A 57671-nucleotide genomic window follows, 5' to 3' on the forward strand; every position below is an offset into this window, starting at 1 on the left:
GGGCAGAACCCGCCCGTGACGGCCAACTGCCCGCTACACTCCCACCGCTCGACGTTTCCCCAGGTCAAGCCACGAAGTACTGCTGGAGTACTAGCGGCAGCTGACACTCTGCACAGAGTGACTAAGGTCGGCGTGAGGTGGCGTGTGCGACCGGACCCCGGCACAGGACCGAGGGTGCCTCCGGCGGACTTGTCCGCTCGATAGCGGATGGAGTTGGTACGACGGCGCGCTGTTGCTGTGTGGACGCTCGCCAACCCCAATCGTTCGCGCTTCGGTCAGAAAGAGGGCGATGTCGTCGAGGCGGGTACCGACGCCGCGAGCCACATGCGGGCCAGACCGACCAAATTAGGAGCCGCACATGCCAAGGGGCCCTGGGATCCAGACAGGGCCCCTCGAAGCCGTTCAGTCACCCACTTCGATACCCAAGCTGTCCGCGAGTTCACGGAGGTCTTCAGCCGGGATCGCGGGGGCTTTCGCCGCTTGCTGGGATGCCCAACGCTCCAAGATTTCGTCCATAGTGGCCCTGACCTGCACTTTCTCCAAGTGTCTTGACGCAAGTGCCGGTCATCAGCCACTTGCGCAGCTTGGTGCCGTAGCTGTCGCCGGACTCGCCGGTCCGCTCGACGGGCGTGCCGCCCTTGGCCGCCGCGCTGACCTCACCGCGCGCCGCCTTCCCGCGCACCTCGGTGATCAGCTCGGCGGGACGGTTGATGCCTGCCTTCACGCCGACGTCCACGGTGGGCTTGCCGGCGAAGCGGTCCTTGTCGCGTACGGGGACGTCGTGGGCGAAGATCACGCCGTCGGCGGCGGCGATGACGGCCGGGTCGAGCCGGGTGAAGCCGGCCGAGCCCTGCGTCTCGACGACCAGCTCGACGCCCGCCTCGCGGCCCGCGTTCTCCAGGGACTCGGCCGCCATGTAGGTGTGGGCGATGCCGGTCGGGCAGGAGGTGACGGCGACGATCCGGAAGGGGCTCTCGGGTTCGGGGGCCGGGTCCGGGTTCTGGCCTGGGGCCTGGTCCGGGGCGGTGGTGGCCGTGTCGGCGTCGGCGGAGGCCGCCGCCGACGCCGACACGGAGTCCTCGGAGGTGGGCACGGAGGCCGGAGCTGAAACCGCACGGGGCGAGGCCGCACCGGACGCCGGAGCGGAGGCGGCCTGGGCCGGAGCCGCCGGGGCCTCCTCGCCTCGGATCAGCGCGGCCGCGGTGCCCGCGTCGCCGGCCGAGCGCAGTGCGTCGGTGAACTCGGCGTTCATCAGCTGACGGGCCAGCGACGACAGGATCGTCAGGTGGGCGTCGTCCGCGCCGGCCGGGGCGGCGATCAGGAAGATCAGGTCGGCGGGGCCGTCCGCCGCGCCGAAGTCGATGCCGGCGGCGCTGCGCCCGAAGGCGAGCGTCGGCTCGGTGACGTGTTCGCTGCGGCAGTGCGGGATGCCGATGCCGCCGTCGAGGCCGGTGGGCATCTGCGCCTCACGGGCGGCGACGTCGGCGAGGAAGCCCTCCAGGTCGGTCACCCGGCCCAGGGACGCCATGCGCTCGGCGAGGGATCGCGCCGCCGCTTCCTTCGTTGGGGCGGACAGGTCGAGGTCGACCAGGTCCGCGGTGATCATGTCGCTCATCGCGGGCTCCTTCGCACGCGTATCGCCCGGGGCGTGGGGTGGTGGGCGGGGGTGGGGGCGGGGACAGAGGTGGAGACGGGGGTGCAGACAGGGGTGAAGACGGTGATGCGGTGGGGGGAGGGGAGGCGGGCGGAGGCGGGGCCGGGGAAACCCCGCCTCCGTGGGGGCGCAGGCGGGTTCGGGTCCTGCGTCCCCTGGTCAGCGGGGCGGCTCAGGATGCCCCGCTGGCCGTCGTGGGCGGCGAGTAACGGGGAGCCTCGCCGCGTCCGGGCCGCTGCCGCTGCCGCTGGTGTGAACGTGTCGGGCGATGTCAGGCGGGCCATGACACCGGCTCCTTCAGTTCGCGATTCACCGGCTCCTTCAGTTCGCGGTCCACCGGCTCCTTCAGTTCGCGGTCCACCGGCACCTCCGCCGTGACCGTCACCGCCGCCAAGTCCAGGTCGGCCGGGGTCGGCATCACGCTGCCGGGCAGCTGGACGGCGGCGGCGCCGTGCGCGACGGCGGAGGCGAGCGCCGCCGGACCGCCGCCGCCAGCGATCAGGAAACCGGCGAGGGAGGAGTCGCCCGCTCCCACGTTGCTGCGTACGACGTCGACGCGCGCGCTCGCGAACCAGGTACCCGTGTCCTCCACGAGCAGTTGCCCGTCGGCGCCCAGGCTCGCGAGCACGGCACGGGCGCCCATCTCGCGCAGTTCCTCGGCCGCCTTCACCGCGTCGCCCACGGTCGCCAGGGGGCGGCCGACGGCCTCCGCGAGCTCCTCGGCGTTGGGCTTCACCACGTCGGGCCGCTGCTGCAGTGCTTCGAGGAGCGCGCGCCCCGAGGTGTCCAGCGCGATGCGCGCACCACCGGCGTGCGCCCGCGCGACCACCTCGGCGTACCAGGAGGGTGCGAGCCCGCGGGGCAGGCTGCCGCAGCAGGCGATCCAGTCGGCGTCGCGCGACTGCTCGCGCACCGTCTCCAGGAGCAGTTCCTGTTCTTCGGAGGACAGCTCGGGACCGGGCGCGTTGATCTTCGTGAGGACGCCGTCCGACTCCGCGAGCGCGATGTTGGAGCGGGTGGCTCCGGCGACCGGGACCGGTGCGACCTCGATGCCCTGCGCGTCGAGGAGGTCGGCGACGAGTGCGCCCGGCGCACCGCCCAGGGGCAGCACGGCGACCGTGCGCCGTCCGGCGGCGGCGACGGCGCGCGAGACGTTCACGCCCTTGCCGCCCGGGTCCATCCGCTCGCCGGTGGCGCGGATGACCTCGCCGCGGTCGAGGGAAGGGACCTCGTAGGTGCGGTCGAGGGACGGGTTGGGGGTCACGGTGAGGATCACGCCCGCGTAGCTCGCGTCGGCGCCGCTCGGGTTCGTCCCACTCGTGGCGCTCGGGCTCGTCCCACTCGTGCCGGTCGAGTTCGTCCCAGTCGTGCCGCTCGGGTTCGTCCCGTTCGTGCTCGGGCTCGTGCTCCTCATGCGCGTACTACTTCCGTGCCGCCGCGCTCGATCGCGGCCGCGTCGTCGGGGCTCAGCCCGCTGTCGGTGATCAGCAGGTCCACGTCGCTCAGGTCGCCGAAGCGGGCGAAGTGCTCCTGGCCGTGCTTGGAGGAGTCGGCGAGCAGCACCACGCGGCGCGCGGCGGCGACGGCCGCCCGCTTCACCGCGGCCTCGGCGAGGTCGGGAGTGGTCAGCCCGTGCTCGGCGGAGAACCCGTTGGCGGCGACGAACAGGACGTCGGCGCGGATCTCGCCGTATGCGCGCAGCGCCCACGCGTCCACAGCGGCGCGCGTCCGGTGCCGTACGCGCCCCCCGACGAGGTGGAGCTGCATGCCCGGGTGGTCCGCGAGGCGGGCCGCGATGGGCAGGCTGTGTGTGACGACGGTGAGCTCGGCCTCCAGCGGGAGGGCGGCGGCCAGGCGGGCGACCGTCGTACCGGCGTCGAGGATCATCGTGCCCTCGGACGGCAGTTCCGTGAGGGCCGCCTTGGCGATGCGGTCCTTCTCGTCGGCGGAAGTGCCCTCGCGTTCGGCGAGGTCCGGTTCGAAGTCGAGGCGTCCGACCGGTATGGCGCCGCCGTGCACGCGACGCACCAGGCCCGCACGGTCGAGGGCCTTCAGATCGCGGCGGATCGTCTCCGCCGTGACCTGGAACTCCTCGGCCAGCGACAGGACGTCCACCCGGCCGCCGTCACGGGCGAGCCGCAGGATCTCCTGCTGCCGCTCCGGTGCGTACATGTCCGTTCGCCTCCGACCCTTGCCAGGTTTATGCCCGAACTTGTGGTTTCGCCACGGAGGCTACGCCCGGATTTCCGGAAAGTAAACAGGTTCGGACCTGATTCGGGCATGAACGGACTTCCATCCAAGATCGACCGTCGTCGCCGCCCGGTCCACCGCCGGACCGACCGCTGCCGTCCGATCCCCCGGTGGCGGCATGACGGTGGCGGCATGACGAGGGGCCCCGCACCTGGGGTGCCGGGCCCTTCGTCTGGGGAGTGCGTGGGTCAGGTCGTCAGCCCACAAGCTCCGTCTCCCGCCCGCGCCCGCGCTCCTCGCCGCGCGAGCTGGCTTCGCCCTTCGAGCCGGCCTCGTCGTTCGAGCCGTCCTCGTCGTGCGAAGTCTCCTCGACCGCGCCCTCCACGTGCTGTGCCGGACGCTTCGGCAGGGCGAACATCAGCAGGAAGATCGCGACCATCACCAGGGCCACCCAGCCCAGGGCGTGCTGGAAGGCGTTCACGAAGGCGGGACGCACCTGGACCGGGGTCAGCCGGTCGCCGATCTCCCCGAAGAAGACGACCGCGACGAGGCCGAGGCCGAGCGCGTTGCCCATCTGCTGGACGGTGTTGATGAGCCCCGACGCCGAACCGGCGTGCTCGCGCGGCACCTCCGACAGGACCGCGTCCGTCAGCGGGGCGACGATCAGACCCATGCCGAGGCCCATCACGACCAGCGGGAGCGCCATCTGCCACGGGGCGATGGCGAGGCCGTAGCGCTCGGACTCCCAGATGTACAGGAGCACACCGGCAACCATGGCCAGGGCGCCCGTCTGGAGCACCTTGCGTCCGAAGCGCGGAACCAGCTGCTGCACGGACAGTCCCGCGGCCATCGACACGGCGATCGAGAACGGGACCCCGGTCAGGCCGGCCTTCAGTGGGCTCCAGCCCAGGCCGGTCTGCATGTACAGCGTCCAGACCAGGAAGAACACGCCGAGGCCGACCCCGAAGACGGTCTGCACGGCGATGCCGGCCGCGAAGCTCTTCACCCGGAAGAGGGAGAGCTCGATCAGCGGCGAGCCGTCCCGTGCGCCCTTGCGCCGCTCGTAGGCGACGAGCGCTCCGAAGACGGCGAGTGAGCCGGCCATCGACACGTACCCCCACACCGGCCATCCCAGCTCACGGCCGCGGGTGAGCGGGTAGAGCAGCATGAGCAGTCCGACGACGACCAGGACGACGCCGACGAGGTCCAGCTTCAGCGCCTTCGGGGCCTTGGACTCCGTGATGAAGCGGCTGCCGAGGATCAGTCCGGCGACGCCGACCGGCAGGTTGATGAGGAAGATCGGCCGCCACTCAAGACCGAACAGGTTCCACTCCGTCAGCAGCGCGCCGAGCAGCGGTCCGGAGACGGCGCCCAGCCCGACGACCGCGCCGAAGAGCCCGAACACCTTCCCGCGCTCGTGCGCCGGGAACGTGGCGTGCACGATCGACAGCACCTGCGGGACCATCATCGCCGCCATGCCGCCCTGCAGGATGCGGGAGGCGACCAGCATCTCCGGGTTCGCGGCGAGGCCGCACAGCGCGGAGGCGAGGGTGAAGCCGCCGATGCCGACGAGGAACAGCCGTTTGCGGCCGTGGATGTCGCCGAGCCGGCCGCCGGTGATGAGTCCGGCGGCGAAGGCGAGGGCGTAACCGGCGGTGATCCACTGGATCTGGCTCCAGGAGGCGCCCGCGTCCTGCTGGATGGAGGGGATGGCGATGTTGACGATCGTGACGTCGACGAGGTCCATGAAGGCCGCGGTCATCACGATGGCGAGGGCGAACCAGCGGCGGCGGTCACCCGGGGTCTTCTCGGGGATGGACGGGGCCGACTGCTCGTCGGTGGAAGTCTCCGTGGAGGTCATGGTGTGACAGTAGGACCGCACTAGGTCAGATCGTGTCCTAGTGGTACGGCATCCTCGGATGCATGACGACGGACACTCCGGCTCGGCTGCTGCAGCTCCTCTCCCTCCTCCAGACGCCCCGCGAATGGCCCGGCGGCGAACTCTCCGACCGGCTCGGGGTGTCCCGCCGCACGGTCCGGCGGGACATCGACCGGCTACGCGAACTGGGGTATCCCGTGCAGGCGTCCAAAGGCTCGGACGGCGGGTACCGGCTGGTCGCGGGCAAGGCGATGCCGCCGCTCGTGCTCGACGACGAGGAGGCCGTGGCCATCGCGGTCGGGCTGCGGGCGGGCGCCGGGCACGCACTGGAGGGGGTCGACGAGGCGTCCGTACGGGCCCTGGCCAAGCTGGAGCAGGTGCTGCCGGCCCGACTGCGCCACCGTGTGTCCGTCCTCCAGGCCGCGACCACACCGCTGACCAGCGGAGACGGCGCGAGCATCGCACCCGAGACGCTGACCGTCATCGCGTCCACGGTGGCCGGGCAGGAACGGTTGCGGTTCGCCTACTGCGCGAAGGACGGCACGCAGACGCGCCGCCTGGCCGAGCCCTACCGGCTCGTGTCCACGGGCCGGCGGTGGTATCTCGTGGCGTACGACCTCGACCGCGGCGACTGGCGGACCTTCCGCGTCGACCGGATCCAGGACCCGTTCGCGACCGGCGCCCGCTTCACCCCGCGGGAACTGCCGACGGGCAGCGCCGCGGAATACCTCCGGCGGTCCATCCAACGGCGCCCGGACTCCGGTGAGTACGAACTCGACGTCACCTTCGACGCCCCGGCCGAGTTCGTGGCGACGCGGCTTTCGGCCTCGCTGGGGACCCCGGTCGCGCACCCGCCGGAGAACGGCGAGAACGGCTGCCGCCTGCACAGCTCGACCAGCGATCCGGTGGAGTGGGTGGCGGTACGACTGGCCATGCTGGGCTGCGAGTTCTCGGTCCAAGGACCGCCAGAACTGGTGGAGTCCGTACGGGAGTTGGGGGGACGACTGGGACGGGCGGCGGGTGGTTGAGCGGGCGGCCGGATGCGAGCGCGGGCGGGTGAGCGGGCGGCCGGACGCGGGCGCCGGCGGGTGAGCGGGCGGCCGGACGCGAGCGCCGGCGGGTGAGCGGGCGGCCGGACGCGAGCGCCGGCGGGTGAGCGGGCGGCCGGACGCGAGCGCGGGCGGGTGAGCGGGCGGCCGGACGCGGGCGCGGGCGGGTGAGCGGGCGGCCGGACGCGAGCGCGGGCGGGTGAGCGGGCGGCCGGACGCGAGCGCGGGCGGGTGAGCGGGCGGCCGGACGCGAGCGCGGGCGGGTGAGCGGGCGGATGCGAGCGCTGCCGGGTCAAGGCTGTTTAGGCTGCTCCGTCGAGGGCTCCGCCGGCAGCTCAGTCGGCCGCTCCGCCGGCCCTCCGGTCGGCCTCTCCGCCGAGTTCTCCCGTCGGCCCCTCCATCGGCCTCTCTGTCGACCTCTCCGCCTGCCCCTGCGGCGACCCCTCCGTCGGACTTTCCGCCTGCTCCTGCGTCTGCCCCTCCGTCAGACTTTCCGCCTGCCCCTGCGTCGGCCTTTCTTCCCATGTGAACCTCCGTAGGGTCCGCAGGTTGTGCAAGGCCAGTTCTGCCGGGCTCTGGGGGCCGGTGGGCGGGGTGTTGCTGGCCGCCCAGCTCTCGACCGCGACCCGGACGGTGGCACTGGCCACCGCTGCCGTGAAGCGCTGGTGCGGTGAGGCAACGTTGTCGGAGGCAGGGGTGGGCGACTGGGCGGCCGTAGGCGCTGCGCCAGCGGCTGCCTGCGCGCGCTCCGCCAGCACCTCCGCGAGCGTTGTCTCCGAGGTGTGGCAGACCTCCGCCCAGACCTTGCCGAGCGCGGGACTCGTTCCGGCCAGCCGGATCAGCGTGCGGACCCACTCCCAGGACGCCGCCGACACTCCACGACCCGGGACGAGGGTCCGTCGTACGGCGTGCTCCAGCGCCTCCGGGACGGGCAGTTCGGCCGGGGCCTCTCGCACCGCCTCCGCCCAGCGCTGGGCGCCCGCCGCGTAGAGCGGGGCGACGGCTTCCTCCTTCGTCGCGAAGTACCGGTAGAACGTGCGCGGGGCGATGCCTGCGGCCTGGGCGATGTCCTCGGCGCGGGTGGCCTTCAGGCCCCGGCTGACGAAGAGTCCGGCCGCCGCCCGGGCGATCTCCATGCGGGTCGCCGCTTTGCGCCGCTCAGTCAGCGAAGCCTGGGCGGAGGGGGAGGTGGAGCTGATCACGTCGGCAGGCTATGCCCATGTGGCACAATCTGCCATTCGGGCGGGCCACCCCGTGGTTCAGGTACGGGGTGTCCCGCCTTTCCCGCGTGCCCGCACGTTTTCGGTACGCCGCCCGGGGCGTGTGCGCCCGCAATCCCCACTCGGGGGCAAAAGGGAGCCGGGCCCCGGCGCCTGGGGGGAGAGGCGCCGAAGCCCGGCTCGGGGAGAGTCCCGGCGCCGGGGGGATGTGCGTCGGGACTTGGCTCACGTAGGACGAAGATCTCGTAGGGAGCTGCAGGGTCCGGTCGACCCGAACTCCTGTGCCGACCTGAACTCCCGTGCTCTGAAGTCTTGTTCCCGCACTCCTCCTGGTTGAAGCGGCGTTCCCACGCCATGTTTGCGCGGCCCTCCACCACCCGGCGCACGCGGGCGGAAACCCAGCACCAGGCAACGCCCGAGGCCCACTCACCACAGCCCCGGCACGAGCCGCCGCGGCATGGCTCCCAGCCGGCTGTGCACGAGCGGGGCGCCCCCGACGGTCAACCGGGCCTGTCCCGGGCCAAGCGAACGAGCCCACGCCCCGAGCGAAGCGCCAAGCCGAGCCCAGCTCCGCCAAGCCCACGCCTCACCCTTGGCCACGAGACCCGTACCGGCCAAGCCGCAGGTGCCACCCCACGGGCAGACGCACCGGTCCACCCGAGCCGCCCGCCCGCCCCACCGACGGACACGCGATCCAGCCAAGCCGCATGCCTCGCCCCGACCGGTCAGACGCACCGGACCCTGTCAGCCGCACGGGCCTGCCGCCGTGGCGGGCATCAACCCAGCCCAACCGCACGCCCCGCGCCCCGCGCCAGCCCTCAGGCAGTGCCTCGCCGTACGCTCAGACTCGCCCAGCCCAGCCCAGCGCAACCCAGCCCGGCCACGCCGGCGGAGCGTGGCGTGCCGTGCCGTGCGTTACGCCGCTGCCTCGAAGCCTGTGTCGCGGGCCAGCTTCTTCAGTTCCAGGAGGGCGTGCTTCTCGATCTGGCGGATGCGTTCCCTGGTCAGGCCGTGTTCCTTGCCGACCTCGGTCAGGGTGCGCTCGCGGCCGTCGTCGATGCCGTACCGCATCTTGATGATGGAGGCCGTGCGCGGGTCGAGGCGGTCGATCAGGCCGTCCAGTTCCTCGCTGCGCAGCAGGGTCAGGACGGACTGCTCGGGTGAGACCGCGGAGGTGTCCTCCAGCAGGTCGCCGAACTGGGTGTCGCCGTCGTCGTCGACCGACATGTTCAGCGAGACCGGGTCACGGGCCCAGTCGAGGACGTCCGTGACGCGCTCCGGCGTGGAACCGAGCTCGGTCGCGATCTCGGCGGGCTCCGGGTCGCGGCCGTTCTCGCGGTTGAACTCGCGCTGCACGCGCCGGATCCGGCCCAGCTCCTCCACGAGGTGGACGGGCAGGCGGATCGTGCGCGACTGGTCCGCTATCGAGCGGGTGATGGCCTGACGGATCCACCAGGTCGCGTACGTGGAGAACTTGAAGCCCTTGCGGTAGTCGAACTTCTCGACCGCGCGCACCAGACCGGCGTTGCCCTCCTGGATCAGGTCGAGGAGGGGGAGGCCGCTGCGGGGATACCGGCGGGCGACCGCGACGACCAGGCGGAGGTTGGATCGGATGAAGATGTCCTTGGCCCGCTCGCTGTCGGCGACCAGGGCCTCGAGCTCCTCACGGGAGGCGTCCGCCTTGGACTCCTCCTCGCCGTCGAGGACCTGCTGCGCGAAGACGCCCGCCTCGATGATCTGGGACAACTCGACTTCCTTGGCGGCGTCGAGCAGCGGTGTACGCGCGATCTCGTCGAGGTACATGCCGACCAGGTCGCGGTCGGCGATCTCGCCGCCATGGGCGCGAACACTGCGGGCCGCGTCGGTCGTCCCGCCAGTGGCGGACTTGCGACGGGCGACGGCACGGGTTGCCATGCGTGCTCCCTTGCGATGGAGGTTCAGCGGGTGGCCTTCGGACGCTCGGCGTTCTCGGAGGTTTCGAAAGCCCTGAACTGAAGCCTGGAAACTCTCGGAACTCTCCTCGTGTGCCCTGCATCCGATGGAAACAACGACTGGAATCAGGACAGAATTCCCAACCCGCACCCCGATTTTTATGATCATGCAGTACCCTGTCCGACCACGCGGGGAGGCGTGATGCCGTCAGAACGTACAGAGGTGCAGGTCAGACCGGGAGTCGAGGGTGATCTCGACGCCCTCACGCGCCTCTACAACCACTACGTACGTGAGACGTCCATCACATTCGACACCGCGGTTTTCACTCCGGAAGAGCGACGTCCTTGGCTGCTCTCCCACCCTGAAGACGGCCCGTACCGCCTGATGGTTGCCACAGAGGCGGACTCACAGGACATCCAGGGGACCTCACAGGAAATCCTCGGCTACGCCACATCCAGCCCTTACCGGCCGAAGGCGGCGTACTCCACCTCGGTGGAGGTGACGGTCTACGTCGCCCCGCACGCCGGCCGCCGTGGCATCGGCACGCTCCTCTACAAGGCGCTGTTCGAGGCGTTGGCCGGCGAGGACGTGCACCGGGCGTACGCGGGGATCGCGCAACCGAACGAAGCGTCCGCGCGGCTGCACGAACGCTTCGGTTTCCGGCACGTCGGCACCTACCGGGAGGTGGGCCGCAAGTTCGGCCGCTACTGGGACGTCGCCTGGTACGAGAAGGACCTCTAGGCAGGACCTCTAGGCAGGGCCCCTGGACAGGACCCCTAGGCAGGACCTGTCGGCGGGCCTCAGCCGAACTGCACCGACCGCTTCGCCATTCCCATCCAGAACCCGTCGATCACCGACTTCTGCGCGTCCAGCTCGCCGGACATCTCCGCCGCGCCCATGGTCACGAAGAGCGGGGCGAAGTGCTCGGTGCGCGGGTGGGCGTACCGGCCGGCCGGGGCCTTGTGGAGGAAGTCCAGCAGGCTGTCCCAGTCGCGGGCCTCCAGTGCGCGCCGGCCCCAGTCGTCGAACTCCGAGGACCAGGTCGGCACTCCCGGGCCGGTGTGCCGCAGCGCGGCCAGGTTGTGGGTGAAGAAGCCGGAGCCGACGATCAGGACGCCCTCGTCGCGCAGGGGCGCGAGCTTGCGGCCGATCTCCATGAGCTTGACGGGGTCGAGGGTCGGCATGGAGATCTGCAGGACGGGGATGTCGGCGGTCGGGAACATCTCGACGAGGGGGACGTACGCGCCGTGGTCGAGGCCGCGGTCGGGGATGTCCTGTACGGGGATGCCCGGGGCGCGCAGGAGCTTGCGCACGCTCTCGGCGAGCTCCGGTGCGCCGGGTGCGTCGTACTTCACCCGGTAGTAGTGCTCGGGGAAGCCCCAGAAGTCGTAGACCAGGGGGACGGGGTCGACGGCGCCGAGGGCGAGCGGGGCCTCCTCCCAGTGGGCGGAGACCATGAGGATCGCCTTGGGGCGCGGCAGGTCGGCGGACCAGGCGGCGAGTTCGCCGGGCCAGATGGGGTCGTCGGCGAGCGGCGGGGCGCCGTGGCTGAGGTAGAGCGCGGGCATGCGCTCCCGGGGAAGGGATCGTTCCTGGGATACGGCGGTCATGGCGGTGACTCCTTCCGGGACCTCGGCCCCTCACTCCTGGCGTTCCTGGCGTTCCTGGCGTTCCTGGCGTTCCTGGCGTTCCTGGCGTTCCTGGCGTTCCTGGCGCTCATGGCGTTCCTGGCGCTCATGGCGCTCATGGCACTTCGGGCGCTTCGGGTGCTCTGGGCACCTCCGAGCACTCCGAGCACTCCAGGCACCCCAAGCGCTCCCGGCCCGTCAGGCAGATTGCTTGAAACATAAAACGTCAATGTCAGTCAGCATATTCCCAATTGGTTTAAATTTCAAGGAGAAGCCGTTTACAGTGGAGTACATGACGAAGGCACCCGCACCCACTGACGAGCCTCAATGGCTCACCGCCGAGGAGCAGCTCATCTGGCGTTCCTACGTGCACGCCACGACCCTCCTGGAGGACCATATGGACCGCCAGCTCCAGCGTGACGCGGGCATGCCGCACGTCTACTACGGACTCCTCGTCAAGCTCGCCGAATCCGCCCAGCGGCGACTGCGGATGACCGAGCTGGCCATGCACGCGAAGATCACCCGCTCCCGACTCTCGCACGCCATCGCCCGCCTGGAGAAGAACGGCTGGGTCCGGCGCGAGGACTGCCCCTCCGACAAGCGCGGCCAGTTCGCCGTCCTGACCGACCAGGGCCTGGACGTGCTCCAGCGGGCCGCACCGGGCCACGTCGCCATCGTCCGCAACGCGGTGTTCGACCGGCTCACCCCCGAACAGCAGAAGTCCCTCGGCGAGATCATGCAGATCATCGCCGAGGGACTTCAGCCCAACGAAGCGGGTGCCGATCTGCCCTGGCTGCGCTAACAGCCCCTGGGGGCCGGCCGCGCCAGAGCTACGCGCGTCAGTGGACCATCACCGGCACCGCGTCCTCGGCGTCCTGCGCCCCCGAGCCCGCGACCGGGCCCATGTCCGGCTTGCCGGCGTTGACGAGGGTCAGGGCGATCGCGGCGGCGGCGACCAGGATGCCGACGGCGAACCAGATGGCGCTGGTGTAGCCGTGCACCATGCCCTCCAGCTGCACCAGCTGCTGCTGGGGCTTGGAGGCGGCGCCGGCGACGTGGTCCTTGATGTAGGAGGTCGTCGCGGACGCGGCGATCGTGTTCAGCAGGGCGGTGCCGATGGCGCCGCCCACCTGCTGCGAGGTGTTGACCATCGCGGAGGCCACACCGGCGTCCCGCGGCTCGACGCCCTGGGTGGCCATGGACATGGCCGGCATGAACGCCGTACCCATGCCGAGGCCGAGCAGCAGCATCGCCGGCATCAGCACGGCCGCGTACGAGGTGTCGACCTCCATCTGCGTCAGCAGCAGCATGCCGAGCGCGGCGACCAGGAAGCCCGGGCCCATCAGCAGACGCGGGGCGACCCGGGTCATCAGACGGGTGCCGATCTGGGTGGAGCCGGTGATCATGCCCGCGATCATCGGGAGGAAGGCGAAGCCGGTCTTGACCGGCGAGTAGCCCTTCACGATCTGCAGGTAGTAGGTCAGGAAGAGGAACAGGCCGAACATCGCGATGATCGCGAGGCCGAGGGAGAGGTAGATACCGCCGCGGTTGCGCTCGGTGATCACGCGCAGCGGCAGCAGCGGAGCCTTCACCTTCGACTCGACGATCACGAAGGCGGCCAGCAGGACGGCGGACGCGACGAACATGCCGACGGTCACGGAGTCGCTCCAGCCCTCGGACTCGGCGCGGGTGAAGCCGTAGACCAGCGAGACCAGGCCGAGCGTGGAGAGGATGACGCCCGGGATGTCGAGGGCGGAACGGTTGCGGCCGCCCTCGGGCTCACGGATGACGAAGTAGGCGCCGGCCGCGGCGATGATCGCGAACGGGATGTTGACGAAGAACGTCCAGCGCCAGTCCAGGTACTCGGTGAGGAATCCGCCGAGGATCAGACCGACGGCGCCGCCGCCACCGGCGATCGCGCCGTAGATGCCGAACGCCTTGGCGCGCTCCTTCGCGTCGGTGAACATCACGGCGAGCAGTGACAGCGCGGCGGGCGCGAGCAGCGCGCCGAACGCGCCCTGCAGGGCACGGGCGCCGAACATCATCGCCTCGTTGGCGGCCGCGCCGCCGAGCGCGGAGGCCGCGGCGAAGCCGCCGAGACCGACGACGAAGGCGCGCTTACGGCCCCACAGGTCGGCTATGCGGCCGCCGAAGAGCAGCAGACCGCCGAAGGCGAGGGCGTAGGCGGTGACGATCCACTGCCGGTTGCCGTCGGAGATGCCCAGGTCCTGCTGAGCGGAGGGCATGGCGATGTTCACGATGGTCGCGTCGAGGACGACCATCAGCTGGGCGAGGGCGATGAAGGCCAGCGCTTTCCACCGGTTGGCGTCCGGTGCGGCGCCCGTCTTACCGGGGGCCTTCTGGGCTGTTTGAGACATGGAGATACCCGCTTCGGGACTTCGTGACGGAAAAAAGGTGAGAAAAGGGGGCGGCTCGTCGGCAGTGACGGCCGTTCGGGCACAACGTGTTGTGATGACTTCCGCGACGCCGCGGACTAATCGCCGGCTAATCGCTGACTAATCGCTGACTGATCGCTCAGGACTGGCGCAGATCCTCCATGGTCACGGCTGCACCCGGCAGGACGGAGGGGGCCGGGGCCCGCAGCCCGTCCAGGAAGAGTTGCAGGTGGCGGTGGACGAAGCGGTCGGCGCTCAGGCATCCGGTGCCGGCCGGGGGCCGGCTGAGCTGGGCCACCGCGATCATCACGTCCCCCACGCCGACGTCGGGCCTGAGCTGCCCGGCCGTCTTCGCGCGGTCCATGAGCTTTTCGATGATCCGCTCGACCCGTTCGCGCGCGGCTTCGAGGTCGGGGTGCTGCTGGTCGAAGGTGCTGGAGATCATCGGGCAGAGCGCGCTGATCCGCTCGTCGGCGGACACGTGCACGAACCGCTCCAGCGCCCCGAACGCGTCACCGGTCTCGGCGAGGGCGACCTGTCCGGCCCGGACCGTACGGTCCAGCACCGAGCAGACGACCTCACGGACCAGCGCGTCCCGGTCGGGGAAGTTGCGGTACACCGTGGCGTTGCCGACGCCGGCCCGGCGGGCGATGTCGTCGAGCGGCACATCGGGGCCGAACTCGACGAACATCTCGCGGGCGGCGGTGACGATCCGCTCCCGGTTGCGCAGGGCGTCGGCGCGGGGCCGGGTCACCTTACGCGCGGTGGGGGTGGCGGTCTGCACGGCGTACTCCTGCTGGGTTCTGCGACGGTTGCGATCCGGGGATGAAGTCCCCGTTTCACTCGGACACATGGCTAAACGGGGAAGAGGTCCCCAGTTATTTCCCGGACCGGAGACTTTCTTGATGTGACCTGAGCCACACCGCCGTGAGGCGACTACCACCCGGTAATCCACGATCGGTCTCCTCCAGCGCGCGCCCGCGTGCGCCCCGGCACAGGGTGATCGCAAGGGTGCAGCCGGTGACCGGCGGCTGCCCGGAGCGAGAGGCCCCCGCATGCAGCCGCAGCCCGTGCGCACCGCCCCGGCCCGCACAGGCGAGCCGCTCCGCCGTCGGATACGCCCGCGCCGCGTCGCCGCCCTCGCCTCGGTCACCGCCCTGACCCTCGCCGTCAGCACGTCGGCCGGCACGGGTCACCTCCGGCCGTTCCCCGGCTCGGCGACGGCCGGCGCGGGCCCCTTCTCGCTGGCCCGCTCCTCCGCCCTCGCGCCCTGCATGATCAGCGGCCGCTCGTCCGTCCAGATGTCCGAGGGGGTCCCGACCACCGGCGGCTACTCACGTTCCACCGGCACCGTCCGCGCCCTCACCCTGATGATCGACTTCTCGGACGCGCCCGGCCGGGGCAGCGCGCTGAGCCGCTACCGCGAGTTCTTCCCGAAGACCGAGCAATGGTTCCGCACGGCGTCCTACGGCCGCCTCGCCTACCACTCCGAGACCCCCATCCCTCACTGGCTGCGCATGCCCAAGTCGTTCCGCGCGTACGGCATAGAGCGCGGCGCGCCGTTCGATCCCGGCTACCGCGAACTCGTCCAGGACATCGTGGCCGCCGCCGACCCGACGGTGGACTTCCGCGCGTACGACCTACTGAACGTGCTGGTCACCCCGAACGCGGGCCCCTCCGCACTGGACACGGTCCTTTCGGTGACGTTCGCCGGCAACACGCAGGCGCCGGTCGCCGACGGGGTGTCGGTGGCGAACGCGTCCTTCGTCTACTCCCGCCAGGACGACGGCTCCGGCTCCTACGACCGCACCGGCTACCGGGTCCTCCCGCACGAGAACGGGCATGTCTTCGGCCTGCCCGACCTCTACACCCAGGAGGGCGGGGGCGCGGTCGGCCACTGGGACATCATGAGCGAGGACTGGGGGGCCAACAACGATCTGCTCGGCTGGCACAAGTGGAAGCTGGGCTGGCTGGACGCCTCCCAGATCGCCTGCGCGGCGACCCGCGGCACGAGGGAGTACCCGCTGACCCCGCTCTCCCGCGCGGGCGGCCCGAAACTGGTCTTCGTCCCGGTCGACGGCCGCACCGGATACGCCGTCGAACTGCGCAGCCCCGGCGGCAACGACGAGGCGGTGTGCCGGCCGGGCGTCCTCATCTACAAGGTCGACGCCGACGTCGACACCGGCATGGGCCCGGTGACCGTCTACGACTCCCACGCCGACAGCGGCGGCTGCACCCGCAGCCCCAACGTCCACGCGGAACTCTCCGACGCCCCCTTCACCCCGGGCGAGACATTCAAGGACCCGAAGCGAGGCATCCGAATCTCGGTGACGGGACCGGGCACGTCCACCCGCACCATGACGGGGGCAGGCGCGGGTGCAGGCGCGGGTGCGGGGGCGGGCACGGGGACAGGGACGGGCACGGGGACAGGGACAGGGACGGGGGCGGATCTGGAGGGGGACTACCGGGTGCGGGTGACCCGAACGTAGCGAGTCCGGGGAACCCTGAGGCAGCCGGGCCGGGAACCCGGAGGCAGCCGAGCCGGTGACCCGAGAGACGGCCGGGCCCAAGCCCTGAGACAACCAGGCCGAAAGGCAGCCGCAAAGCCCGCGACCGCGCAGACAGCCAGGCCGGGCGACCGCGAGACAGCCAGGCCCAAGCCCCTGAGACAACCAGGCCGGAAGGCAGCCGCAAAGCCCGCGACCGCGCAGACAGCCAGGCCGGGTGACCGCGAGACAGCCAGGCCGGGCGACCGCGAGACAGCCAGGCCCAAGTCCCTGAGACAACCAGGCCGGAAGGCAGCCAGGAGGCAGTCGAGCCGGTAACCCGGGATACAGCCCGGCCAGCGCCCCGAAGACAGCCGGCCCAGGGCCCCGGAGACGCCAAGACCGCGCCCCGAAGACAACCCGACCGAGATGACCCGAAGACAGCCGGGCCGGCGTCCCGAAGACAGCCGGCCCAGGGCCCCGGAGACGCCAAGACCGCGCCCCGAAGACAACCCGACCGAGATGACCCGAAGACAGCCGGGCCGGCGCCCCGGAGACAGCCGAGCCGGGTGGCCCGGAGGCAGCAGTCCACCCCGGTGACCCCGAGACAGCAACCCGGCCCCAGAGGCCCCGAGACAACAGTCCGCTCCGGTGCCCCCGAGACAACAGCCCGGCCCCAGCGACCCCGGGACAACAACCCGGCGTGGGGGCTCCGGGGTGGGGCGGCGCTGGGGGTGGGCTTTCGGGTGTGGTGGGCCGGGCTCGGGGGGAAACGATTCTTCAGGAAGCGGCTCGTCGGCTCTTCGCTCTTCCCCTGGCCGCCCGGCGGTCCTTGCTCTTGCGTCGGAGGGCCGCCATGTACCCGATCACGCTGAGCGCGAGGACCGTGACGGTGAAGCCGGTCCACATCTGGTCGGTGGTCGCCACCTTGGTCACCGCATAGGCGATGCCCGCGAGCACCGCGCACGCCCCCAGACCCTTGAGGGTGTTCATCTGTTTTTCCGACTCACTTCCAGGACCTGGTTCCAGGCCTACTTCCAGGCGGACACGCGGGTCACGTACGACTTGACGATGGACGAGAACAGCCAGTAGGCGCGCACCACGGTGTAGACCAGCTCGGGGATCAGCAGGGCCTCGACGAACATCGCCTTCCAGCCGAGGTTCGTGACCCGCAGCGCCGGATAGATGACCCAGAACGCGAACAGCGCCCACAGCCAGGGGCTTTCATGGAGGCCGTTCACCGCGACCATGAGGAGCTGCCCCGACCCCCATCCCAGGATGTAGATGAAGCCGATGCAGCCCAGGATCATCGTGGTGATGGAGTGCCAGGTGAACTTGGTCCAGCCGCGCCGGCGCAGTGTGTCCACGGTCCCGCGGCTCCACCGTTCGCGCTGCTGGATCAGCTCGCGCAGGGTGGGCATGAGGTCGGTGTAGGCGATGCAGAGCTGGTTGGCCGTCACCTTCCAGCCGGACTCCTTGAGCGCCAGCGTGGTCTCGTAGTCCTCGACCAGGTTGCGGTGGTCCTCCCAGAAGACCTCGCCCCGCCAGTCGATCAGGTTCTGCAGGGCCTCGGCCCGGTAGAAGGAGCCGGCCCCCGACATGGTGTGGACGTCCGTGCGGTAGCGCGCGTTGGCGGCCCGGCCGTACTCGATGATCTGCATGCCGAGGAGGAACCGCTGCCAGGGGTTGCGCCACAGGTCGGTGCGGCCGAGGCAGGCGGCGCTGACTCCGCCGAGCTCCGGGTCGGACGCGATGACGTTCTGGGCCCGCTCGACGAACCTGGAGTGAAGCTCGGTGTCGGCGTCCATGACGAGGATGTGGCCCACCCGATTGGTGAGCCGTCCGCCGACGGCCTCCCGGAGCCAGCGCAGCCCGTAGTTGAGGGCGCCGGCCTTCTTGTGGGGGTTGTCGGCGAAGTTCAGGACGACCGTGGGCGGGGTGTTCTCGTCCTCGGCGAACTCGCGCGCGTATTCCTCGGTGCGGTCGGTCGAGTTGTTGACGACCACGACGATGAGGTCCGGGCGGCGGGACTGCCCCGCCAGGGACTCCAGCGAGGTGAGGACGCCGACCTCCTCGTTGCGAGCCGGCACAAGGACGACGGTCTCGTAGACCAGCGTGTCCTGCCCAGTCGGCTCCGTGGGCGCTTCGTACGCGCCCCGCCCTCTTCGGTGCCGACTGCGCGCTGCGCGCTGCGGTTCAACGCGCGCGGGACGCGCCGCTGTACCGGCCATTGCCAATCCCCCCACCCAGGTTCGTTCACACGACGACCCCAACGCCGTGTTCAAGTTGTGAAAGCCCCACGGAAAATACCCCAGCGGTGACCGACCGGCACAGACCCTCCCACCCCGCCGAGACCCCTCGACGATCATGCAGTTGAACTGCGAATGAACGCTGGAAGTCCTGTTTGAACGACAAAAAGGCAATAATTCGGACGCTTGGAGCCCATAAGGCGCCACGGAGGACAGTGAGCAAAACCACACTCTGCGGCGAGAAAAAGCATGCCCTGGCCGGTTTGTTGAAGATATGCCTACGATACGCGGCGATGATCAGCCATATCAGTCGTAGGCCCGGCGCCCGGCACACCCTGCCGTGCACCGCCGGCTCGGCGGCATACTCCCCCACCCCGGAGCGCTCGTGAGCCGCCGCCGTCCACCCCGCCGCCGCGGCCGGAAGGGCCTCATATCGCTCCTCGTCGTCGGCGCTCTCGTGGCGGCCGGGGCAGCGTTCTACTTCCTTTGGTGGTCCCCGGGCTCCGACTCCGAGCCCACCGCGCTGAAGGTCCGCTACCGGACCGACGCGCCCGCCACGAGCGCCGTGGCGAGGCCCTGGCTGGAAGTCATCAACACGTCCGACAAGCCCGTGGACCTGAGTGACGTCACTCTGCGCTACTACTACTCGGCCGACGACGCCTCCGCATACGCGTCCAACTGCGTCCAGACGGCGCTCGGCTGCTCACACGTCACCCAGAAGACCACCGCGGCGGACGACGCCTCACCCGGCGCCGACCACTACCTCCAGGTCGGCTTCCGGCAGGCCACGGGCACCCTGGCCCCCGGCGGGAGCACCGAGGGCATCGGCCTGCAGCTCTACCGCGTCGACCACAAGAACCTGGATCAGAAGAACGACCACTCCTTCGACGCCGATGACAGCGCGTACACGCCGTCGAAGCGGGTGACCGCCTACCTCAGCGGCGCACTGGCCTGGGGCGAGGAGCCGAACGGCGCCACCGCGGCGCCGGCGGACTCGTCCTCGTCCTCGACGTCGAAGTCGACTTCGACCTCCACGTCGAAGTCGGGTTCGGCGGCGGGACCGGCCGGGCCGCCCGCGCTGCCCAAGGGCGTCCTCTTCGACGACTTCAACTACACCGGTCCCGGCGACCCGGCACTCGCGGCCAACGGCTGGGAGGCCCGTAGCGGCGAGGGCGGCCCGGGCATCAAGGACAGCTGGTCGAAGGACGGCGTCAGCTTCCCCACCGGGGAGGGCGAGGACGCCGCGCCGGGCCAGGGCCAGGGGCAGGCGCTTCAGCTGCGGGCCGAGACCGACGGGACCCCGAAGGGCACCCGGCAGTCCGAGTTCCACAGCGCCAAGGGGACCGTCTTCGAGGGAACCCTCGTCGCCCGGGTCCGCCTCAGCGACAAGCCGGCCGGCGGCAGGGACGGCGACCACATCGCCGAGTCCTTCTTCACCATCTCGCCCGACCACGAGTCGAAGAAGTACAGCGAACTCGACTACGAGTACCTGCCCAACGGCGGCTGGGGGGCGTACGGTCCGCGGCTCGACACCACGAGCTGGCACGACAGCGCGACGAACGACCGGGTCACGAAGTCCCACATCACCAAGCTCGGCGGCTGGCACACCATGGTGATCACCGTGCACGACGGAAAGACCACCTACTCCATCGACGGGAAGGAGCTGTTCAGCAACGGCAGCGACCACTCCCCGCGTGAGCCCATGACCGTCAACTTCAGCACCTGGTTCATCGACCTCCCGTTCAAGGGGTCGCGCAGCTGGGACATGCAGGTCGACTGGCTCTACTACCAGGCCGGCCAGGACGTGTCCGGCAAGGACGCCCAGAAGGCCGTCGCCGGCCTCACCGCCGACGGCACCCACTACGTGAACACCCTGCCCAAGCCCTGATCCCCGTCGCCCCCCGTTACGGTGTCCGGAACACCCTCCACGGGGAGCACACACCGCCCATGCCACTGCCCGACGCCGCCACGACGTCCCCCGCCGACGCCGCCGCCTCCAGCGACACCAGTACCCCCGCCGAGGCCGTGGCGCCGCTGATGCGGGGCGTCGCCGTGCTGCACCGGCTCACCGAGGCGAACGGCGTGCTGAGTCTCAGCGCACTCGAACGCGCCACGGGCCTGGCCCGCTCGACCGTCGACCGGATCGTGGCGACGCTCGCCCGCATGGGATACGTCCGACTGGACGGCCGGGACGCGATCCTGACCCCCCGCGTCATGGAACTGGGCAACGCCTACCTGGCCGCCCTGCGCCTGCCCGCCCTCCTGGACGCCCGCGCGGACGCCCTCGCCGACGAACTCGACGAGTCGGTCTCCCTGGCGGTCGCCGACCGCGACGGCATCCGCTTCATCCACCAGGCGACCCGCCGCCGCGCGATGTCCCTGAGCTTCCGCATCGGCGACCTCCTCCCGGCCGAACGCACCGCCCCCGGCCCGCTGTTCGCCACCGAGTGGACGGACGAGGACTGGCAGACCTGGCGCACCCGCCGCACGACGGACCCCGAGAACCGAGACTTCCCGACGGTACCGCCACTGCCCCACCACACCCCGGGGCACGAGGGCGAGGACAAGGACGAGAGCGAGGGCAAGGGCAAGGGCGAGGGCGTCGACAGCGACTTCGTACGAAGGACGACGGAAGCGGCGTCCGCGCACCACGCCCTGGACGACCAGCTGATCGAACCGGGGCTGGTGGCGGTCTCCGTACCCGTACGGGATCCGCGTACCGCCCGGATCGCGTGCGTGGCGAACGTCGTCAGCCACACCAGCCGGCACACGGCGGCGGACCTGCGCGAAACGCTGCTCCCACGCCTTCGGGCGGCCGTGTCGGCGATGGAGGACGACCTGCGCCACGCCCCTCCCCCGCACCCCGGACCGCCCCCCGCGGGCCTGGCGACCTGGACGGGTGCGTCGAAACAGGAACTCGGCCGGGAGTTCATCGAGTCCCTGGCCCGGGGCCTGACCGTGCTGACCGCGTTCGGCGAGGGCAGGGCGGAGCTGACCCTCACGGAGGTCGCCAAGGCGACGGGCCTGGCGAGGGCGACGGCCCGCCGCGCACTGATCACGTACGAGCACCTGGGCCTGGTGGCCGCGACCCCGCGCCGCGCCTTCGCCCTCACCCCCAGGGTCCTCGCGCTGGGGTTCCCGCCCCTCTCCCGGACGTCCCTCCCGCGCATCGCGACCCCCCACATGGCGGCGCTGACGGCGCAGATCCAGGAGACGACCGCTCTGGCGATCCTGACCGGCCGGGGCGACGAGATCCAGTACACGGCCCAGGCGCCCGCGAGCCACGTCATGAGCGTGGACGTCACGGTGGGGACGAGGCTGCCGGCGAGCGGAACGTCGATGGGCCGGGTGCTGCTGCCGGAGCACCCGGACGCACCGCCTTCGCACACCTCGCCGTCCTACGCCCTGGTCGACGAGGAACTGGAACAGGGCCTGCGGGCGATCGCCGTCCCGATCCGCGACCGGACGGGCCGGGTGATCGCCGCCCTGAACGCGGCCACCCACGTCGCCCGCCGCACGGCCGAGAGCTGCGTCCACGACATCCTCCCCGCCCTGATGTCCACCGCCTCCCACATCGAGACGGACCTCCACACGGCCTCCCGCTTCACCCCCGTCCCCCTGATCTGACCCACACAGGATCGGCGGAGGGGCGGAAAGGCGGAGGAGCGGAGGGGTGGCAGCGGCTTAGGTCCATCAGCCGAGTCCGACTCGGGCTGCGGTCGGGTCCCCGTGCCGGGCTGCGTCGCTAGCGTGGGCGACCAGCCACCAGCCACCAGCCACCCAGCCGCCCCGCCACCAGCCCCGGCGCCATGGACGTACCCGAGGAGAGCGATGCCCAGCAGCGGCTACACGTACCTCTGCCAGTTCGATGTGCTGGAGGAGGGCGTGCCCCGGCGGTTCGAGGTGGAGGGGGTGCCCCTCTCCCTGGTCCTGGCGGAGAAGGAGGTGTTCGCGATCTACGACATGTGCTCGCACAGCGCCGTCTCGCTCTCGGAGGGCGAGGTGGACGGCTGTACGGTCGAGTGCTGGTTGCACGGCTCCCGCTTCGACCTGCGCACCGGGCACCCCCTCGACCCGCCGGCGACACGTCCCGTCCCGGTGTATCCGGTGCAGATCGAGGACGGGTGCGTGTATGCGCACCTGGCGCCGCGGGCGTGATCGGTGACGCAGCTGCCGGACGATCCCGCCGAGGAGCGCGCCGATGCCGCCCGCAACCGGACCCGGTTGTTGGAGGCGGCCGCCTGGCTGGTGACCGAGCGGGGCGCCGAGCACGTGACGATGCACGAGGTCGCGCAGCTGGCCTGCGTGGGCAAGGGCACGCTCTTCCGCCGGTTCGGTGACCGCAACGGTCTCCTGCTGGCCCTGCTGGACGACGTAGAGGCGGAGTTCCACGAGGCGTACACCTTCGGTCCGCCTCCGCTGGGGCCGGGAGCACCGGCGCAGGACCGGCTGACGGCATTCGGCTGCGCCTTGATCGAGCGCGTCGCCGACCCTACGGACCTGGGTCCGGCGCTGGGACGCCAGATCCCCGTGGAGCGCCGCCGGACCTCGCACTACGGCAGGGCGTTCCATCGTCATGTCTCGTCACTCCTCAAGGAGGCGGGCGTCGACGGCGATCACGACATGCTCGCGCACGCCATGCTCGCCTTCACGGACCTGGAGACCATGGACTACCTGCGAGGCGATCGTCAGGCCGCCACCGCGCGCCTGCAGAGCGCCTGGGTGGACCTGGTGCGGCGGGTCACCGAAGCCGACGCACACTGAGCACACTGAGCACACTGAGCACGCTGAACGCCGGTGAGGTCGATGACCGCGAGGCGTCGATGCTCCGGCCCGACCTCTGTACGCACGTAGGTGCCGCGGCCGTCCGGCCCGCGACCGGCCATCGTCCCGGTCATCGCATCGAGCACCTCACCCTGGTGCGTCAGATCGGCCTCGAACGACACCCGGCCTGCTATCCCGCACATCTCACGTCCTCTTTTCCATGGCACCTATTTCCAATGAAGCAATGAAGCAATGAAGCAAGAACGCACGAATACGGCCAAACCAGCATCGTCCTCATTACCCGACAATGTTCGTTTCACCCCGACCGGTGTGGATTTTCCATAGCTGCGGAATGCTAGAATCGACCCACCCGTATGGAGGATGATATGCCCGCAGGAAAACCCCGCGCCAAGGTCGTCGGTCGGCCACCTCATCTGTCCCTCGATGCCATCATCGCCGCGGCGGAACATATTCTGCAGACCGAGGGCGCGGGAAAGCTTTCGATGCGGCGCCTGGCGAACGAATTGAAAAGCACGCCGATGGCGCTCTATTATCACGTTCGCAACAAGGACGAGCTGCTTCTGCTGCTGATGGAGTCCCAGGCCCGGCGCATACCGCGCCCGGAACTGCCGGAGGACCCACGGGAGCGGCTGATCGCGGTGTCGATCATGCTCTACGAGCTGCTCGCCGACCGGCTGTGGATCGTGCAGGTGGTGGCCGGCGGCGACCTCATCGCCCCCTCGGCGCTCTGGTTCGTCGAGGAGATGATCAGCGCGACCGTGGACTACGGACACACGCCGGAACACGCCGTGTACATCTACCGGACGATCTGGTTCGCCATCGTCGGCGACCTGATCATCCGTGCGTACGGCAAGCAGCGACGCGCCCGGGCCACCGGACCGACCTACGAGGACCAGGTCGTCGCCGGCCTGATGAGCGGCACGCACCCCCGGCTGGCGGCGGTCGCCGATCGATGGGCCGAGCTCAACGGCCGTGACACCCACCGCCAGGGCCTGACGGCGATCATCGACGGGCTGCTGCGGTCGGAGGAGACCGTGGAGGGCCGGTAGCCGGCGGCTTCACGGGGCGGACGGCCAGGGGACCGACATCTTCTCGGACGCCGTCCGCGCGCACGCTGCCAGGACTCCGACGACCGCGTCGCGGTGCTCGTCCAGGTAGAAGTGCCCGCCCTCGAAGGTGCGGAACGCGCATCCGGCGTCGGTGACCTCGCGCCACCCCTGGGCCTCGGCCGCTGTGATTCTCCGGGTCCTGGTCGCCGTACAGCACCGTGACCGGAGTCCGCAGCCGCGCGCCGGGCGACGGCCGACAGGTCTCGCTCCAGCGGTAGTCGCTCCGGATCACGGGCAGGAACGTCCGGACGAGCGGGGCGTCGTCGAGGAGGTCAAGCCGCGTCGCGCCGGGGCGGGGTGACCGGACACGTCCAGGCCCGTCGGCGGGGCCCCCGCCGCCGTCACATGGCGGGCGACCTCATAGGCGACGACGGCCCCCATGCTGTGCCCGAACAGAATCGTCGGGACCGGCGGCCCGTCGAGCGGGAGATCGGCCGCCAGTACAGCGGCGAGCCATTGGATAGCGTCCGGCACGGTTCGCCGAATCGATCTTCCCGGCCCGAATACTGAACGGCGAAGAATTCGATGTCCCAAGGTGCCGACCGGTCCCACGAACGGTAATAGCTCGCACTGCCGCCGCCGTGCGGAAAGAGAAGCACGCGGGCCCAGGCCTAGGGGCGGGACGCGAGCCGGCGAAATACTCCGGCCCGCCGGCCCCCCGACCAAGGAATCGATGCGCATACCCACTCATTCACTCGCTGCCGGCGCCATGGAAATGTTCCAGAAATCGGCGTAGCGGCCGCTCCGGGCGAGAAGCTCGTCGTGGCTGCCCTCCTCCACGATGTGGCCGCCCTCCAGGAAGAGGACGCGGTCGGCGCGCTGCACGGTCCGCATCCGGTGGGCGACCATCACCACGGTCCGCCCGGCCATCAGGCGCTCGATGCCCTCGTGGACGGCGGTCTCGTTGACCGGGTCGAGGGCGGAGGTCACCTCGTCCAGCAGGACGATCGGCACGTTCTTCAGCAACGCCCTTGCGATGGAGACGCGTTGGCGCTCACCGCCCGACAGCAGCGCGCCGCCTTCGCCGACGTTCGCCTCCCATCCGCCGGGCAGCCGCTCGATGACCTCGTCGAGCCGGGCCGCGGTCGCCGCCGCGCGGACGTCGGCCTCGTCGGCGTCGGGACGGCCGAGGCGCACGTTCTCCTCGATGGTGCCGTCGAAGAGATAGACGTCCTGGAAGACGATGGCGATCTGTGCCATCAGCACCTCGGTGTCGATCTCGCGCACATCCACGCCGCCCACGCGAACCACGCCGGAGTCCACGTCGTAGAACCGGGCGAGCAACTGGAGCAGGGTGCTCTTGCCCGCACCCGACAGTCCGACCACGGCGAGCCGCTGCCCCTGGGGCACGGAGAAGGACACCTCGTCGAACACCGTGCGTTCGCGGTGCCGGAAGGTGACGGACTCGAACGCCAGGTCGTGGTCGACCGGCCGGACGGGCTCACGGGGTTCCGGCAGCGGCGCGGTGCTCAGGACCTTGTCGAGCCGCTCCAGCTCGGACTGGGCGCCGCGGAGCCCCGCGCCGATGTCCGACAGCGACAGCAGCGGATCGGCGCAGCGGGCCGCGAGCACCAGGATCGTCAGGACCTCCGCCGCCCCGATGCTCCCGCCGAGCGCGAGGGAGGTGCCCAGCGCCAGCACCGCGGTGAAGGCCACCTGCACCGCGACCGTCAGGCCCACCGCGCCGGGCAGCATCGCCAGCACGGTACGCCGGGAGGAGCGCTGGACCTCCTGGAGCGAGTCGTCGAGCAGCTCGAACCGCTCTCCGGTGCGGCCGCCGGCGCGCAGCACCGGCTGGGCCTGGAGGAACTCGATGACGCGGTCCGATGCCTCCTTGTCCCGTTCGTGGCGGTCCGCGTCGGTGCCGGCCATCGAGCGCGCGGTCCACTTCTGGATCGCCGCCACGACGGGTGCGGCGATCAACGCGGCGACGCCCAGCTGCCAGTTGAAGGCGATCATCACGGCGACGATCGTCAGGGGGGTCACCAGGGCGGAGATGAACGGGGCCAGCAGGTGCGCGGAGACGCCCATCGCCTGGAGCAGGCCGCGGCTGGCCATGACGGAGATCTCGCCGACCCGGCCGGCGTTGTACCAGCCGATCGGCAGCCGGGCCAGGTGCTCGCCCAGCCGGTAGTACATGCCGTGCAGCATCTTGGTGCCGACGCGCATGCCGGAGAGGTCGCTGACGTAGCGCAGCACGGCGTAGACCGCGACCGCCGCCCCGAACGCGATCAGCCACGGCACGGCGTCGTCCGGCGTGCTGCCGAACAGTTCCCGCAGCACCGGGACGAGCAGCGCGTAGGAAAGACCCTCGACCATCGCGGTGATCGTCATCAGGACCACGGTGCGGCGCATCGCCTGGGCGTACTCGGGTCCGAGCACGCGCAGCAGCGTTCGAATCATCGGGGCTGTCCTCCTTGGGATCGCCAGAACTCGGCGAACTTTCCTTCCTGCGCCAGCAGTTCGGCGGGGCGGCCCCGCTCGACGATCGACCCGTTCTCCAGCATCACGACGGTGTCGGCGTCGGCGACCGTCTCCGGGCGATGGGCGATGACCAGGATCGTCCGCTCGCCGCCCAGGGCCGCCAGGGCCTGGCGGATCGCCTGTTCGGTCTGCGGGTCGGCGAAGGCGGTCGCCTCGTCGAGCACCAGGACGGGTGTGTCGGCCAGCAGCGCGCGGGCGAGGGAGATCCGCTGGGCCTCGCCGCCCGAGAGCTTGACGTCCTCGCCGATCACCGTCTCGTAGCCGTTGGGCATGTCGAGGATCCGGTCGTGGATGTGGGCCAGCTTGGCGGCGCGCACCACATCGTCGCGCTCGGCGTGCGGCACCGCGAGCGCGATGTTGTCCGCGACCGAGGCGCGCAGCAGGCGGACGTCCTGGAAGACGAAGGAGACCGTGCGGTAGAGCTGCCGGCTGCCGATCTCGCGCAGGTCGACGCCGCCGATGGCGACCGAGCCCTGGCTCGGGTCGAAGAACCGCGGCAGCAGCTGGACCAGGGTCGACTTCCCGCTTCCCGACGGCCCGACGAGCGCGGTGAAGGTCCCCGGCTCCAGCACCAGGTCGACCCCGCGCAGCACCTCGCGGTCCTCGTCGTAGCCGAAGCGGACATCGCGCAGCTCCACCCGGTGTCCCTGGGGCGCGACCGGATGCGCGGGCTCCGGAAGCGACGCGACGTCGAGGACTTCCTTGATCCGGCCGACGGCGCGGCCGGCGGCCTGCATGTCGTCGAAGCCGTGGCCCAGGGCCGCCACCGGGGCCGTCAGGCCCAGGCCCAGCAGCAGGAAGGGCAGCAGGTCGGCCGGGGCCAGACTGCCGGACGTGATCATGGACGTGCCGCCGATCAGGACGACGAGCAGCACGAACGGCGGGGACAGCGCCAGCTGCATCCCGGCGGCGACCAGGGACATGCCGCGCACCCACCGGGAGAACGTCCCGACGAAGTCGTCGACGGCGGTGAGGAACTTCCCGTGGGCGCGCTCGGATCCGCCGAACGCCTTCACCACCGAGATGCCCTGCACGAACTCGACGACGGAGCTGGCGATCCGTCCCATGGCCTCGTCGAAATCCTCCTGCTCGCGCGTCCTGGCGGGGAGCATCAGCAGCGGGACCAGGAGAATGGCCATCACCACCGGGATCAGCGTGATCAGCGTGAGCCGCCAGTCGATGGTGAACAGGTAGACCAGCGACGCCAGCGGCACCACGAACGCGGAGACGAGCTCGCCGGGCGCATGGGCGATGAGCGGGTGCACGGCGCTCACGTCCTCCCCCACCACCTTGGCCAGCTCGCCCGTCTTGCGGCGGGATAACCAGCCGATCGGCACGCGGCCGAGCCGGTCGGCGAGCTGTCGACGGAACGTCAGCTGCGCCTGGCTGTCCAGCACATGGCCGAGTCCCGAGGACGCGGCGGTGAACAGCAGTCGCACGAACAGGCCGGCCGCGCCCAGGATCACGGCCGTCCAGACGTGCCCCTCGTCGATCGTGCCCGGCGCCAGCAGGGTGCGGCCCAGCTCGACGACCGCCAGCAAGGGCGCGAGTCCCGCGAGAGCGCCGATCACCTGCAGGATCGCGACGGCCGCGAACTTACGGACATGAGGACGCAGCAGCCTGGACAGGCTCTGCTCCTCCACGGAGTCGGAGTCCGACGTCGGCGTGGACCGCTCCCCCGCTCCAACAGTGTCGGTCGCGCTCATCACTCTCCAATCGTACGCGTACAAATATCACTGTACTCGGCTGTGGGCCCGGGGGAGACAGGGATTCCGGCCAGAGATCGTCGACGGTCAGAGGCTTCCCGGATCCGGGCTCGGCGGCCTCGGGACAGCCCAGGGCCCCGGTCAGCTCCTTCCAGGCGCGGGCGACGGCCAGATGGCGCTGCCGGCCGTGCAGAACTCTCAACTCCGCCTCCGACGCGTGCTTCCGGCGTGATGGCTACGACAAGTGGTGCGCGGCGCAGGGGTGTCGAACACCCCGGTTCGGCCGGTTCAACTGGTTCGGCTGGTTCTGCTGGTTCGGCCGGTTCAACTGGTTCGGCTGGTTCTGCTGGTTCGGCTCGACGGTGGAGCCGCGTCCCCAGACGTTGCGCAGGGTCAGGCCGAGGAGCTGCAGGCGTCGGCGCAGCCGGAGCATCGAGAGTGTGAGGACGACTCGGGCCTCCAACTGGCCGACCCGGGCCTGGAGATCCTCCGGGACGATGGGCGGGCGCACCCAGTCCTCGTAGGGTCCGATCCGTTCCGGCGGCGGAGCGCCGTGTTCCACGACCAGAAGGCACAGCCGCCGTCGTGCCCGGCATCCCTCACGGATTTTACTTTCGGCGGACCGGCGGACGAATCTCACCCAGCTCTTCACATCGACGGTCACGGACAATCTCCTTGCCCGCCCGCGTCCCGCCGACTCTTCTAACCCCTGAGGCCAGAGCGAATACCGCTCTCCGTCATTGCACAGCGCCAGATATTCTCGGCTGTCGTCCTCGACGAAGGTACAGCAAGGGCCCGAACCAGAGAAGTATTAATTTTCCATATGCGCCCGTGCAATCCGCATTCCCTTTTGAGCGATCTTCACCATGGTTCTTCCAGAACGAACCATTTATCATTGATCATCGATTCCGTGAACCAGCCCGCAGGGGGCCCGCGATGCCTTTGGACCGCTTTTTACGCAGCTTGATCGCCTGGCAGGCCGCCGGGGGGCCGCCGGTTCCGGATCGCGCCCTGACGGTCGAGCAGGCCCGTGAGCGGTACCGGGCGAGCTCAGCACGCCCCCACCGGGAGGACGGACACCCCCGCGCGGCCGTCGCCTCCGCCGATCGCACGATCGGCGCCGAGGACGGATCCTTGATCCGGTGCAGGGTGTACACCCCAGAATCGGACGAGCGCCGGGTGATCACTTTTCTGCACGGTGGCGGATGGGTCCTGGGCGACCTCGACAGCCACGACCGGGCCTGTCGGATGCTCGCGGCGTCGCTGGGCTCCGTCGTCGTCTCCGTCGGCTATCGACGGCCCCCGGAGTTCCCCTACCCCACTCCGCTGCGCGACGCCGTCGCCGCGACCCGCTGGACGGCCGAGTCGTTCCCGGGCCGTGAGCATGTGGTGGCCGGTGACAGCGCGGGGGCCAGCCTGTCGCTGGGCGTCGCCCTGGACGCGCGCGACACCGAGGGCCCGGACCTCGCCGCGCTGCTGCTGGTGTACCCGCCGGTGGATCCGAGCCTGCGGATCGCCGCGGCCTGCGAGCACGCCGAGGGGTATCTGCTGAGCGTCGAGGACATGGTCTGGAACTACGAGATGTACGTCCCCGATCCGGAGCGCCGCGGCGATCCCGCCGTCGACCTGCTCAACGCCGACCTGCGGGGCCTGCCGCCGACGGTGCTGGCCACGGCGGAGTTCGATCCGCTCCACGACGAGGGGGTGCGGCTGGCCGAGAAGCTGGCGGCCTCGGGCGTCTCCGTGCGCCATGTTCCCGGGCCGGGTCTCGTCCACGGCTATTTCCTGATGCAGGACATGGTGCCCGCGGCGGCCGCGTGCAGCCGGCTGGTCGTCGAGGAGCTGCACGCGGTGCTGAGGTCGTTCAGCGCGCCGCGCGCCACATGAAGCGGGTGTCGACGTCGAGGATCGTCTCCCGGGAGACGATCTCGAAGCCGAACTTCTGGTAGAGCACGACGTTGCGGTCGACGTCCGTCTGGAGGAAGACGGGTGTCCCCTGCTTGTCGACCCCGTCGAGGAACGTCCTGAGCAGCGCCGTCCCGACCCCGTGCCCCTGCTCGTCCGGGTGGACGGCGACCGGTCCGATGTGCCAGTGGGGCTCGCGGGGCTCGTGCTTGGCCCTCGAACTCATCACCTTGAAGGCGCGGGGTAAGTTGAATCCGATCGTCCGGATCATCACCGGCGCCGTTCTGAGCTTCTCACCCAGCTTCATCTGGCAGTGCGGCCATTCCGCGGCGTTCAGGATGCCGACGAGCCGGCCCTCCCGTTCGGCGCCGAGCACATGGCTGAAAGGGCTCCCGAGCTTGATGATGCGTGTTCCCTGTTCCATCGCCCGGGTGGCTTTTTCCTGATCACCGCGCACGGTGGCCAGATTGCTCGGATTGTCGGCGAAGGCGAGTCCGACTATTCGGCATGCGACTTCCAACTCGGCGGCAGCCATGGGCCGCACTGTCACATCGCTCACTTCAACCCCCAGGATGCAATCACCAACGGTATTTGATTCGGCCCGATCATCGCCTGAATATCTGAGCTGTTCAACCGGTTCGGGAAAAGTCGAGGCCCAAATCGGCGGGAGTGGCGGGCAGCACTCGCTTCACCCCACCGCTCACGAGGCTCGCCAGGCGGCCGCGCGCGACGGTGCGCAGCGCGTGCTCGACGGGTTCGGGCAGGACGGCCGCCACGCGCGCGCGGCTTCGGCCTCCGTGAGCGCCTGGTCGCCGAGGATCGCGCGCAGATCGGCCTCCTGCTCCTTGTCGGCGGCGAGCGTGAGCGCGACCAGGACGGTGTGCTTGCCCTCCCGCAGATCGTCGAGGCGGGACTTGCCGGTCTCCCCCCGGGTCTCCGAAGATCCCGAGGAGGTCGTCGCGCAGCTGGAACGCCTCGCCGAGCGGGATCGCGAAGGCGCTGAGGTCGTCGGGCAGCCGCCCGTCCCCGCCGGCGAGTGCCGCCCCGATCTGCAGGGGCCGCTCGACCGTGTATTTCGCGGTCTTGTACCTGATGACGTTGAGCGGCCGCCGCCGAGGCGGTCCGGCGACGGGCCCACGCTGTGCAGGAGCTCGGGGAAGCGTTCGGCGAAGGGGGCGAGGCCCACCGGCCCGCGCATTGCGCCGCTCATGCACACGATGTCCTCGAAATCCGCGCCGAGTTCGGTGATCTCCCGCCCGAACACCTCGGTCTACGAGGTGCCCGCGGGAGCGTGGGGCTTCCCGGTCGCGGGGTCGAGCACACCGATCCCGTGCATGCGGTCCGCCGGGCCGGTCTCGGCCGGCTCCCAGCCGCGGCCCTTGTCGGTGACGACGTGCACCACCACTACCTGGCGCATGTCGCACGCCTTGCACAGCGCCGCCTCCACGGCGGGGATGCCGTGCCCGTCGACGGGGCCGACGTAGGCGAGTCCCAGTTGCTCGAACACGTTCGGGCCCAGGTCGGCCGGACCGCGGCGTGCGGTGCGCAGTGCGGCCAGGCGCCGGGCGAGACCGCCGATCGTCGGGTCGTAGGAGCGGCCGTTGTCGTTGCGGACGACCATCACCGGCAGTTCGGGGCGCTCGGCCAGATTGTTCAGGCCCTCCCGGGCGAGGCCCCCGGTCATCGCCCCGTCCCCGATCACCGCCGCCACGGACCGGCCGGCCCGCTGGTCGTGGAGCCCGAGGCCGGCGGCGATGCCGCGGGCGCAGGAGAGCGCGGTCGAGGCGTGGGAGTTCTCGACCCGGACGCGCACACCTGCACCTGCCCCACCAGCAGCGTCCTGATCTCCGCCGCGAGGGCGTGGAGCCTGCCGTGGTCCATCGCGAGCAGAGCCGAGCGGTCGAGGTCCGGCCGGCTGTCGGCATCCGGTCCCGTCACCGGGGCGTTGAGTGCGACCTGCTCAACCACAGGCATCCTCCTGTAGGCGTTTCCGTACATGCACGACTCCCATTGGCGGCGCTCCGGGGTCCGACCGGCAAGGCCCACGGGCGGGCCGACGTGTCGCGCTTCGGCCTCGTGTCGCGCCTTTGCGGGCAAGCGCGACAGGCGGTGAAAGCGCGACAGGTCGGGGGTGCTCTTCCCCTGTCGAAGAGGCCGTCCTTTCTGCGGTACTTGGAGCCATGCCGGAGCTACCTGCCATCAGAAAAGCCCCTCGAAGCCTGCCTCTCGCAGGCCATGCCGTACCTCTGCTCCTACAGCCGCTGGAATTCCTGAAGTCACTCCCGGCACTCGGCGACCTGGTGAAAGTCAGAATGGGTCCCGGCGACGCCTATGTGCCCTGCGATCCCGCCCTGTTCCGGCAGATACTCAAGGACACCCGGCTCTACGACAAGGGCGGCCTGTTCTACGACCGGGGCCGCGAGGCCGTGGGAAACGGCCTGGTCACCAGCCGCTGGGCCGATCACCGTCGGCAACGCCCGCTGATGCAGCCGTCGTTCGACCACCGGCACATCGGCCATTACGCCGAACTGATGGCGGACGAGACGGAAGCCCTGATGCGCTCATGGCGATCGGGCGAGGTCGTCGACGTCGACAAGGCGATGGCAAGACTCACTCTTCGCATCACGACCAGATCCCTTTTCTCGGTGCCCGCGGACCACGCATTGGTGGCCCAGGTGGAGAAATGGCTGCCGATTCTCATGGACGGCTTCTTTCGGCGCATGTTCGTCCCGGCGCGGGTTCTGTCGCTCGTTCCCACGAAGATGAACCGGCAATACCCCCGCGCGATCGCGGAGATGCGCAAGCTCACCGAAGAGATCATCGACGAGGTGCGGCGCAAGAAGGACGAGGACCCCGGCCTGCTCGCGAGCCTGATGAACGCGCGCGACGAGATCACCGGAGCCCCGCTCGGAACGCAGGAGATCTTCGACCAGGTCCTGATCCTGCTGATCGCCGGGTCGGAGACCACCGCGACGGCGCTGGCGTTCACCTTCCATCTGCTCGGCGCGCACCCGGAGATCGGCGCCCGCCTGCGGGAGGAGGTCGACGGCGCGCTCGGCGGCCGGACGCCCCGCTTCGAGGATCTCTCCGGGCTGACGTTCACGAGGCAGGTGCTCATGGAGAGCCTTCGCCTCTATCCGCCGGCGTGGATGTTCACCCGGTCCACCACCACGGCCTGCGAACTCGGCGGGCACGCGTTCCCCGAGGGAACCACCTTCCTGCTCAGCCCCTACATCCTGCAGCACGACCCGGAGTTGTTCCCCCAGCCGGAGAGGTTCGATCCGGATCGCTGGCTGCCCGGCGCGATGAGCGACGTCGCACGCCGGTCGGTGCTGCCCTTCGGCGCGGGCGGCAGGAAGTGCATCGGCGACCAGTTCGCGCTCAACGAGGCGATGTTGGCCGTCGCGGGGATCGCCGGCCGCTGGAGCCTGACCCCGGTCGGCGACCGGCCGATACGGCCCATCGCCCGCGCCACGCTCAAGACGGGCCCTCTTCCGATGAGGCTCCAGGAACGCCCGCACGAACCGGTGCGGAATGCGACGACCACCGATCTCCGAGACCAGAGGTAGCCGGATCATGAACGTGACCTCCTACGCAGCCCTGCGGGACGCGGCTCAGGACATCGTCGACGAGATGATTGCCGATCCCTACGGACTCACCTCGCCGTCGGTGTACGAGACCGCGCGGATGGTGGCGTCCGCCCCCTGGCTGGAGGGCCATCGGCAGCGCGTGGAGTTCCTGCTGGCCCAGCAGCACGAGGACGGAACGTGGGGCGGGCCGGCGGCCTACGGGCTGCTGCCCACGCTCAGCGCCGTCGACGCCCTGCTGTCCGTCGCCGGTACGCAGGACGCGCGGCGGGTCGCCGGGGCCGTGGAGTCGGGGCTGGCCGCGTTGGCCGGGCGGTTCCCCCGGGACGTCGAACTGCCGGACACCATCGCCGTGGAGCTGCTGGTGCCCTGGCTGATCGAGCAGATCGATCAGCGGCTCTCCCGGATGGACGACCGGGGCGATCTGCCCGGCCGTCTGGACCTCCGGGCCGATGCGGGAGCGCTGAGCGGGATCCGCGAGGTGCTGCGTCAGCACACCGGCATACCGGAGAAGACCTGGCACTCGCTGGAGGCCCTCGGCGCCCCGGCCGTGCGGTCCGGCACGGTGACGCCGACGGGCGGGGCGGTGGGAGCCTCCCCCGCCGCCACCTCCGCCTGGCTGGGCGATCCGCCTCATACGGACGCCGCGAAGGCGTGCCTGGAGTATCTGCATCAGACCCAGGCACGTCATGGCGGCCCGGTCTCGGGCATCACCTCGATCAGCTACTTCGAACTGGCCTGGGTGGTGACGGCGTTGTCCGGCTCCGGCCTGGACGTGGACATCCCCGCCCAGGTCCCGGACACTCTGCGGACCGCGCTGGGGGCGAACGGACTGGCCGCCGGCCCGGGTCTCCCGGCCGACTCCGACGACACGTCGGCCGCCCTGCACGCCCTCGATCTCCTCGGGAAGCCGGAATCGGTCGATTGCCTGTGGGAGTACGACACCGGCCTGTACTTCACCTGCTTCCCGAAGGAACGCACCCCTTCCACCTCGACGAACGCACACATCCTCGTCGCCCTGGCGGATCGCTGCGGACAGGGCGACACGCGCTACGACCGCGCCGCCGAGCGGGTGGGCGGCTGGCTCGTCGAGCAGCAGCAGCCGGACGGCCGGTGGATGGACAAGTGGCACGCCTCTCCGTACTACGCGACCGCCTGCGGCGCTGCCGCCATGGCCCGCCTGGACGGGCCGCGCACGTCCGCCGCCCTGGACGACGCCATCCGCTGGGTGCTCGACACCCAGCACGCCGACGGGTCATGGGGACGCTGGGAGGGCACCGGCGAGGAGACCGCCTACGCCCTTCAGGTGCTGAACCGCCGCGCCGCCCCCGACCGTCCGGCCCTCGAAGCGATCCGGGCGGGCAGGGCGTTCCTGTCGGGCCATGTCGAGGACGATCGCGAGAATCCTCCGCTGTGGCACGACAAGGACCTGTACACACCGGTCCGGGTCATCCGCGCCGAGATCCTCGGCACCCTGGCCGCGACGCAGCGCCTGGCCGAGGCCGAGAAGCAGGCACGACCGTGACCCGGCCCCTTGGCGACCTCTCCCTCCCCTCCGCGGCGCAGTGTGTGCCCGTCACCGTGCTGGCGCTGAAGGTCCTGGCCGATCTGCGGTCCTGGGCGGCGGAATACCCGCAGGTCCTCGGGGCCACGCCGATCGAGGCCCTGGCGATCTCCACCGCGGCGATCAGCCCGTGGCGCGACGCGAACGAGCTCCGGCCGGCGGCCCGGATGTACGTGTGGGCCTACGCCCTGGACGACCACGTCGAGCAGAACGTCCGGAGCCTCGACGAACTCGACGACCTGTTCGGTCGCTGCGAGGCCATCGTCCGGGGCGGCGACCGGGACGACGGCCATCCCCTGCTGGCCTCCCTGTCCGGCTGGCAGTCCGCTTTGGAGCGTGCTCCCCACTACCCGAAACTGGCCGGCCTGTGGGGCGACCGATTTGCCGAGGCCCTGCGCGGCGAGCGGTACGACTGGACCGCGGGCCTGGCCAGGGACCGCGGCGAGGGCCCTTCCGATCCGCAGGAGTACCTGACGTACGCCGCCAGCTCCAATGCGTGGATCACCCACTTCCCGCGCTGGGCGACCAGCGACCGGGACGATCTCCTCGAGAGCCTGCCGGTCCTGGACAACGCCCTGGAGGCGATCGAGGTCGCCGTGCGCCTCTCCAACGACCTGGCCACCTTCGAGCGGGAGCGGGCCGAGCCCGGTCAGAACAACATCCTGATGTACGACGCCTCACCCGCCTGGGTGCACGACGAACTCGACCGGCGTTCCCGCAAGGCGCAGGAGCAGCTCGACCCGCTGGCGACGGCCGGGTTCGCACCCGCTGTCGAGCTGCTCCGCCTGCTCGACTGGTCGGTCACCTTCTACAGCGGCGCCGACTTCCGGGGATGGGGATCCGACCGCGATCTCACCGGGCCCTCCGACATGTGAACCCACGTGTACGGGGAACCAGCCATGCGGCGCGGTCCGAACAGCCCGTCACCGCTCGCCCCTCCATCGGCGACTCGCACCCGCGGCGCGGCCCGGCGACTGCCGGGACCCTCCTCCGCCCGGCCGGAAAGTGATGCCTCCCTTCGGCAGTTTCCCTCCCGCGCCACGCCCTCACGGACGCGGCCCCCACGGTCTTGACGAACAGGAGCAACGACACATGAGCCCCATCACTAGCCTTCACGAGCTGGGATCCGACGCCCTGGACTCGGTTCATCTGCGCGGCCTGATCGACGAGCGACTGAACGCCTTCCTCGACGCCAAGTGCGGCAGGGACACGGATGTCCACCTGGTCTCGCTCATCGAGCACCTGCGCGGCTTCCTGGCCGCGGGCGGCAAGCGCATACGGCCGCTCCTGTGCATGGTGGGCTGGCACGCGGCGGGCGGACACGGCGAAACGGAGCCCGTCATCGGCGCGGCCGCCTCGCTCGAACTCTTCCACGCCTTCGCCCTCATCCACGACGACGTGATGGACGCCTCCGACACCCGGCGCGGCCGTCCGACCCTCCACCGCACGCTGGAGACGGGTGCGAACGACACGGCCGCCGAGCGGTTCGGCACCAACAGCGCGATCCTGCTCGGCGACCTGGTCATGGTGTGGTCGGACGAGCTGCTGTACTCCAGCGGCCTCGACCACCAGCAACTGGTCGCCGTCCGACCGCTGTTGGACGCCATGCGGACCGAGGTGATGATCGGTCAGTACCGGGATCTGCTGGCCACCGGGCAGCCCACCGCGGACGTCGAACGGTCGCTGGCAGTGATCCGCTACAAGACGGCCAAGTACACCGTGGAGCGGCCGCTGCACATCGGCGCGGCCCTGGCCGGAGCGGACCAGTCCCTGCTGGACGTCTGCACCGCCTACGCTCTTCCGCTCGGAGAGGCCTTCCAACTGCGCGACGACCTGCTCGGCGTCTTCGGCGACCCGGCCAAGACCGGCAAGTCGACCCTGGACGACCTGCGGGAGGGCAAGGCGACAGCCCTGATGGCACACGCCCTCCACGCCGCCGACGCCGAGCAGGCGCGGGTGCTGAGGTCCCTGGTCGGCGACCCGGACCTGGACGAAGCAGGCGCCGAGACGGTCCGCGGGGTTCTACGGGCCACGGGCGCCGCCGACAAGGTGGAGCAGATGATCACCGATCGGGTGCAGCGTGCCCGGCGGGTCCTGGACGAGGCCCCGTTCCCGGACGAGGTCAGGAAGACCCTCGACACCTTCGTCACCACCACAACGCTCAGGGCCACCTGAGCACCACGTCGGCGCGGGTCACCACCGTCTCGGCGCCGCCACACGCGTCGCTCGCCTCGCGTGCCCATCCTGCCGAGCACGCACCGGCGGACGCGGTCGAACGGGCTTACTTCATTCCTTCCTAGAAGTCTGGATGACGCGATCTCAATGAAATTTCGACAAGGGGAGCTGAGTACGTCGACTCCACCGGCCTCGGTGGCGGGGACAGCGGAAAGCCGCCGCGCTCGCTCGGTCGGCACCGGCCGCGCCCACGCCAAGGTCATTTTGCTGGGGGAGCACGCGGTCGTCTACGGAGCCCCGGCGCTCGCCCTGCCCGTTCCGCAGCTGTCGATCACCGCCAGCGCCGGGTTCTCCACCCGCGGTGGAGAACCGGCCGGTGCGTCCTTCACGATGACCGGATCCGCCTGGAAGCAGGTCGAGACGCAGGCATCCGAGGGGCTGCGCCGGCTGACCACCGATTTCAGGGCGTCCATGGGCATCGACGACGGCCGACACCTCGATGTGATCATCGACGGTTCGATCCCGCTCGGCAGGGGACTTGGCTCCAGCGCGGCCTGCGCCCGTGCCGTCGTCCTCGCCCTGGCCGACCTCTGCGGCCGCGAGGTGTCGCAGCGGACGACGTTCGACCTGGTGCAGACCGCCGAGAACGTGATGCACGGCAAGGCCAGCGGCGTCGACGCCAGCACCGTCGGCGCGAGCGCCCCGTTGCTGTTCCAGGCGGGCGAGGCCCGCACGCTGCGTGTCGGCTGCGACGCGCTGTTCGTCATCGCGGACAGCGGCGACGTCGGCAGCACCAAGGAAGCGGTCGACAAGCTGCGGGAGAGGTTCCGACTCCACGCCGGAACACAGGAGAGGTTCTTACGCCGGGCGTCCGAACTGACGCGCGAAGCCGTGGCCGCCCTCGCCGCCGGCAAGCCGGAGGAGCTCGGCTCCCTGCTGACGGAGTATCACGGACTGCTCCGCGAGGCCGGGCTGAGCACCGACCGGATCGAGGCGATGGTGAGTGCCGCGCTCGCCGCGGGCAGCCTGGGCGCCAAGATCACCGGCGGTGGACTGGGCGGCTGCGTCCTCGCACTGACCCAGCCCGAGCAGGCGAGAGAGGTCACCCGGCGGCTGCACGAAGCGGGGGCCGTGCAGACGTGGATCGTCCCACTGAGGAGGCTCGTCACGCATGCCTGAGCAACGGATCACCGCGCTCCGCCCGCGGGAACAGCCGGACGCGAACGGGGTCACCGCCGTCGCGCACCCGAACATCGCGCTGGTCAAGTACTGGGGGAAGCGTGACGAGCGCCTCCACCTCCCTTGGACCAGCAGCCTGTCGATGACCCTGGACATCTTCCCCACGACCACCCGTGTCCACCTCGACGCCGAGGCCACGGACGACGAGGTGACCTTCAACGGCGCACCCGCGGCGGGCGAGGAACGGCGGCGCATCGCCGCGTTCCTCGACCTGGTGCGCCGGCGGGCCGGGCTCACGCAGCGGGCCGTCGTCGACACCCGCAACACCGTGCCCACCGGGGCGGGCCTGGCGTCCTCCGCCGGCGGGTTCGCCGCGCTCGCCGTCGCCGCCGCCGCCGCGTACGGACTGGACCTCGACGACGCCGGTCTCTCCCGCCTGGCCCGCCGCGGCTCCGGCTCGGCCTCGCGGTCGATCTTCGGCGGCTTCGCCGTCTGGAACGCCGGCACCCCCACGTCGCCGCCTGCGGAGGCCGACCTCAGCTCCTACGCCGAGCCGGTACAGGCGGGCGACCTCGACCCCGCACTGGTCATCGCGGTGGTCGACGCCGGACCCAAGGAGGTGTCCAGCCGCGCGGCGATGCGCCGCACCGTCGAGACCTCACCCCTGTTCGAGCCCTGGGCCGCGTCGAGCCGGGACGACCTGACCGAGATGAGGGAGGCGCTCCTGCGCGCCGACCTCGACGCGGTGGGGGAGATCGCCGAGCGCAACTCTCTCGGCATGCACGCGACCATGCTGGGCGCGCGCCCTGCGGTGCGCTACCTCTCGCCCGCCTCGCTCACCGTCCTCGACAGCGTGCTGCGGCTTCGGCGCGACGGCATATCGGCCTACGCGACCATGGACGCCGGACCGAACGTCAAGGTGCTCTGCCGTCGTACGGACGCCGACCGGGTCGCCGAGGCCGTGCGCGACGCCGCCGCGGGCGGCGCCGTGCACATCGCCGGGCCGGGGCAGGGCGCCCGCCTGGTGGACGAGGGCGGACGATGACCTCCGGGCGAACGGTCGTCCGCAGCGCGCCCGGCAAGCTGTTCGTCGCGGGCGAGTACGCGGTGGTGGATCCCGGTACCCCAGCCATCCTGGTGGCCGTGGACCGGGAGATCACCGTCACGGTGACCCTCTCCGACGCGGCCGACATCGTGATCTCCTCCGATCTCGTCCCCCGAGCGGTGAACTGGCGATGGCTCGACGGTCGGCTCCACGCTCCCGGCCCGAAGAACGGGGAACCCGACGAACGGGGCGCACACGGCGCGCGCGGCGCACTGGCACACGTGGTGTCCGCGGTCGAGACCGTGCGACGACTGCTGGCCGAACGCGGCCTGGCCCTGCCCGGGCTGGACATCTCGATCAGCAGCCGGCTGCATGACAACGGCCGCAAGTACGGCCTGGGGTCGAGCGGTGCGGTGACCGTGGCCACGATCGACGCCATCACGTCCCTGTGCGGACTGGACCTCTCACTCGACGCCCGGTACCGCCTGGCCGTGATCTCCTCGGCCGGGATCGACCCCAAGGGCTCCGGCGGTGACCTCGCCGCCAGTACATGGGGCGGCTGGATCGCGTACCAGGCGCCCGACCGGGCCTTCGTGCTCGACCTCACCCGCCGCCACGGCATCGAGGAAGCGCTGCGCACACCCTGGCCGGGCTATTCGGTCCGAAGGCTTCCGGCCCCACGCGGCCTCACCCTCGAAGTCGGCTGGACCGGCAACCCGGCCTCCACCGCCTCGCTCGTGTCCGGTCTGCACCGCCGGACCTGGCGCGGCACCGCGTCGCACCGCACGTTCGTGGAGACCTCCACCGACTTCGTACGCGCTTCGATCACCGCCCTTGAGGCCGGTGACGACCAAGGCCTGCTGCGCCAGATCCGCCGTGCTCGGCAGGAGCTGGCCCGCCTCGACGACGAAGTCGGGCTCGGCATCTTCACACCCGAACTGACAGCACTGTGCGCCGCCGCCGAAACCGCCGGCGGTGCAGCCAAGCCGTCGGGCGCGGGCGGCGGCGACTGCGGCATCGCCCTGCTCGACGCCGAGGCCCTGCACGACATCTCACATGTACGGCAGCGGTGGGCGGCGGCCGGGGTGCTGCCCCTACCCGTCCGGCCGGCCCCGGAAGGGATCGAGCAATGAGCGCTCAGCGCAAGGACGACCACGTCCGGCTCGCCATCGAGCAACAGAACATCCGCAGCGGGATCAACCAGTTCGACGAGGTGTCCTTCGTCCACCACGCCCTGGCCGGCATCGACCGGCCGCAGGTGTCCCTGGCCACGACCTTCGCCGGGATCTCCTGGAAGGCGCCGCTCTACATCAACGCGATGACCGGCGGCACCGCCAAGACCGGCGTCATCAACCGGGGTCTGGCGACAGCCGCCCGCGAGACCGGGGTGGCCATCGCGTCGGGCTCCGTGCACGCCTACTTGAGGGACCCGACGTGTGCCGACACCTTCCGCGTCCTGCGCCAGGAGAACCCCCACGGGTTCGTCATGGCCAACGTGAACGCGACGGCGTCGGTCGCCGACGCACGGCGTGCCCTCGATCTGCTGGAGGCCGACGCCCTCCAGATCCACGTCAACACGGCGCAGGAAACGGCCATGCCGGAGGGCGACCGGTCCTTCGGGTCCTGGGTCTCGCAGATCGAGAAGATCACGGCGGCTGTCGACGTGCCCGTGATCGTCAAGGAGGTCGGCAACGGCCTGAGCCGGGAAACCGTCCTGACGTTGCGACAACTGGGGGTCCGCGTGGCGGACGTCGGCGGCCGGGGCGGCACCGACTTCGCCCGCATCGAGAACGGCCGGCGCCCGCTCGGTGACTACGCCTTCCTCCACGACTGGGGCCAGTCCACCGCCGCCTGCCTCCTGGACGCGCAGGGCACCGGTCTCTCCGTGCTCGCCTCCGGCGGCGTCCGCCATCCCCTCGATGCCGCCCGCGCCCTGGCCTTGGGCGCCTCCGGCGTCGGGGCCTCCGGAGTGTTCCTGCGCACCCTGCTCGACGGCGGTGCCGAGGCGCTGATCGCGCAGATCACGAACTGGCTGGACCAGCTCGCGGCCCTGCAGACCATGCTCGGCGCGCGCACCCCCGCCGACCTCGCGAGCAAGGACCTGACGATCCACGGCGCCCTCCGTTCCTTCTGCGCCGACCGGGGCATCGACACGGGACGACTCGCCCGGCGTTCCCGATCGGCCGACACCCTCCACGATGCGACGGGAAGAGCATGATGACCGACACACACGCCATTGCCAGGGTCCCCATGAAATGGGTCGGCCCCCTCCGCGTCTCCGGGAACGCCGCGAACACCGAAACCCACGTTCCCCTCGCCACCTACGAGACGCCGCTGTGGCCTTCCGTGGGCCGCGGCGCGAAGGTGTCCATGCTCACCGAGCAGGGCATCGTCGCCACCCTCGTCGACGAGCGCATGACCCGCTCGGTGCTCGTCGAGGCGACCGACGCCCAGACCGCCTACACGGCCGCCCGCACCATCGAGGCGCAGATCGAGGAACTGCGCGCCGTGGTCCGTACCTGTAGCCGGTTCGCCGAACTGCTCACCGTCCGGCACGAGATCGCGGGCAACCTGCTGTTCGTCCGGTTCGAGTTCAGCACCGGCGACGCCTCCGGCCACAACATGGCCACGCTCGCCTCCGACGCCCTTCTGACGCACCTGCTGCAGACCATTCCGGGAATCTCGTACGGATCGATCTCCGGGAACTACTGCACGGACAAGAAGGCGACCGCGATCAACGGCATCCTCGGCCGCGGCAAGAACGTGGTCACGGAACTGCTCGTCCCGCGCGACGTGGTGGAAGGCGTCCTGCACACCACTGCCGCCAGGATCGTCCAACTGAACATCCGCAAGAACCTGCTCGGGACGCTGCTGGCCGGCGGCATCCGCTCGGCCAACGCCCACTACGCCAACATGCTGCTCGGGTTCTACCTGGCCACCGGCCAGGACGCGGCCAACATCGTCGAGGGCTCCCAGGGCGTCACCCTGGCCGAGGACCGCGACGGCGACCTCTACTTCTCCTGCAACCTGCCCAACCTGATCGTCGGCACCGTGGGCAACGGCAAGGGCCTGGAGTTCGTGGAGACGAACCTGACCCGCCTCGGCTGCCGCGCGGACCGCGCCCCCGGCGAGAACGCGCGCCGGCTCGCCGTCATCGCGGCGGCGACGGTCCTCTGCGGCGAGCTCTCGCTGCTCGCGGCGCAGACCAACCCGGGTGAACTCATGCGCGCGCACGTCGAACTGGAGCGCGACAACAAGACAGCAAAGGTCGGTGCCTGAGAATGTCCAACGACTCTTCCTTCGGAATCCACGATCTGTCCTTCGCGACGACCGAGTACGTCCTGTCGCACGCGGCACTCGCCGAGTACAACGGCAGTGAGATCGGCAAGTACCACATCGGCATCGGCCAGCGGTCGATGAGCGTGCCCGCCGCGGACGAGGACATCGTGACGCTGGGGGCCGCCGCCGCGGCCCCGGTCATCGCCCGGCACGGTTCCGAACGGATCCGGACGGTGATCTTCGCGACGGAATCCTCGATCGACCAGGCGAAGTCCGCCGGCGTCTACGTGCATTCACTGCTCGGCCTGCCATCGGCCTGCCGCGTCGTCGAACTGAAGCAGGCCTGCTACGGAGCCACGGCCGCCCTGCAATTCGCCATCGGACTCGTACGGCGCGACCCCGACCAGCAGGTCCTCGTGATCGCGAGCGACGTCTCCAAGTACGAACTGGACAGCCCCGGCGAGGCGACCCAGGGCGCCGCCGCGGTGGCGATGCTGGTCGGCGCCGACCCCGCCCTGGTCCGCATCGAGAACGCCTCGGGCCTGTTCACCGCCGACGTCATGGACTTCTGGCGGCCGAACTACCGCACCACCGCCCTGGTCGACGGGCAGGAATCCGTCGAAGCGTATCTGCAGGCGGTCGCAGGGACCTGGAAGGACTACGGCGAGCAGGGCGGCCGCGCACTCGACGAGTTCGCCGCGTTCTGCTACCACCAGCCGTTCACGAAGATGGCCTACAAGGCACACCGCCACCTGCTCAACCACGCGGGCTACGAAACCGACAAGACCGACGTCGAGCGCGCCATCGGGCAGACCGTGGCCTACAACTCCACCATCGGCAACAGCTACACCGCCTCGGTGTACCTCGCTCTCGCCGCGCTGCTCGACCAGGCGGACGACCTGGCCGACCGGCCCGTCGGCTTTCTCAGCTACGGCTCCGGCAGCGTCGCCGAGTTCTTCGCGGGCACCGTCGTCCCCGGCTACCGCGAACACCTGCGGACCGAGGCGAACCTGGAGGCGATAGCCCGGCGCAAGCCGGTCGACCACGCTCGCTACCGCGAGCTGCACGAGCGGTCCTTCCCGTCCGACGGAGGAGAGCACCCCACCCCGCAGCAGACCACCGGGCCCTTCCGCCTGGCCGGCATCAGCGGTCACAAGCGCATCTACCAGACGCGCTAGAACACCTGCGGTCCCCCGCGTGCGGGGCAGCCTCCTCGGCTGCCCCGCACGTGCCCGCCACGGCCGCACGCCAGTTCTTCACACACCGTTCTCCATACCACTTGAGGGGAGGGCAGCCGCATGACCGATGTGAGGATCCTCGGTACGGGTGCCTATGTGCCGGAGCGAATCGTGTCCAATGACGAGGTCGCCGCGGCGGCCGGGGTCGACGACGCGTGGATCACCGGCAAGACCGGCATCCGGGAACGGCGATGGGCTGCCGACGACCAGGCCACCTCGGACCTGGCCACCGCCGCGGGGCGTGCCGCGCTGCGGTCGGCCGGCATCACCGCGGAGGACCTGTCCGTGATCGTGGTCGCCACCTCCACACCCGACCGGCCACAACCGCCCACCGCCGCCTACGTACAGGAGCGGCTCGGCGCGACCGGCGCGGCCGCGTTCGACGTCAACGCGGTCTGCTCCGGCCTGGTGTTCGCGCTCTCCGCGGCCGAGGGCGTACTCACCCGCACCGGCGGCCACGCACTGGTCATCGGCGCGGACCTGTACTCCCGCATCCTGAACCGGGCCGACCGCAGGACCGTGATCCTGTTCGGGGACGGCGCCGGAGCGGTGATCCTGGGGGCGTCGGTCGGCCACGGACGACGTATCCGGCACCTCGCGCTGCACTCGTTCGGCGAACTGTCGGGTCTCATCGAGGTGCCCGCCGGCGGCAGTCGCATGCCCGTGGACCAGACAGTCCTCGACGCAGGGCTTCAGTACTTCGCGATGGACGGGCGAGGCGTGCGGAACTTCGTCGGTGACCACCTGCCGCAGCTGGTCAAGGGATTCCTGCACGAATGCGGTGTCGCACCCGACGACATCGACCACTTTGTACCGCACCAGGCCAACGGCACCATGCTGGACAGCGTCTTCGCCGACTTGGCACTGCCTCGCGCGACCATGCACCGCACCCTGACGCACTACGCCAACACGGGAGCCGCCTCCATCCCGATCACCCTGGACACGGCCGCCCGCGCCGGCGCGTTCGCCCCCGGCGACCTGATCCTCATGGCCGGCTTCGGCGGCGGCATGTCGGCGGGATTCGCGCTGGTCGAGTGGTGAGAGAACGCAGGCCGGTGGGTTGATGGGCGGGTGTCTCGGCGACACCGTCGGAGTGTTCGGAGGGGCTGCCCTGCGCAGCCTTGGCCGGTGTGGGCGCCCACGCTGTTCGCCATGAGGCGCGTTGTGTCGTGCCGCAGCTGCGTTCCACAGCGATGCGGCCCGCCGGGCTGGACCTGCTCGTTCGGGTCGAGGCGGGAGTGCCGCCCGAGCCCGGTCCGACTGCTGCGTACCCCTGGCCGCGCTGACCGCGTGCCAGGCGCCGGACGCGGTGGGCACGAAGGCCGCCCGCGGGTGCTCGTGTACGCGGGAGCCGGCGGCGTCGGCGAGCCGATCGGCCGCGCCGCCGTCGGACCAGCCGCCCCCTCCTTGCCCTCCCGGAACCCGTGAACGAGGCGCACCGCCGGGCATCACGGCCCGCCGTGTCGTCGCCATCTCGCAACGGCGGGGCGCTGCGGCGGATCGGCGCGCTCATCGACGCCGGGGCCGTGCATGTCGAGGCGCAAGCGCTCCTCCCGCTGGAGGGGCGGTGGAGGCTCATCCGCGTCAGCAGGGAAGGCCGGGTGCGCGGCAAGCTGATCCGCAGCCTCTGAGACAGCTTTCGGAGCGCAGAGCGGGGTCGAGAAGGGCCGGAGGAATGGGCGACCGCGCTGCTCCGTAGCCGGCGTACTCCGGCCGCCGGTCGCGAGCGGGATGGCGTCCCGCCGAGTGGTGTAGCCGATCAAGCTGACGGAATCCGCAGGTCGCGGCCCGAATCGCCCTCGCCGGAGGCCCTGTTGAGGCTCGCCGGGTCGGGACCAGCGGTGATCGCACGACGGCCAGCAGCGGCACGTACCGGATGGCTCCGAAGCGGAGGCGACGGACCGTGATCGGCTACACCACGACGGGGGACACGACCGCGAGCGGCGTGAGCAGTGCGCCGGAGATCCGGCGACCCCCTCGCCCGGGGCCCTGTCCGGCCGGTGTGGACGGGTGCCGAGTCCGCCGTGCGCTCGGCGGCGCCGCGGATTGCCTCCGGCCGTTGGCCCGGGGCCTGCGAGGCAGGCGCCGAGCGGGGACGGCCGCCCCTCGCTGACCCCCTTCCCGTCGCAGTCGTTCTGGCCTGGGGATACGCGTTTCGTGGCGGCTCCCGCGTCCGGCGGGGAGCCGTCGGGTGGTCCCGTACCCCCTCGGCGCGTCCGCCCCGTGGCGGCTCCTCCGTATGCCGGGGGCGTCCGGCGGCCCGGAAAGTCCTGTGGCCCATTGCCCTTTCTTCCTTTGTGATCCTCGAAACGTCGGCAAGGTGTGGCCCCGGGCGGCCGGGCCCGCACGATCCATGATCGCCCATGTGAAATTCATAGGGGTCCGTGGAGAACCGACCTGTCGTGCGGGATCGCCCGGCCGTTACTGTCGGGCTGTCCGCAGATTCACCGTGACCTCGCTTCTTTGATGACGGGCGCCGAGCCGTCGGCGCGGTCGTTCTGTTCGGGAGATTGACTGTGTCGCGTAAAGCTGCAACCGAAAGTGTCGCCTGGGAGAAGGTGGCGAACTCCATCGAGTTCGTGCCCGCCGAGTATTCCAGCAGGGACCAACCGGAATCCGTGGCTCAGGAAATGCTGCGCTGCGAGCCGGAAGAGATCGACAGGCTCATCGACGCGGGGCTTCCGTTCGAGCGGCGATCCGGGGCGCGCTGTTTCGACGCCAACGATCTGTACAACCTCGGCATGTACTCGAACAGTGGGAGGACGCAGCCGGAGCTGACTTTCCGTCTGCTCTTCCGGTTCGCCCGGCGGCCGGTGGACGATCTCCTGCGCCCCAAGGAATGGGACTTCCGGGTCGCGCTGGAATGCACCGACTGCCCGGAAGAGGCTCCCTGGCGTCTGGAGGAGCCGTGCGTCCTCCGGTTCGGCGGGAGCCTCGCCGGTGTGACGAAGCCGTCGGTGAGCCGGGGGTCGGCGCAGTACGCGGCGACGGTGACGACGACCGGCGCCCGGACCCCGGTGGTCTCGCCCGTGCTGCGGCGGCTGACCGGCGAGTACCTGAACGCCGGCTACCGCTGGCAGATGATCCCCGTACCCATGCAGGCGCACCCGGATCAGGTGCACGCCATGGGCGCCACGAGCTGCATCGCGGCCAGTCTGCACCTGGCCGAGAGCTTTCGCGCGGCCGGGTACCGGGCCGAGGCGAAGCGGGGCTGGTTCTGCGGTGTGCTCGGTGGGGCCCTCGACCTGCCGCACGCGTGCGTCGAGGTCGAGGACGACGACGGTGCGGTCAAGACCGTCGACATCGCCAAGGCCCAGCTGGCCGCCCGACTCTCGCCGGACACCGAGCAGTTCCAGGAGCTGTGCCTCGGGTCGATCTACAACAAGGTGATTCCGTCCACGGCATCCGGGAATGCGCCCTTCGGCTATCACGACTGCGGTTCGCAGCTGCCGATCCAGGTTCATACGGATATCCAGGCAGTGCGTTGAATACGGAAGCTCGCGTCACTCTACGGGGAAGATGAGAACATATGGCCGTACGAGACATTGAGCCGATCTCACTCGACCTGGATCGGCTCGAGCAAATGGCCGAATCCAGCTACTACAATCCGTACACGATTTTCGACTGGCCCGAGAAGATCGAGCCCGAAAAGCCGTGGATGAGTGAGGATCTGACCACGCTGGCGGGCACGCCGATGTGGGACGAGCTCACCCGTGATCAGCAATTGGAGCTGACCAAGTACGAAGCGATCAACTTCTTCAGCCTCAACATTCACGGCATCCGTGAATTGATGAGCGAAGTGGTGATGCGCATCCACGAGCGGGCCTATGCGGACGTCTCGGAGTTTCTGCACCACTTCATCGGCGAAGAGAACGAGCACATGTGGTTCTTCGCCCGGTTCTGCCTGCGGTACGGCGGCAAGCTGTACCCGGCGCAGCCGACGTTGCGGGCCGATTCCGTGTCCCACCTCTCGCCGGTGGCCCGTGAGGCGATCATCTTCGCGCGCATCCTGATCTTCGAGGAGATCGTCGACTACTTCAACGCGCACATGGCGACCGACGAGGCCCTGCCGCACATCGCCCGCGAGATCAACCGCGTGCATCACCAGGACGAGAGCAGGCACGTCGCCTTCGGCCGGATGATCTTCACCGATCTGCTGGGCCAGGTGGCCAAGCGCGACCCGGCGGAGGTGCCGGCGGTCGCCGCGTACCTGGAGAGCTATCTCCAGTACAGCATCGGCACCCTCTACAACCCCGCCGCCTACCGCGACGCGGGCATCCCGGACGGGCTGGCGCTGCGGCGGCGCGCGCTGGAGCACCCCGCCCGGCTGCTGGCGCACGATCAGATCCTGAAGCGGACCAGGAAGTTCCTGACCAGGGCGGGCGCCGGAAAGGAACTGATCGTATGACGGCCGATCCGATGCAGGACGTCCGGGCCTTCATTCTGGAGCGCAACCCGACGATCGGCCTGCTGACCCCCCAGATGGATCTGATCGACAGCCGGGCCATCAACTCCCTGGCCTTCGTCGACTTCATCTTCCTGCTGGAGGAGCTGACCGGCGAGTTGATCGATCCGGAAGATCTGGACCTCGACGACTTCCGCAGCCTCGATGCGATCGAAGCCCGATTCTTCAAGCAGAAGGCAGTGCAATGACAACGACGACCGACAACGGCCTGAAAGTACTCGACGGCGGCCAGCTGCGGTTGTTGCGGGCGATCGACACGGCGTTCCTGCGCCTGGCCCGCACCTGGGAGGCACCGGAGTACCGGTTCCCGTTCCTGATCGGGAGCAAGGACCTCGACACCTTCGACTACTTCGACAACTTCCCCCATCTGGGACTGGCGGCCACCCGGCTGGATCCGAAGCGCCTCGGGGCCCTGCTGGCCGAAGCGCCCCGGCCGTTGGACCGGATTCCGGCCGAGGTGATGGAGCCGACCGGCTTCGCGCTGCCGTCGGCCGCGTGCTATGCGATCTACCTCGATCTGGCCGGCTCCGAGCTGCCCCCGGACGGGACGCTGCGGACCACGCTCGGAACCTGCTTCCGCAACGAGGACCACTACGACGGTCTGCAGCGGCTCCTCGGCTTCTCCATGCGGGAGATCGTCTTCATCGGACCCGAGGACGGGGCCAAGCAGCATCTGCTCCGTGCCAAGGACGCCGTGACGACCCTGTGCGCCGAGCTCGGGCTGGACGTCCATCTGGAGGTCGCCACCGATCCGTTCTTCGACAAGAACGGCGGCAAGGCCAAGATGCAGCGTCTGTTCCCGGTGAAGGAGGAGTTCGTCGTCGACGGGCTGGCGATCGGCTCGGTGAACTACCACCGGAACTTCTTCGGCGAACGGTGCTCGATCCGGGCCGGCGACGACCTGGCGCACACCAGCTGTCTCGCCTTCGGCCTGGAGCGCTGGGTGCACGCCCTGACGGAGCGGTTCGGCAGCGCCGAGGCCGCCGTGTCCGCGGTGGAGCGTCTGGGCTGATGCGGAACACGCTGGCCGGGGTGCTCGGCATCGAAGTGGGCCTGCTCCAGTCGGGCATGGGAGGTGTCGCGGGGCCGGAACTGGCGTGCGCGGTGTCCAACGCCGGCGCGGCGGGCTGCGTGGGCGGCTACAAACTGGTCGGCGACGGGCTGTCGGCCGCGCTCGCCCGGCTGACCGCGGGGACCGGCCGGCCCGTCGGCGTGAACCTCATTCCGGAGGTGGTCGGGCCACAAGAGCTGGACCGGCAGATCACGCAGGTGCTCGACGAGACGCCCCGGCATGTGTACCTGTCCTTCTTCGGCATGCCGGACGACGCCGTGTTCGATCGGATCAACGCGGCGGGACGGCGCCTCGTCGTCCAGGTCGGGACCGTGCAGGACGGTGTGCGGGCCGCCGGACACGGCTCCGTGGTGGTGGCGCAGGGTATCGAGGCGGGCGGCCATCTCCTGGGCGAGGCGAGCCGGGACGCCCTGGTCACCGCGTTGCGCGAGGAGCTGCCGGAGGCCTGCATCGTCGCCTCTGGCGGCATCGGATCACCGGCCGAGGCCGCCAGGGCCCTGTCCGCGGGCGCCGACGGCGTTTTGCTCGGCACCGCCTTCGTCGTCGCGCACGAGTCGCGGGCCCACTCCTACTTCAAGGGAGCGGTGAGCACCGCCGACGAGACCGACACGGTGATCTCCGACGTCTACGAGATCGGGTGGCCCGGCAGGCGTCACCGTGTGCTGGAGACGTCCGCCACCCGCGACGCGAAACAGGCCAGGAAATTCATCGGCCGGACGGTGGTCGAGGGAAAGTCGTATCTGATACCGCGGTTCAGCGCCGCGGCGCCGACGGAGGCGACCAGCGGCCGGATCGAGGAAATGGCGATGTATTGCGGGCTGTCCTGCGGCGCCATTTCCGGCGGACAGCCGGCGGCCGAGATCGTCGCCGACTTCGCTCGCATCCTTCGAGGTGTCGAGACCTTCGAAACAGGAACAGGATAGAGATTCCATGTCAATCGTCGAGAACATGTCCCGGCTGGATCTGTCATACCGTGACGACGCGCCGCGAATTCGCACCAGGGAGGGCGTTGAGCTCTACTGCGAGTCCCGCGGTGAAGGCACCGTCATCACCCCGCTCCCCAATCTCGTCGCGACCGCGCCGATCTGGCGCGGGTTCACCGAGGAACTGGCCCAGCACCACCGCGTCCTGGTCTACGACCTGGCCAATCACGGGGCCTCCTCGCGGGTCGAGAAGGAGCCGACCTGGGAGGAGCACGCGACCGATCTGATCGCGATGCTCGACGCGCTGGAGATCGAGTCGACCTATCTGATCGGCTCGTCCACCACCACGGTCTTCGCCCGGGACATGGCGCTGTGGCACCCGGACCGCGTCAAGGGCCTGGTGCTGTCGGGCCCGGTCTTCGGCCCCCAGGGCATGCGCCGCCAGAAGCAGTTGCAGCGGAACTGGCTGCGGACGCTGGAGAGCCACGGTCTCGCGGCCGTGTTCGACCACCTCTACCCCGAGATGTTCAGCTCGGAGATGAACGAGGCGCTCGGCACCCCGGGCTTCCTGGGGCTGCGGGAGGCCTTCATGGCGGTCTCCGACCCGGAGGAGCTGGCCCGGAGCTTCAAGAGCGCCGCGAACGACACGCACAGCCCCGACCTGCCGCCGCGTATCGCCGCACCCACGCTGGTCGTCGTGGGCGACGACGACATCCTGCTGAGCCCGACGGGCGCCCAGGAGCTGGCCGACCAGTTCCAGGACGGCACCTGCCGGATCATCCCCAAGGCCGGGCACCAGCCCTTCTTCGACGACGCCGGGGCCTTCCAGTCGATCGTCCTCGAATTCGTCAAGGACGTGGAATCGCGTGTCTGACGGGACACTCGAGGTCCGGCAGCGCATCCGGGCGCTGCTCGTCGATGTGTTCGGCAACGACCGCTTGGTCGGCAATGTGTCGGACACCGTGTCCCTCCGTCAGGCGGGCATGTCCTCCACCGCGCTGGTCAGCCTGCTGGTGGCGATGGAGGACGCGTTCGGCTTCGAATGGGACGAGGACGTCCGGCCCGAGGCGCTCCGCTCGATCGAGTCGCTGGCCGACCACGTCGTGTCGCTGCGTTGACCGAGGCGTACGAAGCGGCGGGGCTGGAGGTTCCCGCCGGCGCGGCTGCGGCGGGCGTATGGGCCCGATGGCGGCCGGTACACCGGCCGTTCGGGCCGCGTCAGCAGTTCACGGCGGGCCGCCGGGCGGCCTCGGCGGCGCTGGCGGCGGCCGGGGCGGCCGATCGGATCGTCCCCCGTGATCCCGGCGGCCGGCCGCGCTTCCCGCGCGGATTCGCCGGATCCATCTCCCACACCGACCACCTGGCGGTCGCGGTGGTGGTCCCCGGCGCGGCGGCGGTCGGCGTGGACATCGAGAGCGCGGTCATCAGCCCTCGCGCGACCGCGTTCGTCCTGAGGGGGCAGGAGAGGCTGACACTGCTGCCGTCGGCCGGAAAATACACGCCGCGTGAATTGTTCGCGGCCAAGGAAGCGGCTTTCAAAGCGCTGTCCGGCATCGGGTCTCTGGGCGATTTCCTGTTCTGGCAGATCGAACTGCGCCCGGCTGACGGCGCTTTGACCGCGTCCTACCGCGGAATTCCGGTAACCGTGTGGATCAACTCCGACGAGGATCTATCGCTCGCCGTGGCCATTTCGCCCGGGTGAGTTCTCCACAACTCACGAGCACAGGTGCAATCGTCACTATTTCCTGATCAATCGGATTGATAGAATCCCATTTGGCCGACAGAAAGGCCGACAGAAGGCTCGGGGAATGCGTGGCGATCGTGGGGGAGCTGGTACGCGTCATGACGAAGCCTAAGGTGCCGAACAGGCTGTTACGGGGACTGTTGGCCGAGGCGGGCTGGACCGAGGACTTTTTCGCCCGGCAGGTCAACGCGGTGGCCGCCGAGTCCGGTGTGGTGATGCGGCTGGACCGGCGGTCGGTGACGCACTGGCTGGCCGGCCGGCGCCCCCGTTCGCCGGTGCCCGAGCTGATCGCCGAGGCGATCTCGCGCGGGCTGCGCCGTCCGGTCGGCCTCGCCGATCTGGGGCTCGCCAGGCCGGCCACCGGTCCGGCCGTCGGGGAGGAGTGGGAGCCGAGACCTCGCTCCCGCGCCGCTGTCGACCGGCCGCCGGACGCCGATGCCCCGCCCCGGGACGTCGGTTCGGTGCTGACCGGCCTGGCGCAGTCCAGCGAGAGCCGTCGTCGGATGCTGTCCGCCACCGCCTACCGCGTCGCCGCTCTCGACGTGCCCGGGTGGGCGCAGGCCGCGGCCGGTCCGCCCGGGCTGCCGCCATGGCCGGACCCGTCGTGCGCGCAGCGGCTGGAGCCGGGGCAGGTGGCCACGGCCGAGCAGATGGTACGGCTCTTCTCCGACCTCGACGACTCCTTCGGCGGCGGCCACGCCCGCGCGGAACTGTCCTGCTATCTGGCCTTCGACATCGCTCCCAGGCTTCATGCCGCCGGGACTCCGGCGCTGCGGCGCAGGTTCTTCACGGCCGCCACGCAGCTCACCTATCTGGCCGCGTTCATGTGCTTCGACGACGGGTGCCACGGGCTGGGCCAGCAGTACTACCGGGCCGCTCTGCGGCTGGCCGGCGAGAACAACGACCCGGCCGGCTACGCCGTCACACTGCGGGGCCTGTCGGTTCAGGCGCAGAGTCTGGGGCACCGTCAGCACGCCGTCGACCTCGCCGAGTCCGCGGCGACGATCAGCAGGACCGCCACCGGACCGGCCGGCCAGGCGTTCTTCCTGGGCCAGGTCGCGGTGGCCGCCGCCGCCGCGGGGAACCGGCACCACGCGCTGACCGCGATCTCGGCCGCGGAACGGCGTCTGGACCAGGCGTGCTCCCGGACGGCGGCGGACGGCGGCGGCGCCATGGGCCGGTACCACCCCGCGTCGCTGGCGAACCAGGAGGCGGCCGTGCGAGCGCTGCTCGGTGACCGTAAGGGAGCGATCGCCACGCTCACCGAAGCCGTCCGCCACCGGCCGCAGCGGGAGCGCCGCTCGCGCGCCCTCGGCCACGCCCGGCTTGCCGGGCTGCATCTGGATCAGGGCGATCTCGACCAGGCCGTCACCGTCTGGCACGCCTTTCTCGACGACTCGACGTTCCTGACGTGCGGGCGCGCCACCACCGCGATGAACGCCCTGCGATCCCGGCTTCATCCGCAGCGCACCCACCGCGCCGTCGAGCAGTTGCTGGTCCGCACCGCCATCGCCTGGACTCCGGAGACGGTGGCCTCGTAAGTGCCGACAGTGCCGACGACATCCAATTCAGCCATCCGAGGTGAATGACCGTGAATCGAACGATGCGGGTGGAGCGCTTCTCCGTCAGCGGGGTCCGGCCGGGGGAGATCGTGGTGGCCACCGGAACAACGCACCCCGAGCGGGGAACGGTCGGCTCGCCCGCGGCTCCGCTGCTCGCCGCGGCGCTGGGACGCGGCGAACCCGATCCCGGCGGACGGCGGATCCGGCTCCATCCGATGGACGCGACAGCAGAAGCCTCCGGCGCCGGCGACGCGGTGCTCGTGATGGTCTCCTACCTGGAGCTGGACGGCCGGGCCGTCGGCCTGGGCGCGGCCGCGCACGCGGATGATCGCGCGGCCGTGGACATATGCACGGAGGTCGTCGCGCAGTGGGCCGGGCTGTTGCGGTCGCGCCGTCTGCTGGTGGCGGCGCCCGAACCCGACTGCGCGGGTGCCCGGGCGGGTGTCGAGGCCACCCTCCGGGCGGCCCGCGAGGCGCGGCGGGACGTGCCGGTGTACGTGTACGGCCGGCCGGTCGCCGCGGTTGACCGGATCGCGCGGCTCACCGAGGCCGGTGTCGCGTTCGCGGACGATCTGGACGCCGCACCGGACAGCGGAGTGGTGGTGTTCCCGCCGCACGGCGTACCCCTGCCGGTGCGGGCGGAGGCCGCCGCACGCGGGCTCGGGGTGGTGGACACGACCTGCCCGCTGGCCGCTCTGGCCCATCGCGACGTCGAGGCCTATGCCCACCGTGGCGACACGGTGGTGCTGATGACCGGGGCCCGCGACACCGCGGGGGAATGTGTGTCGGTGTCGCAGGCCCCGGAGTCGGTGCTGACGATGCGGGATGCCGCACAGGCGTCCGATCTTCAGCGGTTCGGGGTCGATCCGGAGAGGCTTTCCCTCGTGGTGCAGACCGGGATCTCGGTCGATGACGCGGCCGGGATGATCACTGCTCTGCGCGAGCGCTACCCCCGTGTGCGCGGGCAGCACTACGACGCGCTCTGCTACGCCGCCACCGACCGGGCGGCGGCCGTCCGCTCGGTGGCCGAGGCCGTCGACCTCACGCTGGTCCTGGGGGCCGCCGACGATCCGGACGCCGGTCATCTGGAGGCGGAAGCCGCCGCGGGCGGCCGGGCCGTCCGCCGCCTGGCGGCCGCAGGTGATCTCACGGCCGCCTGGCTGACCGGTGTGAACGCGATCGGCGTGGTTCCCGCCCGGTCGGCCCCCGGGGCGCTGATGCCCCAGGTGCTCGATGCCCTGGCGGGGCTGGGGCCGCTCTCCGTCACCAACCGGGAGGTCAGGACCGGCCCCCGCCCGGGTGTCGACGGTGCGGCGCCCGGCTTGCCCGCCCTGCCGGGCGGGACCGTCGTCGACGCGTGAGATCCGGTTCATGACGTGGCGTTCGCCGACCGTCCCTCGCCGACTTCGCCGGCCTTCGCTTCGGCCTCCGGCCTGGGCGCCTTGATGTTCGGCAGGGCCAGCGCGATCAGGGAGACGACCACCATGACGCCCGCACAGATCAGGAAGGCGACGCTGTACCCGTGCACGAGCGCCTCGACGGGATCGGAGTCGCCGGCCGCGTCGGTGGTCGCGGTGGCGGCGATCGTGGTCAGCACGGCGAGGCCGACGGCTCCGCCGACCTGGCGGGAGGTGTTGAGCAGCCCGGAGGCCGCGCCGGCGTCCTCGGGATCGACGTCGGAGGTGCCGGTGAGCGTGATCGACAGGAGCAGGAAGCCCAGGCCGATGCCGACGATCAGGGTCGGCCCGAGGATATGGGTCAGGAAGACCGGGGGACGGGCGGGCACCGCGGCCAGCCAGGCCATGCCGGCCGCGACCACGAGCCCACCCATGATGATCAGGTTCCGGGGGCCGAGGACGAGGACGAGCTTGCGGGAGACGAAGCCGCCGACGATGACGATGAGGGTCACCGGAACCATGGCCATACCGGCTCGCAGGGCGCTGTAGCCGATGGCCTGCTGCAGGTACAGGGAGATGAAGAAGAAGGACGCGTTGAGGACCACTCCCAGCATGAGCATGATCAGGTTGCCGAGCAGCAGAGTGCGCAGTCGGAGCAGCGCCCGGGGGATGAGCGGCTGGGAGCTGGTCAGCTGCACGGCCACGAAGCCCGCGATGAGGACCGCCGCCGCGCCGAGGGCGATGAGGACGTTGGAGGACCCCCACCCGTCGGCCGACGCCTGCGAGAGCCCGTAGGTGAGCGCCCCGATGCCCAGCGTCACGCAGAGGCTGCCGGGAAGATCGAGCCGGACCGGCTTGCTGCCGACCCGGGCGGGGAGGAGGCACCAGAGTGCCGCGGCGAACAGCGCGATGCCGGGGGGGATGTTGATGAAGAGCACCCACCGCCAGTTCAGCTCGCTGGTGAGCACGCCGCCGAGGAGTACGCCGGCCGTGCCGGCGAACGCGATGGTGATGCTCCACAGGGCCAGGGCGCGCTGCCGCTGGGTCTCGTCGGTGTGACTCGTGGTGATGAGGCTCAGGCTGGTGGGCGTGAGCGAGGCGGCGCCGACGCCCTGGATGAACCGGGACACGATCAGCATGGTCGGGTCGGTCGCCAGGCCGCCCGTGAGGCTGGCGGCGGTGAAGACGATCATGCCGAACAGGAACACCCGCTTGTGGCCGAACAGGTCGCCCGCCCTGGCGGCCAGCAGCAACAGACCGCCGAGAGTGACCAGATAGCCGGTGACGACCCACTGCTGCTGGCTGACCGACATGTCCAGTCCGTCGCGCATCTGCGGCAGCGCCAGCGTGACGATCGTGGTGTCGAGCACCACCATGAAGAGCGCCACGCACGAGATGGCCACCACGACGCCGAGCGGCAGATTCGGCCGCAGGACCGCGGGGGCGGGTGGTGACTCTAAGGATGCAGACATTGCGCCTCCTGGTGAACGGCGTTCACCGTGAACGGTGTTTACCGTGAACGGTGTTTACCGTGAACAGCGTTTACGCTAGCTATATGATTCGGGGGTTGTCAACGATGGAGCGACGCATGCTGCTGCGAAAGGCCGACGTGGTCGAAGGGGCCCTGAAGTTTCTCGACACCGAAGGGCTCGACGGACTGACCATGCGCAAGCTCGGCGCTGCGCTCAACGTGCACGGAGGAGCCCTCTACCGGCACTTCCCGAACAAGGCGGCCCTGCTGGAGGCGATGGCCAACAAGCTCACCGAGG

General features: G+C 70.4%; 48 protein-coding genes and 4 pseudogenes (1 of these 52 running past the window's edge). 33 read left to right on the plus strand and 19 right to left on the minus strand.

Features of this window, described 5'->3' with window-relative positions; genetic code table 11:
• Nucleotides 1-559: 559 nt before the first annotated feature.
• From ACIBAF_RS11310 to ACIBAF_RS11325, 4 genes and pseudogenes are all read right to left on the minus strand, one after another.
• Nucleotides 560-1615: pseudogene (locus ACIBAF_RS11310) on the minus strand (fructose PTS transporter subunit IIA); the annotation flags it as partial.
• Between the two features lie 373 nt (nt 1616-1988).
• Nucleotides 1989-2930 (minus strand): annotated as a pseudogene (pfkB, locus tag ACIBAF_RS11315) (1-phosphofructokinase); the annotation flags it as partial.
• 134 nt (nt 2931-3064) lie between these two features.
• The gene (locus tag ACIBAF_RS11320) at nt 3065-3826 is read right to left on the minus strand and encodes a DeoR/GlpR family DNA-binding transcription regulator (protein WP_319677324.1); all 762 of its coding nucleotides are present in this window, start codon (nt 3824-3826) and stop codon (nt 3065-3067) included.
• Nucleotides 3827-4100: 274 nt separating this feature from the next.
• The gene (locus ACIBAF_RS11325) at nt 4101-5705 is read right to left on the minus strand and encodes an MFS transporter (protein WP_399462934.1); all 1605 of its coding nucleotides are present in this window, start codon (nt 5703-5705) and stop codon (nt 4101-4103) included.
• Nucleotides 5706-5767: 62 nt separating this feature from the next.
• Here ACIBAF_RS11325 and ACIBAF_RS11330 point away from each other — a divergent pair, with 62 nt between their 5' ends.
• Nucleotides 5768-6751 carry a helix-turn-helix transcriptional regulator gene (locus ACIBAF_RS11330; protein ID WP_399462935.1) on the plus strand — a complete coding sequence of 328 codons (984 nt, stop codon included), beginning with the start codon at nt 5768-5770 and terminating at the stop codon, nt 6749-6751.
• A gap of 356 nt (nt 6752-7107) precedes the next feature.
• On the opposite strand, the gene ACIBAF_RS11335 is transcribed toward ACIBAF_RS11330, so the two are convergent.
• Both ACIBAF_RS11335 and ACIBAF_RS11340 read right to left on the minus strand, forming a co-directional pair.
• Nucleotides 7108-7908 (minus strand): TetR/AcrR family transcriptional regulator, encoded by an 801-nt coding sequence (locus ACIBAF_RS11335; protein WP_399463162.1) that lies wholly within the window; start codon nt 7906-7908, stop codon nt 7108-7110.
• A 999-nt stretch (nt 7909-8907) separates the two neighbouring features.
• A complete protein-coding gene (locus tag ACIBAF_RS11340; RefSeq protein ID WP_319676964.1) occupies nt 8908-9906 on the minus strand; it encodes a sigma-70 family RNA polymerase sigma factor in 999 nt (332 codons plus the stop codon).
• Between the two features lie 219 nt (nt 9907-10125).
• Here ACIBAF_RS11340 and ACIBAF_RS11345 point away from each other — a divergent pair, with 219 nt between their 5' ends.
• Nucleotides 10126-10665 (plus strand): GNAT family N-acetyltransferase, encoded by a 540-nt coding sequence (locus tag ACIBAF_RS11345; RefSeq protein ID WP_399462936.1) that lies wholly within the window; start codon nt 10126-10128, stop codon nt 10663-10665.
• A 59-nt stretch (nt 10666-10724) separates the two neighbouring features.
• Here the strand turns inward: ACIBAF_RS11345 and ACIBAF_RS11350 are convergent, their stop codons facing one another.
• Nucleotides 10725-11534 (minus strand): dioxygenase, encoded by an 810-nt coding sequence (locus ACIBAF_RS11350; RefSeq protein WP_399462937.1) that lies wholly within the window; start codon nt 11532-11534, stop codon nt 10725-10727.
• 310 nt (nt 11535-11844) lie between these two features.
• On the opposite strand from ACIBAF_RS11350, the gene ACIBAF_RS11355 reads away from it, so the two are divergent.
• On the plus strand, nt 11845-12354 hold the full coding sequence (locus ACIBAF_RS11355; RefSeq protein ID WP_399462938.1) for a MarR family winged helix-turn-helix transcriptional regulator: 510 nt from the start codon (nt 11845-11847) through the stop codon (nt 12352-12354).
• 37 nt (nt 12355-12391) lie between these two features.
• On the opposite strand, the gene ACIBAF_RS11360 is transcribed toward ACIBAF_RS11355, so the two are convergent.
• Together ACIBAF_RS11360 and ACIBAF_RS11365 are read right to left on the minus strand one after the other, a co-directional pair.
• On the minus strand, nt 12392-13930 hold the full coding sequence (locus tag ACIBAF_RS11360; RefSeq protein ID WP_399462939.1) for an MFS transporter: 1539 nt from the start codon (nt 13928-13930) through the stop codon (nt 12392-12394).
• Between the two features lie 157 nt (nt 13931-14087).
• Complete coding sequence (locus tag ACIBAF_RS11365; RefSeq protein WP_399462940.1) at nt 14088-14732, minus strand: TetR/AcrR family transcriptional regulator; 645 nt, start codon at nt 14730-14732, stop codon at nt 14088-14090.
• 271 nt (nt 14733-15003) lie between these two features.
• On the opposite strand from ACIBAF_RS11365, the pseudogene ACIBAF_RS11370 reads away from it, so the two are divergent.
• Nucleotides 15004-16284, plus strand: a pseudogene (locus ACIBAF_RS11370) (M6 family metalloprotease domain-containing protein); the annotation flags it as partial.
• Nucleotides 16285-17214: 930 nt separating this feature from the next.
• Here ACIBAF_RS11370 and ACIBAF_RS11375 read toward each other — a convergent pair.
• Both ACIBAF_RS11375 and ACIBAF_RS11380 read right to left on the minus strand, forming a co-directional pair.
• On the minus strand, nt 17215-17427 hold the full coding sequence (locus tag ACIBAF_RS11375; RefSeq protein ID WP_399462941.1) for a hypothetical protein: 213 nt from the start codon (nt 17425-17427) through the stop codon (nt 17215-17217).
• Between the two features lie 38 nt (nt 17428-17465).
• Nucleotides 17466-18524, minus strand: coding sequence for a glycosyltransferase family 2 protein (locus tag ACIBAF_RS11380; protein ID WP_399462942.1), 1059 nt, complete (start codon nt 18522-18524; stop codon nt 17466-17468).
• 544 nt (nt 18525-19068) lie between these two features.
• On the opposite strand from ACIBAF_RS11380, the gene ACIBAF_RS11385 reads away from it, so the two are divergent.
• The 5 genes from ACIBAF_RS11385 to ACIBAF_RS11405 all read left to right on the plus strand — a co-directional run bounded on the left by ACIBAF_RS11385 (nt 19069) and on the right by ACIBAF_RS11405 (nt 24517).
• The gene (locus ACIBAF_RS11385; protein ID WP_399462944.1) at nt 19069-20571 is read left to right on the plus strand and encodes a cellulose binding domain-containing protein; all 1503 of its coding nucleotides are present in this window, start codon (nt 19069-19071) and stop codon (nt 20569-20571) included.
• 59 nt (nt 20572-20630) lie between these two features.
• On the plus strand, nt 20631-22310 hold the full coding sequence (locus ACIBAF_RS11390; RefSeq protein WP_399462945.1) for a helix-turn-helix domain-containing protein: 1680 nt from the start codon (nt 20631-20633) through the stop codon (nt 22308-22310).
• Between the two features lie 204 nt (nt 22311-22514).
• Nucleotides 22515-22841 (plus strand): non-heme iron oxygenase ferredoxin subunit, encoded by a 327-nt coding sequence (locus ACIBAF_RS11395; protein ID WP_399462946.1) that lies wholly within the window; start codon nt 22515-22517, stop codon nt 22839-22841.
• Nucleotides 22842-22844: 3 nt separating this feature from the next.
• A complete protein-coding gene (locus tag ACIBAF_RS11400; RefSeq protein ID WP_399462947.1) occupies nt 22845-23447 on the plus strand; it encodes a TetR/AcrR family transcriptional regulator in 603 nt (200 codons plus the stop codon).
• Nucleotides 23448-23833: 386 nt separating this feature from the next.
• A complete protein-coding gene (locus ACIBAF_RS11405; RefSeq protein WP_399462948.1) occupies nt 23834-24517 on the plus strand; it encodes a TetR/AcrR family transcriptional regulator in 684 nt (227 codons plus the stop codon).
• A 288-nt stretch (nt 24518-24805) separates the two neighbouring features.
• Here ACIBAF_RS11405 and ACIBAF_RS11410 read toward each other — a convergent pair.
• The 4 genes and pseudogenes from ACIBAF_RS11410 to ACIBAF_RS11425 form a co-directional block, all read right to left on the minus strand.
• A pseudogene (locus tag ACIBAF_RS11410) lies at nt 24806-25176 on the minus strand (thioesterase II family protein).
• 88 nt (nt 25177-25264) lie between these two features.
• The gene (locus ACIBAF_RS11415; RefSeq protein WP_399462949.1) at nt 25265-26980 is read right to left on the minus strand and encodes an ABC transporter ATP-binding protein; all 1716 of its coding nucleotides are present in this window, start codon (nt 26978-26980) and stop codon (nt 25265-25267) included.
• Nucleotides 26977-28767 (minus strand): ABC transporter ATP-binding protein, encoded by a 1791-nt coding sequence (locus ACIBAF_RS11420; protein WP_399462950.1) that lies wholly within the window; start codon nt 28765-28767, stop codon nt 26977-26979. The genes ACIBAF_RS11415 and ACIBAF_RS11420 overlap by 4 nt, the downstream gene beginning before the upstream one ends.
• 235 nt (nt 28768-29002) lie before the next feature.
• Nucleotides 29003-29431, minus strand: a complete 429-nt coding sequence (locus ACIBAF_RS11425) for a hypothetical protein (RefSeq protein WP_399462951.1) — start codon at nt 29429-29431, stop codon at nt 29003-29005.
• 299 nt (nt 29432-29730) lie between these two features.
• Here ACIBAF_RS11425 and ACIBAF_RS11430 point away from each other — a divergent pair, with 299 nt between their 5' ends.
• Entirely contained in the window at nt 29731-30654 is a 924-nt protein-coding gene (locus tag ACIBAF_RS11430; RefSeq protein WP_399462952.1) for an alpha/beta hydrolase, read from the plus strand.
• Here the strand turns inward: ACIBAF_RS11430 and ACIBAF_RS11435 are convergent.
• From ACIBAF_RS11435 to ACIBAF_RS11445, 3 genes are all read right to left on the minus strand, one after another.
• Nucleotides 30632-31207, minus strand: a complete 576-nt coding sequence (locus ACIBAF_RS11435) for a GNAT family N-acetyltransferase (RefSeq protein ID WP_399462953.1) — start codon at nt 31205-31207, stop codon at nt 30632-30634. The genes ACIBAF_RS11430 and ACIBAF_RS11435 overlap by 23 nt on opposite strands.
• 94 nt (nt 31208-31301) lie before the next feature.
• Nucleotides 31302-31886 (minus strand): polyprenyl synthetase family protein, encoded by a 585-nt coding sequence (locus tag ACIBAF_RS11440; RefSeq protein ID WP_399462954.1) that lies wholly within the window; start codon nt 31884-31886, stop codon nt 31302-31304.
• A gap of 56 nt (nt 31887-31942) precedes the next feature.
• Nucleotides 31943-32485: a 1-deoxy-D-xylulose-5-phosphate synthase N-terminal domain-containing protein gene (locus ACIBAF_RS11445; RefSeq protein WP_399462955.1), complete on the minus strand. Its 543-nt coding sequence runs from the start codon at nt 32483-32485 to the stop codon at nt 31943-31945.
• A 367-nt stretch (nt 32486-32852) separates the two neighbouring features.
• Between ACIBAF_RS11445 and ACIBAF_RS11450 the strand changes: the two genes are divergently transcribed.
• The 22 genes from ACIBAF_RS11450 to ACIBAF_RS11555 all read left to right on the plus strand — a co-directional run bounded on the left by ACIBAF_RS11450 (nt 32853) and on the right by ACIBAF_RS11555 (nt 55866).
• Nucleotides 32853-34241, plus strand: coding sequence for a cytochrome P450 (locus ACIBAF_RS11450; RefSeq protein ID WP_399462956.1), 1389 nt, complete (start codon nt 32853-32855; stop codon nt 34239-34241).
• Between the two features lie 7 nt (nt 34242-34248).
• A complete protein-coding gene (locus ACIBAF_RS11455) occupies nt 34249-35784 on the plus strand; it encodes a prenyltransferase/squalene oxidase repeat-containing protein (protein WP_399462957.1) in 1536 nt (511 codons plus the stop codon).
• Nucleotides 35781-36698: a terpene synthase family protein gene (locus ACIBAF_RS11460; protein WP_399462958.1), complete on the plus strand. Its 918-nt coding sequence runs from the start codon at nt 35781-35783 to the stop codon at nt 36696-36698. The genes ACIBAF_RS11455 and ACIBAF_RS11460 overlap by 4 nt, the downstream gene beginning before the upstream one ends.
• Before the next feature lie 217 nt (nt 36699-36915).
• Nucleotides 36916-37998, plus strand: coding sequence for a polyprenyl synthetase family protein (locus ACIBAF_RS11465; RefSeq protein ID WP_399462959.1), 1083 nt, complete (start codon nt 36916-36918; stop codon nt 37996-37998).
• Nucleotides 37999-38193: 195 nt separating this feature from the next.
• Nucleotides 38194-39177 (plus strand): mevalonate kinase, encoded by a 984-nt coding sequence (mvk, locus tag ACIBAF_RS11470; protein ID WP_399462960.1) that lies wholly within the window; start codon nt 38194-38196, stop codon nt 39175-39177.
• Nucleotides 39170-40222, plus strand: coding sequence for a diphosphomevalonate decarboxylase (gene mvaD / locus ACIBAF_RS11475; protein WP_399462961.1), 1053 nt, complete (start codon nt 39170-39172; stop codon nt 40220-40222). The genes mvk and mvaD overlap by 8 nt, the downstream gene beginning before the upstream one ends.
• The gene (locus tag ACIBAF_RS11480) at nt 40219-41355 is read left to right on the plus strand and encodes a phosphomevalonate kinase (protein WP_399462962.1); all 1137 of its coding nucleotides are present in this window, start codon (nt 40219-40221) and stop codon (nt 41353-41355) included. The genes mvaD and ACIBAF_RS11480 overlap by 4 nt, the downstream gene beginning before the upstream one ends.
• Nucleotides 41352-42440 (plus strand): type 2 isopentenyl-diphosphate Delta-isomerase, encoded by a 1089-nt coding sequence (gene fni / locus ACIBAF_RS11485; RefSeq protein ID WP_399462963.1) that lies wholly within the window; start codon nt 41352-41354, stop codon nt 42438-42440. The genes ACIBAF_RS11480 and fni overlap by 4 nt, the downstream gene beginning before the upstream one ends.
• A complete protein-coding gene (locus tag ACIBAF_RS11490) occupies nt 42437-43501 on the plus strand; it encodes a hydroxymethylglutaryl-CoA reductase (RefSeq protein ID WP_399462964.1) in 1065 nt (354 codons plus the stop codon). The genes fni and ACIBAF_RS11490 overlap by 4 nt, the downstream gene beginning before the upstream one ends.
• A gap of 2 nt (nt 43502-43503) precedes the next feature.
• Complete coding sequence (locus ACIBAF_RS11495) at nt 43504-44679, plus strand: hydroxymethylglutaryl-CoA synthase (RefSeq protein ID WP_399462965.1); 1176 nt, start codon at nt 43504-43506, stop codon at nt 44677-44679.
• Between the two features lie 120 nt (nt 44680-44799).
• Entirely contained in the window at nt 44800-45780 is a 981-nt protein-coding gene (locus ACIBAF_RS11500) for a 3-oxoacyl-ACP synthase III family protein (RefSeq protein WP_399462966.1), read from the plus strand.
• Nucleotides 45781-46199: 419 nt separating this feature from the next.
• A complete protein-coding gene (locus ACIBAF_RS11505; RefSeq protein ID WP_399462967.1) occupies nt 46200-46370 on the plus strand; it encodes a hypothetical protein in 171 nt (56 codons plus the stop codon).
• A gap of 927 nt (nt 46371-47297) precedes the next feature.
• Nucleotides 47298-48227 (plus strand): hypothetical protein, encoded by a 930-nt coding sequence (locus tag ACIBAF_RS11510; protein WP_399462968.1) that lies wholly within the window; start codon nt 47298-47300, stop codon nt 48225-48227.
• A 41-nt stretch (nt 48228-48268) separates the two neighbouring features.
• Complete coding sequence (locus ACIBAF_RS11515; RefSeq protein ID WP_399462969.1) at nt 48269-49147, plus strand: diiron oxygenase; 879 nt, start codon at nt 48269-48271, stop codon at nt 49145-49147.
• Nucleotides 49144-49392: an acyl carrier protein gene (locus ACIBAF_RS11520; RefSeq protein ID WP_399462970.1), complete on the plus strand. Its 249-nt coding sequence runs from the start codon at nt 49144-49146 to the stop codon at nt 49390-49392. The genes ACIBAF_RS11515 and ACIBAF_RS11520 overlap by 4 nt, the downstream gene beginning before the upstream one ends.
• Nucleotides 49389-50216, plus strand: coding sequence for a hypothetical protein (locus ACIBAF_RS11525; RefSeq protein WP_399462971.1), 828 nt, complete (start codon nt 49389-49391; stop codon nt 50214-50216). Before ACIBAF_RS11520 ends, ACIBAF_RS11525 begins: the two co-directional genes overlap by 4 nt.
• Nucleotides 50216-51199 carry an NAD(P)H-dependent flavin oxidoreductase gene (locus ACIBAF_RS11530; protein ID WP_399462972.1) on the plus strand — a complete coding sequence of 328 codons (984 nt, stop codon included), beginning with the start codon at nt 50216-50218 and terminating at the stop codon, nt 51197-51199. Before ACIBAF_RS11525 ends, ACIBAF_RS11530 begins: the two co-directional genes overlap by 1 nt.
• 7 nt (nt 51200-51206) lie before the next feature.
• The gene (locus ACIBAF_RS11535; RefSeq protein WP_399462973.1) at nt 51207-52073 is read left to right on the plus strand and encodes an alpha/beta fold hydrolase; all 867 of its coding nucleotides are present in this window, start codon (nt 51207-51209) and stop codon (nt 52071-52073) included.
• Nucleotides 52066-52317, plus strand: a complete 252-nt coding sequence (locus ACIBAF_RS11540) for a phosphopantetheine-binding protein (RefSeq protein WP_399462974.1) — start codon at nt 52066-52068, stop codon at nt 52315-52317. The genes ACIBAF_RS11535 and ACIBAF_RS11540 overlap by 8 nt, the downstream gene beginning before the upstream one ends.
• On the plus strand, nt 52314-52901 hold the full coding sequence (locus ACIBAF_RS11545; RefSeq protein ID WP_399462975.1) for a 4'-phosphopantetheinyl transferase superfamily protein: 588 nt from the start codon (nt 52314-52316) through the stop codon (nt 52899-52901). Before ACIBAF_RS11540 ends, ACIBAF_RS11545 begins: the two co-directional genes overlap by 4 nt.
• Before the next feature lie 140 nt (nt 52902-53041).
• Nucleotides 53042-54484 carry a hypothetical protein gene (locus ACIBAF_RS11550; protein WP_399462976.1) on the plus strand — a complete coding sequence of 481 codons (1443 nt, stop codon included), beginning with the start codon at nt 53042-53044 and terminating at the stop codon, nt 54482-54484.
• A 50-nt stretch (nt 54485-54534) separates the two neighbouring features.
• Nucleotides 54535-55866, plus strand: a complete 1332-nt coding sequence (locus tag ACIBAF_RS11555) for a hypothetical protein (RefSeq protein WP_399462977.1) — start codon at nt 54535-54537, stop codon at nt 55864-55866.
• A gap of 8 nt (nt 55867-55874) precedes the next feature.
• Here the strand turns inward: ACIBAF_RS11555 and ACIBAF_RS11560 are convergent, their stop codons facing one another.
• The gene (locus ACIBAF_RS11560) at nt 55875-57374 is read right to left on the minus strand and encodes a DHA2 family efflux MFS transporter permease subunit (protein ID WP_399462978.1); all 1500 of its coding nucleotides are present in this window, start codon (nt 57372-57374) and stop codon (nt 55875-55877) included.
• Between the two features lie 116 nt (nt 57375-57490).
• Between ACIBAF_RS11560 and ACIBAF_RS11565 the strand changes: the two genes are divergently transcribed.
• A protein-coding gene (locus ACIBAF_RS11565; protein WP_399462979.1) for a TetR/AcrR family transcriptional regulator crosses the window boundary here: on the plus strand, nt 57491-57671 show its beginning. The gene runs 491 nt beyond the window's last position; the window shows 181 of its 672 coding nt (coding positions 1-181); it begins with the start codon at nt 57491-57493; the stop codon falls past the right edge of the window.

Origin of the sequence: Streptomyces sp. NPDC051677 (assembly GCF_044453465.1) — a bacterium.
Taxonomy (GTDB): domain Bacteria; phylum Actinomycetota; class Actinomycetes; order Streptomycetales; family Streptomycetaceae; genus Streptomyces.

Excerpts from the sequence above, each read along its gene's own strand:
- ACIBAF_RS11320 (WP_319677324.1), bottom strand. The coding sequence starts at position 3,826 with ATGTACGCACCGGAGCGGCAGCAGGAGATCCTGCGGCTCGCCCGTGAC.
- ACIBAF_RS11325 (WP_399462934.1), bottom strand. The coding sequence starts at position 5,705 with ATGACCTCCACGGAGACTTCCACCGACGAGCAGTCGGCCCCGTCCATC.
- ACIBAF_RS11330 (WP_399462935.1), top strand. The coding sequence starts at position 5,768 with ATGACGACGGACACTCCGGCTCGGCTGCTGCAGCTCCTCTCCCTCCTC.
- ACIBAF_RS11335 (WP_399463162.1), bottom strand. The coding sequence starts at position 7,908 with ATGGAGATCGCCCGGGCGGCGGCCGGACTCTTCGTCAGCCGGGGCCTG.
- ACIBAF_RS11340 (WP_319676964.1), bottom strand. The coding sequence starts at position 9,906 with ATGGCAACCCGTGCCGTCGCCCGTCGCAAGTCCGCCACTGGCGGGACG.
- ACIBAF_RS11345 (WP_399462936.1), top strand. The coding sequence starts at position 10,126 with ATGCCGTCAGAACGTACAGAGGTGCAGGTCAGACCGGGAGTCGAGGGT.
- ACIBAF_RS11350 (WP_399462937.1), bottom strand. The coding sequence starts at position 11,534 with ATGACCGCCGTATCCCAGGAACGATCCCTTCCCCGGGAGCGCATGCCC.
- ACIBAF_RS11355 (WP_399462938.1), top strand. The coding sequence starts at position 11,845 with ATGACGAAGGCACCCGCACCCACTGACGAGCCTCAATGGCTCACCGCC.
- ACIBAF_RS11360 (WP_399462939.1), bottom strand. The coding sequence starts at position 13,930 with ATGTCTCAAACAGCCCAGAAGGCCCCCGGTAAGACGGGCGCCGCACCG.
- ACIBAF_RS11375 (WP_399462941.1), bottom strand. The coding sequence starts at position 17,427 with ATGAACACCCTCAAGGGTCTGGGGGCGTGCGCGGTGCTCGCGGGCATC.
- ACIBAF_RS11390 (WP_399462945.1), top strand. The coding sequence starts at position 20,631 with ATGCCACTGCCCGACGCCGCCACGACGTCCCCCGCCGACGCCGCCGCC.
- ACIBAF_RS11395 (WP_399462946.1), top strand. The coding sequence starts at position 22,515 with ATGCCCAGCAGCGGCTACACGTACCTCTGCCAGTTCGATGTGCTGGAG.
- ACIBAF_RS11405 (WP_399462948.1), top strand. The coding sequence starts at position 23,834 with ATGCCCGCAGGAAAACCCCGCGCCAAGGTCGTCGGTCGGCCACCTCAT.
- ACIBAF_RS11415 (WP_399462949.1), bottom strand. The coding sequence starts at position 26,980 with ATGATTCGAACGCTGCTGCGCGTGCTCGGACCCGAGTACGCCCAGGCG.
- ACIBAF_RS11420 (WP_399462950.1), bottom strand. The coding sequence starts at position 28,767 with ATGAGCGCGACCGACACTGTTGGAGCGGGGGAGCGGTCCACGCCGACG.
- ACIBAF_RS11435 (WP_399462953.1), bottom strand. The coding sequence starts at position 31,207 with ATGGCTGCCGCCGAGTTGGAAGTCGCATGCCGAATAGTCGGACTCGCC.
- ACIBAF_RS11450 (WP_399462956.1), top strand. The coding sequence starts at position 32,853 with ATGCCGGAGCTACCTGCCATCAGAAAAGCCCCTCGAAGCCTGCCTCTC.
- ACIBAF_RS11455 (WP_399462957.1), top strand. The coding sequence starts at position 34,249 with ATGAACGTGACCTCCTACGCAGCCCTGCGGGACGCGGCTCAGGACATC.
- ACIBAF_RS11465 (WP_399462959.1), top strand. The coding sequence starts at position 36,916 with ATGAGCCCCATCACTAGCCTTCACGAGCTGGGATCCGACGCCCTGGAC.
- mvaD (WP_399462961.1), top strand. The coding sequence starts at position 39,170 with ATGCCTGAGCAACGGATCACCGCGCTCCGCCCGCGGGAACAGCCGGAC.
- ACIBAF_RS11480 (WP_399462962.1), top strand. The coding sequence starts at position 40,219 with ATGACCTCCGGGCGAACGGTCGTCCGCAGCGCGCCCGGCAAGCTGTTC.
- fni (WP_399462963.1), top strand. The coding sequence starts at position 41,352 with ATGAGCGCTCAGCGCAAGGACGACCACGTCCGGCTCGCCATCGAGCAA.
- ACIBAF_RS11490 (WP_399462964.1), top strand. The coding sequence starts at position 42,437 with ATGATGACCGACACACACGCCATTGCCAGGGTCCCCATGAAATGGGTC.
- ACIBAF_RS11495 (WP_399462965.1), top strand. The coding sequence starts at position 43,504 with ATGTCCAACGACTCTTCCTTCGGAATCCACGATCTGTCCTTCGCGACG.
- ACIBAF_RS11500 (WP_399462966.1), top strand. The coding sequence starts at position 44,800 with ATGACCGATGTGAGGATCCTCGGTACGGGTGCCTATGTGCCGGAGCGA.
- ACIBAF_RS11515 (WP_399462969.1), top strand. The coding sequence starts at position 48,269 with ATGGCCGTACGAGACATTGAGCCGATCTCACTCGACCTGGATCGGCTC.
- ACIBAF_RS11520 (WP_399462970.1), top strand. The coding sequence starts at position 49,144 with ATGACGGCCGATCCGATGCAGGACGTCCGGGCCTTCATTCTGGAGCGC.
- ACIBAF_RS11525 (WP_399462971.1), top strand. The coding sequence starts at position 49,389 with ATGACAACGACGACCGACAACGGCCTGAAAGTACTCGACGGCGGCCAG.
- ACIBAF_RS11530 (WP_399462972.1), top strand. The coding sequence starts at position 50,216 with ATGCGGAACACGCTGGCCGGGGTGCTCGGCATCGAAGTGGGCCTGCTC.
- ACIBAF_RS11535 (WP_399462973.1), top strand. The coding sequence starts at position 51,207 with ATGTCAATCGTCGAGAACATGTCCCGGCTGGATCTGTCATACCGTGAC.
- ACIBAF_RS11550 (WP_399462976.1), top strand. The coding sequence starts at position 53,042 with ATGACGAAGCCTAAGGTGCCGAACAGGCTGTTACGGGGACTGTTGGCC.
- ACIBAF_RS11560 (WP_399462978.1), bottom strand. The coding sequence starts at position 57,374 with ATGTCTGCATCCTTAGAGTCACCACCCGCCCCCGCGGTCCTGCGGCCG.